General features: G+C 42.2%; 41 protein-coding genes and 1 other RNA gene (1 of these 42 running past the window's edge). 11 read left to right on the top strand and 31 right to left on the bottom strand.

Features of this window, described 5'->3' with window-relative positions:
- On the bottom strand, positions 1 to 965 hold a 965-nt coding region (locus DWW85_RS11755), incomplete at its 3' end, for a leucine-rich repeat domain-containing protein (protein ID WP_147340909.1).
- Between the two features lie 349 nt (positions 966 to 1,314).
- Here DWW85_RS11755 and DWW85_RS11760 point away from each other — a divergent pair.
- The gene (locus DWW85_RS11760) at positions 1,315 to 2,367 is read left to right on the top strand and encodes a PD-(D/E)XK nuclease family transposase (protein ID WP_117808745.1); all 1,053 of its coding nucleotides are present in this window, start codon (positions 1,315 to 1,317) and stop codon (positions 2,365 to 2,367) included.
- A 12-nt stretch (positions 2,368 to 2,379) separates the two neighbouring features.
- On the opposite strand, the gene DWW85_RS11765 is transcribed toward DWW85_RS11760, so the two are convergent.
- The 6 genes from DWW85_RS11765 to DWW85_RS11790 all read right to left on the bottom strand — a co-directional run bounded on the left by DWW85_RS11765 (position 2,380) and on the right by DWW85_RS11790 (position 9,847).
- Entirely contained in the window at positions 2,380 to 2,709 is a 330-nt protein-coding gene (locus DWW85_RS11765) for a hypothetical protein (protein ID WP_117808746.1), read from the bottom strand.
- Positions 2,710 to 2,829: 120 nt separating this feature from the next.
- Positions 2,830 to 5,259: a phenylalanine--tRNA ligase subunit beta gene (pheT, locus tag DWW85_RS11770; protein ID WP_117808747.1), complete on the bottom strand. Its 2,430-nt coding sequence runs from the start codon at positions 5,257 to 5,259 to the stop codon at positions 2,830 to 2,832.
- Between the two features lie 24 nt (positions 5,260 to 5,283).
- A complete protein-coding gene (gene pheS / locus DWW85_RS11775; RefSeq protein WP_117808748.1) occupies positions 5,284 to 6,303 on the bottom strand; it encodes a phenylalanine--tRNA ligase subunit alpha in 1,020 nt (339 codons plus the stop codon).
- A 430-nt stretch (positions 6,304 to 6,733) separates the two neighbouring features.
- The gene (locus DWW85_RS13015) at positions 6,734 to 7,285 is read right to left on the bottom strand and encodes a type II secretion system protein (protein WP_242996199.1); all 552 of its coding nucleotides are present in this window, start codon (positions 7,283 to 7,285) and stop codon (positions 6,734 to 6,736) included.
- Between the two features lie 98 nt (positions 7,286 to 7,383).
- Positions 7,384 to 8,301 (bottom strand): YihY/virulence factor BrkB family protein, encoded by a 918-nt coding sequence (locus tag DWW85_RS11785; RefSeq protein WP_117808749.1) that lies wholly within the window; start codon positions 8,299 to 8,301, stop codon positions 7,384 to 7,386.
- Positions 8,291 to 9,847, bottom strand: coding sequence for a SpoIID/LytB domain-containing protein (locus DWW85_RS11790; RefSeq protein ID WP_117808750.1), 1,557 nt, complete (start codon positions 9,845 to 9,847; stop codon positions 8,291 to 8,293). Before DWW85_RS11790 ends, DWW85_RS11785 begins: the two co-directional genes overlap by 11 nt.
- Before the next feature lie 460 nt (positions 9,848 to 10,307).
- Here DWW85_RS11790 and DWW85_RS11795 point away from each other — a divergent pair, with 460 nt between their 5' ends.
- Genes DWW85_RS11795 through DWW85_RS11805 form a run of 3 tightly spaced genes read left to right on the top strand, consistent with a single transcriptional unit; the run spans position 10,308 to position 13,182 of the window.
- Positions 10,308 to 10,913: a hypothetical protein gene (locus DWW85_RS11795; protein ID WP_021944722.1), complete on the top strand. Its 606-nt coding sequence runs from the start codon at positions 10,308 to 10,310 to the stop codon at positions 10,911 to 10,913.
- A 39-nt stretch (positions 10,914 to 10,952) separates the two neighbouring features.
- Positions 10,953 to 11,900, top strand: coding sequence for a phosphatidylglycerol lysyltransferase domain-containing protein (locus tag DWW85_RS11800; RefSeq protein ID WP_117808751.1), 948 nt, complete (start codon positions 10,953 to 10,955; stop codon positions 11,898 to 11,900).
- Positions 11,901 to 11,946: 46 nt separating this feature from the next.
- Entirely contained in the window at positions 11,947 to 13,182 is a 1,236-nt protein-coding gene (locus DWW85_RS11805) for a 6-phosphofructokinase (RefSeq protein WP_021944724.1), read from the top strand.
- A gap of 486 nt (positions 13,183 to 13,668) precedes the next feature.
- Here the strand turns inward: DWW85_RS11805 and DWW85_RS11810 are convergent, their stop codons facing one another.
- From DWW85_RS11810 to DWW85_RS11830, 5 genes are all read right to left on the bottom strand, one after another.
- Positions 13,669 to 17,871, bottom strand: a complete 4,203-nt coding sequence (locus DWW85_RS11810; protein WP_117808752.1) for an Ig-like domain-containing protein — start codon at positions 17,869 to 17,871, stop codon at positions 13,669 to 13,671.
- 230 nt (positions 17,872 to 18,101) lie between these two features.
- Positions 18,102 to 19,670: a glutamate synthase subunit beta gene (locus tag DWW85_RS11815; protein ID WP_021944726.1), complete on the bottom strand. Its 1,569-nt coding sequence runs from the start codon at positions 19,668 to 19,670 to the stop codon at positions 18,102 to 18,104.
- A gap of 2 nt (positions 19,671 to 19,672) precedes the next feature.
- Complete coding sequence (gltB, locus tag DWW85_RS11820) at positions 19,673 to 24,220, bottom strand: glutamate synthase large subunit (protein WP_117785160.1); 4,548 nt, start codon at positions 24,218 to 24,220, stop codon at positions 19,673 to 19,675.
- Between the two features lie 323 nt (positions 24,221 to 24,543).
- Positions 24,544 to 25,839 (bottom strand): glycoside hydrolase family 3 protein, encoded by a 1,296-nt coding sequence (locus DWW85_RS11825; protein ID WP_181986565.1) that lies wholly within the window; start codon positions 25,837 to 25,839, stop codon positions 24,544 to 24,546.
- A 107-nt stretch (positions 25,840 to 25,946) separates the two neighbouring features.
- Positions 25,947 to 27,773, bottom strand: coding sequence for an LCP family protein (locus DWW85_RS11830; protein ID WP_117808754.1), 1,827 nt, complete (start codon positions 27,771 to 27,773; stop codon positions 25,947 to 25,949).
- Between the two features lie 201 nt (positions 27,774 to 27,974).
- Here DWW85_RS11830 and DWW85_RS11835 point away from each other — a divergent pair, with 201 nt between their 5' ends.
- Positions 27,975 to 29,201, top strand: coding sequence for an argininosuccinate synthase (locus DWW85_RS11835; RefSeq protein WP_021944730.1), 1,227 nt, complete (start codon positions 27,975 to 27,977; stop codon positions 29,199 to 29,201).
- A gap of 276 nt (positions 29,202 to 29,477) precedes the next feature.
- Here the strand turns inward: DWW85_RS11835 and DWW85_RS11840 are convergent, their stop codons facing one another.
- The 4 genes from DWW85_RS11840 to DWW85_RS13075 all read right to left on the bottom strand — a co-directional run bounded on the left by DWW85_RS11840 (position 29,478) and on the right by DWW85_RS13075 (position 33,188).
- Positions 29,478 to 30,632 carry an ABC transporter permease gene (locus DWW85_RS11840; RefSeq protein WP_117808755.1) on the bottom strand — a complete coding sequence of 385 codons (1,155 nt, stop codon included), beginning with the start codon at positions 30,630 to 30,632 and terminating at the stop codon, positions 29,478 to 29,480.
- Complete coding sequence (locus DWW85_RS11845; protein ID WP_117808756.1) at positions 30,619 to 31,752, bottom strand: ABC transporter permease; 1,134 nt, start codon at positions 31,750 to 31,752, stop codon at positions 30,619 to 30,621. Before DWW85_RS11845 ends, DWW85_RS11840 begins: the two co-directional genes overlap by 14 nt.
- Positions 31,753 to 31,763: 11 nt before the next feature.
- Entirely contained in the window at positions 31,764 to 32,720 is a 957-nt protein-coding gene (locus tag DWW85_RS11850) for an ABC transporter ATP-binding protein (RefSeq protein WP_117808757.1), read from the bottom strand.
- Between the two features lie 342 nt (positions 32,721 to 33,062).
- Positions 33,063 to 33,188, bottom strand: coding sequence for a hypothetical protein (locus tag DWW85_RS13075; RefSeq protein WP_278286981.1), 126 nt, complete (start codon positions 33,186 to 33,188; stop codon positions 33,063 to 33,065).
- A 16-nt stretch (positions 33,189 to 33,204) separates the two neighbouring features.
- Between DWW85_RS13075 and DWW85_RS11855 the strand changes: the two genes are divergently transcribed.
- Entirely contained in the window at positions 33,205 to 34,095 is an 891-nt protein-coding gene (locus DWW85_RS11855) for a histidine kinase (protein WP_181986566.1), read from the top strand.
- Between the two features lie 5 nt (positions 34,096 to 34,100).
- The gene (locus DWW85_RS11860) at positions 34,101 to 34,724 is read left to right on the top strand and encodes a response regulator transcription factor (RefSeq protein ID WP_117808759.1); all 624 of its coding nucleotides are present in this window, start codon (positions 34,101 to 34,103) and stop codon (positions 34,722 to 34,724) included.
- A gap of 45 nt (positions 34,725 to 34,769) precedes the next feature.
- Here DWW85_RS11860 and DWW85_RS11865 read toward each other — a convergent pair whose 3' ends face one another.
- A complete protein-coding gene (locus tag DWW85_RS11865; RefSeq protein ID WP_181986567.1) occupies positions 34,770 to 37,409 on the bottom strand; it encodes a YfhO family protein in 2,640 nt (879 codons plus the stop codon).
- Between the two features lie 22 nt (positions 37,410 to 37,431).
- Complete coding sequence (locus DWW85_RS11870) at positions 37,432 to 38,730, bottom strand: cell wall hydrolase (RefSeq protein ID WP_181986568.1); 1,299 nt, start codon at positions 38,728 to 38,730, stop codon at positions 37,432 to 37,434.
- Positions 38,731 to 39,155: 425 nt separating this feature from the next.
- Here DWW85_RS11870 and DWW85_RS11875 point away from each other — a divergent pair, with 425 nt between their 5' ends.
- Entirely contained in the window at positions 39,156 to 39,905 is a 750-nt protein-coding gene (locus DWW85_RS11875; protein ID WP_330599199.1) for a pseudouridine synthase, read from the top strand.
- Positions 39,906 to 40,214: 309 nt separating this feature from the next.
- On the opposite strand, the gene DWW85_RS11880 is transcribed toward DWW85_RS11875, so the two are convergent.
- Positions 40,215 to 40,928 (bottom strand): hypothetical protein, encoded by a 714-nt coding sequence (locus DWW85_RS11880; protein ID WP_021943496.1) that lies wholly within the window; start codon positions 40,926 to 40,928, stop codon positions 40,215 to 40,217.
- A 184-nt stretch (positions 40,929 to 41,112) separates the two neighbouring features.
- On the opposite strand from DWW85_RS11880, the gene rnpB reads away from it, so the two are divergent.
- Positions 41,113 to 41,463: RNase P RNA component class A (rnpB, locus tag DWW85_RS11885), an RNA gene on the top strand.
- Between the two features lie 191 nt (positions 41,464 to 41,654).
- Here rnpB and DWW85_RS11890 read toward each other — a convergent pair.
- From DWW85_RS11890 to DWW85_RS11930, 9 genes are all read right to left on the bottom strand, one after another.
- Entirely contained in the window at positions 41,655 to 42,656 is a 1,002-nt protein-coding gene (locus DWW85_RS11890) for a nucleoside kinase (RefSeq protein ID WP_117808763.1), read from the bottom strand.
- A gap of 70 nt (positions 42,657 to 42,726) precedes the next feature.
- Positions 42,727 to 43,461, bottom strand: coding sequence for a class I SAM-dependent methyltransferase (locus DWW85_RS11895; RefSeq protein WP_117808764.1), 735 nt, complete (start codon positions 43,459 to 43,461; stop codon positions 42,727 to 42,729).
- A gap of 18 nt (positions 43,462 to 43,479) precedes the next feature.
- Complete coding sequence (rpoD, locus tag DWW85_RS11900; RefSeq protein ID WP_021943499.1) at positions 43,480 to 44,613, bottom strand: RNA polymerase sigma factor RpoD; 1,134 nt, start codon at positions 44,611 to 44,613, stop codon at positions 43,480 to 43,482.
- Between the two features lie 40 nt (positions 44,614 to 44,653).
- On the bottom strand, positions 44,654 to 46,423 hold the full coding sequence (gene dnaG / locus DWW85_RS11905; RefSeq protein WP_117808765.1) for a DNA primase: 1,770 nt from the start codon (positions 46,421 to 46,423) through the stop codon (positions 44,654 to 44,656).
- A gap of 93 nt (positions 46,424 to 46,516) precedes the next feature.
- Positions 46,517 to 47,524, bottom strand: coding sequence for a deoxyguanosinetriphosphate triphosphohydrolase (locus DWW85_RS11910; RefSeq protein ID WP_117808766.1), 1,008 nt, complete (start codon positions 47,522 to 47,524; stop codon positions 46,517 to 46,519).
- 122 nt (positions 47,525 to 47,646) lie between these two features.
- Positions 47,647 to 48,390 carry a YesL family protein gene (locus tag DWW85_RS11915; RefSeq protein WP_242996201.1) on the bottom strand — a complete coding sequence of 248 codons (744 nt, stop codon included), beginning with the start codon at positions 48,388 to 48,390 and terminating at the stop codon, positions 47,647 to 47,649.
- Between the two features lie 141 nt (positions 48,391 to 48,531).
- Positions 48,532 to 49,401, bottom strand: a complete 870-nt coding sequence (locus DWW85_RS11920; protein WP_117808768.1) for a carbohydrate ABC transporter permease — start codon at positions 49,399 to 49,401, stop codon at positions 48,532 to 48,534.
- Positions 49,402 to 50,346, bottom strand: coding sequence for a sugar ABC transporter permease (locus tag DWW85_RS11925; RefSeq protein WP_117808769.1), 945 nt, complete (start codon positions 50,344 to 50,346; stop codon positions 49,402 to 49,404).
- A gap of 104 nt (positions 50,347 to 50,450) precedes the next feature.
- Positions 50,451 to 51,887: an ABC transporter substrate-binding protein gene (locus DWW85_RS11930; RefSeq protein WP_117808770.1), complete on the bottom strand. Its 1,437-nt coding sequence runs from the start codon at positions 51,885 to 51,887 to the stop codon at positions 50,451 to 50,453.
- 662 nt (positions 51,888 to 52,549) lie between these two features.
- Here DWW85_RS11930 and DWW85_RS11935 point away from each other — a divergent pair.
- Positions 52,550 to 53,557 carry a hypothetical protein gene (locus DWW85_RS11935; RefSeq protein WP_117808771.1) on the top strand — a complete coding sequence of 336 codons (1,008 nt, stop codon included), beginning with the start codon at positions 52,550 to 52,552 and terminating at the stop codon, positions 53,555 to 53,557.
- Positions 53,558 to 53,826: 269 nt separating this feature from the next.
- On the opposite strand, the gene DWW85_RS11945 is transcribed toward DWW85_RS11935, so the two are convergent.
- The 3 genes from DWW85_RS11945 to DWW85_RS11955 form a co-directional block, all read right to left on the bottom strand.
- Positions 53,827 to 54,810: a CPBP family intramembrane glutamic endopeptidase gene (locus tag DWW85_RS11945; protein WP_181986569.1), complete on the bottom strand. Its 984-nt coding sequence runs from the start codon at positions 54,808 to 54,810 to the stop codon at positions 53,827 to 53,829.
- Positions 54,811 to 54,846: 36 nt separating this feature from the next.
- Positions 54,847 to 56,478, bottom strand: coding sequence for an ATP-binding cassette domain-containing protein (locus tag DWW85_RS11950; protein ID WP_008401240.1), 1,632 nt, complete (start codon positions 56,476 to 56,478; stop codon positions 54,847 to 54,849).
- A 166-nt stretch (positions 56,479 to 56,644) separates the two neighbouring features.
- Positions 56,645 to 56,833: a hypothetical protein gene (locus tag DWW85_RS11955; protein WP_021943509.1), complete on the bottom strand. Its 189-nt coding sequence runs from the start codon at positions 56,831 to 56,833 to the stop codon at positions 56,645 to 56,647.
- 269 nt (positions 56,834 to 57,102) lie between these two features.
- Here DWW85_RS11955 and DWW85_RS11960 point away from each other — a divergent pair, with 269 nt between their 5' ends.
- Positions 57,103 to 57,671: the 5' portion of a hemolysin family protein gene (locus tag DWW85_RS11960; protein ID WP_117808774.1), read on the top strand. It continues 724 nt past the right edge of the window; 569 of the gene's 1,293 nt are visible here — the first part of the coding sequence; it begins with the start codon at positions 57,103 to 57,105; its stop codon lies beyond the right edge, outside the window.

The raw sequence follows: 57,671 nt of genomic DNA on the forward strand, positions 1-57,671 counted from the left end.
TTCTTTAAAGCTGTCTTTGCTTTCTTTGTGCCTTTCACAGTAATGGTTGCTTTCTTATTAATGCCCTTGAACGCATTCTTACTGATGGTCTTAAGCTTTCCTGCTGTAACTGTGATCTTCTTCAGATTCTTACAACCGGAGAATGCTTCTTTACCGATCTTCGTTACATTACTTCCGATCGTGACCGTTGTCAGCTTCTTGTTACCCTTGAATGCTTTATCGGAAACCGCAGTTACTTTATAAGTAACACCTTTCACTTTTACCGTTGCAGGAATGGTCAGCTTCTTGGCTTTCTTATCAGTAAACTTCGTAATTGTAACAGTCGGATTCTTCTTCGAAGATGAAGTTACCTTTACCTGGAGCTTCTTAGATGAAATGGTAAGAGTTGTGCCTTTCTTCGCCGGAGTTCCAGACGCGGGTGTTGCGTTTTTTCCAATTAATTTGACTGGTATATTATTCTCTATGGCATATTTATGCACTGCGGAATTCTTATAACAGGAGATCGCAAGACTATCGCAGCCACGAAACACATCATAGTCTATGCTTGTTACACTTTTTGGAATCGTTATACTCTTTAAACCGCTACAGTCCCCAAATGCACCCAATCCTATACTGGTCACACTGTCTGGGATTGTTATACTTGTTAAACCACTACAACCCATAAATGCATACGCCTCTATACTGGTCACACCTTCCGGTAGCGTTATACTTTTTAAGCCTCTACAACCTGAAAATGCATTCCATCCTATACTTGTTACCTTCTTGCCTCCAATCTTTCCCGGAATCACAAGCTTTGTCTTATTCCCTGTATACCTGGTAATAGTAATTCCACTTTCATTTTCTTCATATGTTAGATTGCCATATGATTCTGCTTGCGATGTCATACCGATTCCTCCACACAGCAATACACACAGAACCAGTCCCAAGCCTGCATAGATCAGGCTTTTTATCTTCTTTTGTATCATTTTTCTTTCATCCTCCTTGCTCATTCCTTGCAAATTTCTACAGTATCTTTACTTATTATCGGTCGACCCGTCCTTTTACCTCTCACCTCTCATTGCGCTTCATATTTATTCATCAATATCCCTGCTCTATTTTTTCTAACCGGTACAGGCTGAAAAAACGGCATAAATATTATAAAAAAAAAAAAGAGTCGTCAATATGCCAGGGGAAATTAATAAAAATATTCTGCAAATATGCAAGTTATTACATCCAGACATGCTGTTTGTTACATCAACCGTTTTTTCATTCCTTTTTCTGGTATGGTTATGTTGTCGACAAAACAGGCGCCGGATATTACGAGGAATTAAATTTATGTACAATGAAAATGAAAAAAGAAACGTTACTGTCTCACAGAAAGGTAACGCTATACAGTCTGCCGCATTAAACATCCATCAGCTTTTCCCATCCCGGACCAAAGATGAATGTCTATTAGAATTAAAGAAGAATCCATCCGTTTACCGGACATATCTGAACTGGCCTGACAAATGGAAAAACCGTTTTCTGGAATTCATGGAAGGCAAGAAAAGTCTGCCATTGACCTATGATCCATTTTTCAAGAAACTGTTCAACCCGGATGTATACCCGGAACGGTTATCACAACTGATCAGCAGTATCATCGGCACAAAAGTAACCGTAAAATGTATCCTGTCAAATGAGGACAGCATGCTGCCATCAACCTCTCTCCTGCTTCTGGATATCATTGTTCAGTTAGAAGATGGTTCGATCGCAAATGTGGAGATCCAGAAGATCCCATACACCTTTCCGGGTGAGCGGATGTCCTGCTACTCTGCTGATCTTCTACTTCGCCAGTACACCAGAGTAAAAGGGGAAAGAGGAAGTATATTCACCTATCAGGATCTGAAAACCGTTTATACGATCGTGATGTTTGAAAACAGTCCAAAAGAATGTAAAGATCCCGAATTATCCGATATCTATCTGCATCATGGAAAGGCTGCATTTGATACCGGGATCAACTTCCATCTTCTGCAGGAATACTATATCGTTGCCCTTGACGTCTTCCAAAAAAGTAAGTATTCTAAAGATATCAACGAACTTAACGCATGGTTATCCCTGTTAACGGCAACTACTCTGGATGACCTTGCAACACTGATATCCGACTATCCGTGGATGGAAGCCATCTGCATGGATATGTCAGAATATCTGTATCACCCGGAGGAGGTTGTTACCATGTTTTCTGAAGCATTACGAAAATTGGATGAGAATACCGTCAATTACATGATCGATGAATTGAAAAAAGAACGGGATGAAGCGATTACTGCTTTATCTGAGAAAGATGCAGCTCTGTCTGAAAAGGATGCAGAGATTGCGGCGTTAAAGACTCAGCTGGCATCGTTAAATAAATAGCAGCTCTTACTCTCATAGAATATAACAAAAACCCCTGTCCATTTCCGAATCTATGATGGAATAGATTTGGAAATGGACAGGGGTTTTCCCTTTGCATGCTCTTCCATCCAGTAATACATGATTCACGATTACCAGCTTGTCTGAACGCTCCGTCTGCTTTACCACCATCCATAATGTATAACAGCCATCTGCTGTTATATATTCCTGCTCCGTTGTATCTTCCGTCTCTGCACAGACCTTCGTCACAGATCCCATACCACTGACAAAGCCTGCTCCGAACTGCCCTGCTGCCACGACCAAAGCCATAGCTACCGCCATCATTCGTAACCTTCTTTTTCCCATCTTCTCTCCTTCTTCTCCCTGTAACAAAAAACATCTAACTGTCTGATATAACAAACCGGAGAATACTTGTATAACAAATATTCTCCGATTCATAATACCAGAATTATTCCAACCTGTAAATTAGGCTCTGAGTTCGATGCCCAGCTTTCCTAATTCTTTTACAAGCTTCTCAATGATCTTATCGACTTCACCAGCCTCTAAGGTTCTGTCTTTTGCACGGAATGTCATCGTGTAAGCAACAGACTTCTTACCGGCTGCGATCTGCTCGCCTTCATATACATCAAAGAGCTTATAGCTTTCAAGCAGCTTGCCGCCGCATTTCTTTATCAGTTCTTCTACCTGTCCAACAAAGATTCCCTTGTCCATAACCATACTTAAGTCTCTGGTACTTCCAGGGAACTTTGCGATACCTTCATACTTGATATCGAAGGATGACAGTGCTACGACATTTGGCATATCGAGAACTGCTACATATACCTCACCCTTCAGGTTATAATTGTCACAGGTCTCCGGATGAAGCTGACCGAGATAACCAACAACGGTATCGTCCTTTACGATATTTGCCTGACGACCCGGATGCAAGAACGGATGCTCTGTTGTAGGAACATAGGTACAGATATTCTTCATACCAAGGTTATCGAATAACTCCTCGATCACACCCTTTAAGTTGAAGAAATCACCCTCGCCGTACATACCGATCGTGAGCTTCATACGTTCTTCCGGAAGCTCTGTCAGTGGAAGCTGCTTTGGAAGATATACATTTCCGAACTCGTACAGACGTGCAACCTTATTCTTACGATTGAAGTTCGTTGCAAGAGAAGTCAGCATACCATTTAAGGATACCGTTCTCATGATACTGAAATCCTCACCCAGCGGATTTGCGATCATGATCGCCTTTCTATAGACAGAATCAGCAGGAAGCAGTAATTTGTCAAATACCTTCGGGCTTTCAAATGAATAGCACATACCACCGGAGAATCCGTTTCCTTCCAAAATGTTTCTTGCAATGTCATAGATTCTATGGCTGTATGGCTTCTTACCTACGGTAGCTTCACCCTTTGGAAGTGACATCGGAATCTTATCATATCCATAGAAACGGGCAACTTCTTCTGCCAGATCTGCCATGCAGTTTAAATCCTGACGGAAGGTTGGAACAGTAAGTGTCTTTGCTGCTTCATCATATGTTAATTCCAGCTTACCGAATATATCAAGCATGATCTTTTCATCAATATCGGTACCAAGAAGCTTGTTGATCTTTTCAGGCTCAAACGGAAGCACCTTAGGCTGTACAGGATCCGGATATACATCAACCATACCGCCAACAACTTCACCTGCACCCATTTCTTCGATCAGCTGGCATGCACGGTTGATTGCTTCTTCTGCAAGATTTGGATCAAGTCCCTTTGTAAACTTGAATGCAGCATCTGTTGCAAGCCCGAGTCTTCTGGATGACAGACGGATATTGGTTCCATCGAAACAGGCTGCTTCAAATAATAAGGTCCGGATATCATCCGTTACCATGGAGTTCTCACCACCCATGATACCTGCGACACCAACTTCTTTTTCTCCGTCACAGATCATCAGAACATCCTTATCCAGCTTTCTTTCCTGACCATCAAGCGTCACAAATGTATCGCCATCCTTTGCGCGTCTGACAACGATCTTATTTCCTGCAATTGTGGACAGATCATACGCATGCATTGGTTGTCCATATTCTTCCATTACATAGTTTGTGATATCAACCAGATTGTTGATCGAACGGATTCCCTGTGAAGCAAGTCTCTCTCTCATCCATTTTGGTGATGGGCCGATCTTTAAGTTCTTTACAACTCTTGCGCAGTAACGCTTACACAGATCTGTGTCCTGAACTTCTACAGATACATAGTTATTTACATCTTCATCATTTCCTGTTTTCTTGATCACCGGTGGGTAGAATGGCTTGTCAAATGTAACAGCAGCCTCTCTTGCCATACCGATCATGGAAAAGCAGTCTACACGGTTTGATGTAATCTCATATTCTACAACAACATCATCCAGTCCCAGTGCCTTTACCGCATCATCACCCGGCTTTACATCTGCTTCCGCAGGGAATACATAGACACCGTTTTCCGGTGCTTCCGGATACAGTTCTCTGGATGATCCAAGCTCCTCAATCGCACACATCATACCATAAGATGGCACGCCACGAAGTTTTCCCTTCTTGATCTTGATTCCATCAGCAGGAAGCTCTCCGCCATCGTGTCCGCCTGCTACTTTACCGCCGTCAAGTACGGTAGGAACCAGATCTCCTTCTTTTACATTTGGTGCTCCGGTTACGATCTGAAGCAGCTCATCTGCTCCGATATCGACCTGACATACAACCAGTTTGTCAGCATCCGGGTGCTTTTCTATCTTAACGATCTTACCAACTACGATCTTTTCAAGATTCTTGTCTTTCTTCTCAAAACCTTCTACATGTGAACCGGAAAGTGTCATTGCATCGACAAATTCCTGTGCCTCTACGTCAAGATCAGGCACATATACTTTTATCCATGAAAGTGGTGTATTCATTTTTCTATCTCCTTTTCCTGTTTTTTAGAACTGCTGTAAGAAACGTACATCGTTTTCGTAAAGAAGACGCATATCGTCGATTTCGTATTTTAACAGTGCTACACGCTCCAGACCGATACCAAATGCAAATCCTGAATATTCCTCCGGATCAATGCCACAGTCATGAAGTACCTTCGGATGAACCATACCACAGCCAAGAATCTCGATCCAGCCACTGCCCTTACATACACGACAGCCCTTGCCGCCACATTTGAAACAGGTTACATCCATCTCTGCTGATGGCTCTGTGAATGGAAAATGATGTGGACGGAACTTAACCTTTGTGTTCTCACCAAAGAATTCCTTTGCCCACTGCTGTAAAGTTCCCTTTAAGTCAGCCATCGTAATGTTCTTATCAATAACCAGACCTTCTACCTGATGGAAGGATGGTGAATGTGTTGCATCTACTTCATCAGCTCTAAATACTCGTCCCGGTGAAAGAATACGGATCGGAAGGTTGCCCTTCTCCATGATTCTTGCCTGTACCGGAGATGTCTGTGTACGGAGCAGGATATCCTTTGTAATATAGAAGGTATCCTGTTCATCCTTTGCAGGATGATTTGCAGGGATATTTAATAATTCGAAATTATATTTATCATATTCAACTTCAGGGCCTTCTACGATCTCGTAGCCCATACCGATGAAGACACGTTCCAGATCTTCAAGAGCGATCTGATTCGGATGTCTGTGTCCATCGATTTTCTTGATTCCCGGAAGGGTAACGTCGATCGTTTCGCGCTTCATCTTCTCTGCACGAAGTGACTGATTGATCTTCTTTGACTTTTCCTCTAAGGCTGTCTCAATTGCCTGTCGTGCCTCATTTACCATCTGTCCAACCTTTGGTCGGTCTTCAGGTGCTACATCTTTCATACCCTTTAATACCTGGGTCAGTTCACCTTTTTTTCCGAGTACAGATACCTTTACATCATTTAAGGATGTCAGCACATCTGCTTCATTGATCTTGGCAAGTGCTGCTGCTTTGATTGCCTCTAATCTGTCTTTCATCTTTCATTCTCCTTATTTATATTTTCTCAATATTTGTGAATAAACATGCGGAATACTCCTACTTGGGATACACCCTCCTGCCTCCCGGCTCGATGATGTACACAAAAAAAGCCCCAGTCCACAAAGGGACGGAGCAACCGCGATACCACCCTGATTCTGACATCCGGTCTTCCCGGCGCTGTCAGCACTCATTCTATGTTATAACGGTCATAACCCGTTATCTCCTACTCTTCCGTTTAAAGAATTCTCAGAGATAAAACTCGGATGTGAAATTAAATGAAATATGGTGCTCAATCAGGCTTCCAGCCGATGACCCGATCTCTCTGTCAGACATATCCCATCTTTTGCATCTTCAACGTCTTCTCTTCCATCCACATCATAGGCAGGATGGTTAAAACTATATTTAAATATAGCACATTTTTAATATGTGTCAATAACTTTCTGCGATCACCCATTCAGATTTTTCTGTTGAATAGACAAGTTTTGCCTTCAGATTCCCATGCCGGTCAGATAACAGGATCTCAGAACTCACACCTGTTGCCGGATCTGAGGCAACGACTTTTCCATTTTCTGACAATGCAATCTGAAGCGGAATTCCACCATTCATATACAGGGTAATACTGCCCATTCCCATTGCTTGAAACATTTCAGAAAAATACTTTGATTTATCTGAAGAATTCGCCATGTCTGCGTAACCGGAAGCAGTTGCACAAATCAACTTTCCTGATCCTGAACCACCATCCGTTGAACCTTTATAAGTCACTGCACGGATCGCATAGCCATCTTCTTCCGCATCCACAACCATATTTACAACGGATTTCTCAATCTCTGATGCCGTATCAAGATATACCTGCAGTCTGGATTTTTTTACATATTTGATAAGTGCCGGTGCGAGTGCACCTGCAAGAATTGCCATGATCGCGATCACAATGATCAGCTCTACAAGTGAAAAACCTGAATTCTTCCATGTTCTTCTTTTCATATTAAACTTTCCTCCATTTATTGAACGATTTCCCCTCGTCTCATATACGCTTAGTATATTTCTCTCCTGTCGTTTTTTCAACTATTTTTTATAAAACTTTAATCTTTTTTAGTTCTTTTTTTATGAAGGTCTGTGTGGATTTTCCGGAATACAGACCGGATCTCATCACGGAAGAACAGATTCAGCTCTGCTCCCAAAAGCAGGATATACATACAGATATACAGCCAAAGCATTGCGATGACCATGCCTCCAAGATTGCCGTACATATAAGTATTGATTCCAAAATAAGTAAGATAGGATGAAAATGCCGCTGATAACAATACCCAGCAGACAGTTGTGAATACCGCCCCCGGTATTGCTGTCTTCAAACGCAGATGATTATCCGGCAGACGACAATAGATTAGTAAAATAACTGCAAATACCAGTACCGGCGCAGTTAACAGTCTGGAATAAAAGAAAATCTTCTCGGAATAATCCACCCAGTTTGTCTTTGCAAGAATATCTTCCATGATTGTATTGCCAAGAACGTATACACCGACCAGTGCGATCAGCATCACGCAGAATATCAGCGTATATAATGCATTTGTCAGTCTTCGTAATATATAATTCTTGGTATCCTTCGTCCGATCCATAAAATTGAGTCCTCGTTCGATCGCCATCGTTCCTTTTGCCGCCGACCAGACTGCTACGACTGCTGACACGATCATCGTCGTTCCAACCTGCGTACTGTAGATTTCATCGACCATAAAGCTGAGTGTCTCTGCCATCTTTCCCGGTATCATCTCCGCTACCAGCTCTATAAACTCCGCCTGTGTTACCGGAAGAAAACGAATACCGATCAGGAGCATCATTGCAAATGGAAAAAAAGAAAGCAGCAGAAAGAAAGCCGCCTGTGCCGCAAACGCAGACAACTGATTATCCTTGTTGATCCTCATTGCTCCCTGAACCATCCGTACAACTGTAAGATTCTGGATCCATTCGATTTTCTCTTTCACCCGGTTTACTTTATTCTTCATTTGTTTTATTTCCCGTTTCTCTCAATTTCTCAAGTTCTGTTCCATTATAATAATGAGACAGGATCTCCTCATATCCATATCCTGCTTCTGCCAGATCATTTGCCCCATTCTGGCTCATGCCGACTCCGTGACCAAAGCCGCCACCATGCAATTGATAATTTCCCTCTTTATCCTGCGTAATATAAAAATACGCGCTTGGCAGCAGATCAAAACCTGATGTTTCACTTCCATCCTGTTTCCGGATCACAACATCCGGCGAACAGAGAAGTTCACGTATCTCCATCTGTCCTTCAATCGTAACAGAACTCTGTTTCCCGTATAATACCATATTCCGGGCAATTCCGCTATTTCCTCTTTTCGTGACCCGGACTTTCTCAATCTCTCCGGTCTGATCTGTGATATCTGCACCCGCAAGTGTCTGTATCTGATCTGCCGTCAGCGTAACCTGCCAGCGGTAAAATGGTTCTTCTTTCTCAATACTGTTCACATAGACCGTCTGATCGATAAATGCACGGAATACCTCTTCCGTTGACAATCTGCCATCCCCTATCTGAAAATATCCATGATCGAGCATAACAGTTGCATCTCCTAACCGTTTCCGATCCGCCTCTGTATAAATCTCCAACTGATCATTCAGATAATCTAACTTCTCTCCACCCCAGACGTCATCATTCCGGCATGTCGTTCCACAGGAGGTTGAAAAGAAATATGCATTTACCACATCCCCGTCATTGGTCAGGATCTGTCCCTCGGTTTCCTGTACTGCATGAATCGTTTCCTCTGTTTCAAATACATTGTTATATACCTGACTGGCAGTTGTGTCATCCAGATCCGCCCCATATTCTTCAAATGCACCATCCTGGATCCTTCTAACTGCATAGCTTCTTGCACATACCGCCTGTGCCTTCAGCGCCTCTTTCTCATATGAGGAAGGCATCTCACTGGAAACAACCGCATACAGGTATTCCTCAAACGCCAGTTCGTTTACAATACAGTATTTATTTTCCTGTTTTTTTATCTGCAGCTTTCCCCGATAGGACGGTGCTCCTTCTGATTTATGAAGACTCTCTACTGTCAGTTTTCCCTGTTTTTCCGGAATGATCGTTAAGGAAACCGGATCTGCGTCCCCGGTAAGCTCTGCCAGATCAATCTCCGTTCCTTTCTTATAGCTTGTTTCTGTTTGCCCGCAGATAACACGAAGGTCCGAATCACTGCTCACCCGGACTTCTGACTGCCAGTAGCTTCCGTCATCGGACAACAGAACGCGAATCGTATCTGGCATGTTCTGCTCCGACAAAACAGGAAGCTCCGCTGTATGATCGGTCTGCATGGCTTCCCGTGCCTGTTTATCTGCCTGACTGTCCGACTCTTTTACAACACCGGCACCTGCTGAATCCCGAAGATTTGATAATATGGAAATATCGGTCTGCTTATATTCATCCGGTATTTCTTCTTTTTCTTTTATAGCATATTTTCCTGCATAAATGATCAAAACGACCAACAGGATCATCACACAAAAGGTTAAAAATTTTAAAAAATTTTTCATAAAATTCCAGTTCCTGTGACATAATTTATTTATACATGTGCTCTGCTGCACATATATATCGAAAGAAAAAGCAGCATCATAGATGCTGCTCTCTTTATCATTTGTTGAAAACTGAAATGCGTTCCTGCATTTTGAGTCCTAGCCAATGCTAGGTGGGCAACCGCAACTGAATCTCTGCCTTCCACGTTTGAAGAGGCCTGACATCGCAAACAGCAATATAGGAATCCCTTTTATTCAAATGTAGGTTCAAAATCGCAAGAAGCTTAGTACATCTCAGCTTTAACGTAATTATACTATAGGCATACTACTCATGCAAGCCCTAAAATTTGGTTATTGCCTTCATTTTTTCAAATAGAAGAATTGAAAAGGAATGGCACTCTGTAGTATAATATGTTGTAGGTATGATTTTTTTTATTGCATTTTATGCAGATCCAATCAATAATATGGCAGGTAATGAACTATGATCAAATCGATTCTGACAGTTGTTTTTGGCATATTACTTCTTCTTGCATTTATCGCTCTGATCGTCTGGTCTGTCCAGGTATCAAAGGAAAAAATGGCAAACAAACGAAGCCGCCGGACAACTGCTGTGAAAAAGAAATATGAAGAGGCACTGGAAGGTGACACAGAGGCCGATATGGGTTACTGGTATAACAAAGAGGATATGGAAGATGGCGATGCGATCACCCGTCTCCGCTGCGAACATCATTTCAACAAACTGGAAGAATGTATCAATGATCTGGTTGTGGAAATGTATGACTGCGGTCTGGTGCGAACCGAAGAGCTCTATATGATCGCATACGGAATTGAAGCCCTGACACCGGACTCTCCTGTATTCCATATAACAGGCGTATCCTCGGATGATGACGATGCTCCAGTCACCTCGCTTCCTCCGGTATCGACAGATGCACAGCGCAAGATCTATGAACGCTGGACCAGCTATGTAAATGCATTGCTGCAGCTTGTTGAGATCAGGACTTCAGAGGACAATAAAAAAGCGATCATTGACGGCCTTATGACCTACGGTCGTAAGAATCTGTTAACCCTGCTCTATAGTCCTGAATAAAAATATAGTAGAAGAATTAAGAATTAGAAAGACATATACATGGAACTTATAAAACCAACTTTATCGCAACTTGACATTTTAACTCCGTATCTGAGAGGTACCAGTATCAGAGACTGTGGTTTCTGTCCTGGAAATGCCATCTTATGGGCAGAGGAATACCATGTATCCTATACAATCCTCTCTGGTATGCTTGTATTTATATCAGAAGAAGGCGGAAAACCTTCTTCTTTTACGTTTCCGCTCGGCAAAGGCAAAGATTTTGTGAAAGATCTTCAGGATCCTGTCTATCTTCAGAATGCAAAAGCCGTATTTGAAGAAATCTGTGCCTGGTTTCAGTCAAAGGGTGTAACCCCCAGTGTCCACTGTGCGACACTGGAAATGTATGAAATCATCTCCGGCTGGTACGGCAAAAACTTCTCTTATACTCTGGATCCAGGTGATTTTGACTATATCTACACAGTAGAAAAGCTGACCGGTCTGCATGGAAAGAAGCTGCATGGCAAACGGAATCATATCAACAGCTTTCTGCGTAATTACCCGGATTATGAATACTATACAATCACAGATGAGCACATCGATGCCTGTCTTGCAGTCGCCAGATACTGGGTGGAAAAACACGATGTCCTGCAGCCGGATCTTGCAGAAGAACATGCTTATGAATATAATATCATCCGGAAAGCTCTTGCAAACAGGAAAAAACTTCAGATGACCGGAGGAATCATCTACGTCAATCACATCCCGTCTGCATTTACCTTAGGGGAACCGCTGACCGCAGATACCTTTGACGTACATTTTGAGAAAGCAGATGACAGTATTGACGGCATCTATCCTATGATCAATCAGTCATTTGTCACGCATGAGCTTCAGGCTTATACCTATGTAAACCGCGAAGAGGATCTCGGACTTCCCGGACTTCGTAAGTCTAAGATGTCCTACGTTCCGGATATCCTCTATAAAAAAGGAATCATTCAGTTAGCTGAAATCTGACAGCACTACTGAGTAATTGATAGAACAAAAGAATGGAGAGACAAAAATGAAAAAAGAAAATTGTATCGTAGCTCAATCCGGCGGTCCTACCGCTGCAATCAACGCTTCTTTAGCCGGTGTGATCGATGGAGTTCGAAAATCCGGTAGTTTTACAAGAATCTATGGTTCTTTGCATGGTATTACCGGTGTTCTGGAAAATAATATGATGGATATGTCACTGATGGCACTCTCCCATTTTCCTATGTTGAATACACTGGAGCTTACACCAGCCATGTATCTTGGCTCCTGTCGTTACAAGCTCCCGGATTATACCGAGGATCCCGCTCCATATAAGCAGATATTTGAACGTTTTGAAGAATATGGAATCAGTGCATTCTTCTATATCGGTGGAAATGACTCCATGGATACAGTTTTAAAGCTCAGCAACTATGCCAAATCCATCCAGTCAGATGTTAAGATCATCGGAGTACCAAAGACGATCGACAACGATCTGTTTGCAACCGACCATACACCGGGCTTTGGCTCTGCTGCCAAATATGTGGCTTCCACCGTATTAGAGATTGCACATGATGCTTATATCTATAAGATTCCGGCAGTTATCATCATCGAAATTATGGGTCGGGATGCCGGCTGGCTGACTGCATCTTCCGCTCTGGCCAGAACAACCTACAGTCAGGCTCCGGATCTGATCTATCTTCCGGAGGTTGCATTTTCAAAAGAACAGTTCTTAGCCGATGTTAAAGATAAACTTACAAAACAGAAAACGGTTATTGTTGCTGTTTCGGAGGGTATTCACGATGCTGACGGCAACTACATCAGCTCAGATTCTGCTGTTGCAGACAAATTCGGTCATGCACAGTTAAGCGGTGCCGGCAAGGCTCTGGAATATCTGGTTCGTGATGAAATCGGTGTTAAAGTACGTTCCATCGAGCTGAATGTATTACAGCGTTGTGCCGGTCATATTGCATCCAGAACCGATATTACAGAATCTTTTTCTCTTGGCCAGGCAGCAGTCAAATATGCTGCTGAAGGCAAGACCGGTATCATGGCTGCGATCGAACGAATCTCAAACGATCCGTATCAGTGGGTGATCAAATCCGCCGATGTTGCTGATATTGCAAACGAAGCAAAATCCGTTCCGGTTGAATGGATCAATGAAGCAGGAAATGATGTCACAGACGAAATGATCGACTATCTTCGTCCTCTGATCATCGGTGAGGTTTCATTACAGTATAAAGATGGACTTCCTGTATATCTTCCGGTCGATCACTTATTACATTAATTGCCTGTACATCAAAAAATACAATCAAAAATCCATGCGTCCGGTGAATTCATCAAGATAAACAATGCGCATGGATTTTTTTGTATAAAACGCACAACGTATGAAAATATGTCAAAAAAAACTTACTTTTAATTTGCAAATCGTTGTTTTTATGGTCATAATTTGTTCATAATTTATCGTTATTATATAGACAGTTCTTAATTCATAATTTTTTTCTTTGTTGTTGAAGATATTAGATAAGCCCTTTTCTTTTGAGAAGGGCTTATTTAATTTATACGGACTGCGCATATTTTCTATAGCTCTGTCCTTTCTTTCACGAATATTTATTTCGCCTCAAGGATCTCATGCACAATATGCCCAATAGATTCAAAAGCCTAAGATAACAAAAGCAGGATATCCTCACTCCTTATCGGAGGTATTGGATATCCTGCTTTTTACTGTTCCCATGCTCCGGAAATACCGGTCATGTTCACCAAATCCTTATATTTATTTTACTGTTACAATACATTTTGCAGTTTTCTTGCTGCCATCCTTTGCCTTCACAGTAATTGTTACTTTGCCCTTCTTCTTAGCTGTTACAAGACCGGATGCAGATACAGTTGCAACCTTCTTATTTGAAGATGTCCACTTTACTGTCTTATTACCTGCTGACTTTGGTCCTACAGTAGCTTTTAACAAATATGTTCCCTTCTTCTTGATCGTAACCTTTTTCTTATTCAGTTTGATCGTCTTAACCGGATTTGCAACGGTTACAGAACAGGTTGCGTAAACATTGCTTCCATCCTTCGCAGTACATGTAATCGTTACACGACCTGCTTTCTTAGCAGTTACAACACCCTTTGAGCTTACTGTTGCAATCTTTTTGTCTGAAGACTTCCAGGTTACAGCCTTGCTGGTTGCATTCTTTGGTCCAACCTTTGCTTTTAAGGTATATTTCTTACCCTTTAAGATTGTTCTCTGTGTCTGATTCAGTTTGATGGTCTGTACCGGATTTACAACCGTAACACTACAGGTTGCGAATACGCCGCTTCCATCCTTTGCTTTACATGTAATAACTGCCTTTCCTGCTGCCATTGCAGTAACCTGACCATAAGATGTTACCTGTGCAACCTTTGCATTTGAGGAGCTCCACTCTACAGTAGCCATATTCGCATTTTCCGGTAATACCGTCTGTGTTAAGGACTGTTTATTGCCCACAAATAATTTCATTGTCGTTGCATCTAACTTGATTGATGTAACTCTCTGCTTAACCGTTACACGGCAGGTTGTCTTAGCACCCATTCCGTCTGCAGCACTACATGTGATTACGGCTGTACCTCTTCCAACCGCTGTGATCATACCCTTCTGATCTACTTTTGCGATCTTCTCATCGGACGATGACCATACAACCTTCTTATTACCTGCATTTGCCGGTAATACAGATGCTGCGATCGAAGCTTTTTCGCCTGCATTGATCTCAACTGCTGTCTTATCCAGTGTGATATTTGTGATCTGCTGTACAACTGTGACTTTAATTTCTTTTTCAATATTACTTCCATCCTGTGTTGTACATCTTATCGTTGTTGTTCCCGGTGCAACACCACGGATTCTTCCGATCGTATATGAGATTCCATCTACTGTCATTGTTCCACCCGAAACGGTTGCAATGGATGTATCATCCGATGACCAGGACAGTGTCTTTTTGGTTGCTGTATCCGGTGTTACCTTTGCTTTTACAACCGTATCTTTATCAATATATGCGACTACATTTGTCTGATCAACGGTAATATCTTTTGCAAGTTCATTAATTGTAAGATTAAACTGTGACTGTTTACCGCTTCCATCAAGAGCCTTGCAGTAAATGATTACTTTACCCTGCTTTAATGCGGTGATCGTTCCATCAGCAGCAATTGCTGCAATGTTCTCATCCGAAGATGACCACTCTACATCCGGATTACTTGCATCTGCAGGCATAACATTTGCTGTTACTTTCATCTTCTCTCCGGAATTCATAACAGTTCCTTCTCTTACAATCTGGATTCCGGTTACTCTCTGTATAACTGTGATCTTGCACTCGGTTGATATACCATCTGCAATCGTACAGGTAATAATGGCTTCTCCCGGTGCTACTGCACTTACAATACCCGTGGTTGTTCCTACGGTTGCTATCTCCGGATTACTGCTGCTGTATTTCGGTTTAAATAAAGATGTATCTTCTGCCTGGATCTTTGCAACAAGTGTTACTCTTCTTTCCTCTGCAGTTGCTCCCTTGATCAGGGTATATTCTGTGTGATTTAAGGTTACACCATTTGCACTTGTATATACTGTGATCTCTGCTCTTGCATATATTCCCTGATTTGCCTTCAGCTTACAGAATATAGTAGCAGTTCCTTCAGAAATTGCTGTTACCTTACCATTCTGGTCAACCTGCGCTACGGTTTCATCACTGGATGACCATACAAGTTCTTTGTTTGTTGCGGCATCCGGTGTTACTGTTGCTGTGAATGTCTTAGATACACCTGTGAACATCGTTGTCTTCTGTTCTGACAGTGTTACACCTTCGCCCATCTGGGAAACATTTACCTTTAACACTGTATCTACACCTGAATCCTTTGAAATACAATGTAAGTATACTGTACCTGCCCCCTTTGCTGTCAACACGCCTGCATTGGTACAGGTTGCAACTTTATAATTTGATGCGCTGTCTTTATCTGCTGTTGTTGTAACCTTATAAGTAACGCCTGAATACTCTTTGTCTGCTACGCCTTCATCTGTATAGCAGGTTGCTGTAAGTGTTTTTGTTTTCAGGTCATCGCCAACCCAGCTTCCTGCTACCAGGTTGATCGTATCACCATCATTATATTCAACATTCTGTTTGTCTTTTAATACAACCTTTGTTACCGGCTTATGACAGCTGATCGTCATATAAGCTCTTGCTTTGTTATTGATATTTACATAAAGGGTTGCTGTTCCTGCGCCAACACAGGTAAGCGTGCCATCATTATCTACCTTGAATACCTTTGGATCACTGGAGCTCCAGGAAATGATATCCTTGGAATATTCGTTCTCCTTCTTATCCTTTGCAACTAATGTTGTGGTATCACCGACACGAAGGCTTAACTCTGCATTTCCGCTATTCACAATGCTGCCATTTGAGGTATACCATACAATTAAGGATAATGGATTATCCACAATTAATTTAAACTTTGCTGTCTGTTTTCCAAGTCCGATATAGTAGCTGTATTCAACATTCTGTGTCTTTTCATTGGTAACGTCTGTATATAAGGTGTATCCCTGAAGTGTTGCATTCTTGATCAGATTATTACCATTCTGATCCGTCGTACGGATACATGCATATCCGATCGTATCATCCTTACGGTCTACACCGGAATACTCTGACTGATATCCATCGGCTACCAAATCCGCCATATTAAAGATGTAGTTTGGCTCTGAAAGAGAAATATGTCTGCTGTTATTTGTACAGGAGAACTCACCCTCCAACAGTCCAGGACAGGAAGATACATCGATTGCAACCAAAGCATTATTATCCAGCTTCAATGTAGTTAAACCTGTATTATTCTTAACGTCAATTCTCTGTAACCGGTTATTCGAAAGATCCAGCTCTGTCAGTGCTGTGTTTTTGCTCACATTGATCTCCATGAGCTGGTTGGAATTCAGATCCAGCTTCTCCAGTAACGGATTCTTTGTAACATCGATCGTGCTTAACTGCATAGCTCCAAGATTCAGATATTTCAGGACCGCATTCTTGCTGACATCCACTGACTGGATACTGTTATTGGACAGGTTCAATGTTTCCAGACTGGATTCTTTGGACACATCGATCGACTTGATCTTATTTCCTGCTACACTCAGTGTCAGTAGTGACGTTGCTCCATCCATATTTAATACATCTATGGAGTTATCATCTGCGATCAGTGTCTTAAGGCCGGTATCACCTGTAACATCCAGTTCTTTGATCGCACCCTGACCACCCGACAACATATGGGAACAATCAACATAGGCTAATTTTGTATGATCCGCACTGTTGCTTGATATATCTAACGTCTGCAGCTTTGTCATGCTCTGACAGTGCAGGAATTCCAGATTCGTGTTCTTGCTCAGATCCAGTACCGACAAAGCGTTGTAACCAACATTCAACCGCACAAGTGCCGGCAGCTTTGACAGATCGATTGAAGTCAACTGGTTTCCATATACATTTAATTCTTTCAGAGCTGCATAAGTCGTCTGGAATGTGATATCTGTGATCTGATTATAGGAAAGATTAACAGAAGCAAGCTGTTCTGCTTTCTTTGGTAATGTAAATGTCGTCAACTGGTCGCTCGATGCATTAATAGATTTCAGATTCTCCAGATCCGCTACATCCAGACTTCCAATTGCCTGACCGGAACAGTCCAGATATTCCAGTGACGTAAATACATCCACGCCTGCAAGACTTGATATCTTCTTTGAATATGTACTGATACTTACATTCAGTGATGTTACCGCATCAATTTCTTTTTCTGACAACGTGCCATCTTTATTTGTATCAAAATTCGATGATACATATGACCGAAAGTTCGCGTCGGTAAATGTCGAATTGATATCTACATCTCCCGTTGCAGCGACAGCTACCGGACCAATTCCGGCAAACGACTGGAATACCAGTGCAAACCCTAGTGCCGCTGAGATAAATTTCTTACCTTTTCTCATAGTTTACTCTCCTTCTTTTTACTCATCTGCCTGATTTTGTTCTGTTAAAACATCGTTCCGGGCAGAATTCACCTAGATAACATCTATTTTAAACGTCCCCGGTTTTTCTGTCAATAAGTATAAAAGAAAACCCAAAAAATTAGAAAATTTGCACATATTTAACAGAAAAAACTGCCATGCAGACATCCTTACTCCGGACATCTGCATAACAGTTTCTTCTATAAATATATTTAGCTGTTCAGGTTTGTATATCCAACCAACATCGAATCTACTGCAACAGCAGCTTCTCTACCTTCATGGATCGCCCATACGACCAGCGACTGGCCTCTGTGCATATCACCTGCAACAAATACCTTTGGCACATTTGTTGCATAGGACTTCGGACATGCAGTCTTCACATTCGTACGTTCATTTAATTCTACGCCAAAGCTGTCTGCTACATACTTCTGGCTGCCAAGAAATCCGGCTGCGATCAGAACAACTTCACAGTCGATCACATACTCACTGTCCGGTACCTCTGTCATATTCATACGGCCGGTCTTTGGATCCTTCTGCCAGTCAAGTTTTACGCACTTGGCCCCCTTCACATTACCATCCTTATCCTTTAAGAACTCCTTAACGGTCGTCTCATAGATACGAGGATCGTGTCCGTATACTGCAATTGCTTCCTGCTGACCATAATCGGTCTTGCAGACTCTCGGCCACTCCGGCCATGGGTTATTCTCTGCTCTCTGATCCGGAAGCTTCGGCATCATCTCAAGCTGGGTAACACTCTTTGCTCCTTCTCTGACGGCAGTTCCCACACAGTCATTACCGGTATCACCGCCGCCGATAACCAGAACATTTTTACCCTTGCAGTTCACGAACTGCTTATCTGCAAACTTTGAATTTACAAGACTCTTTGTCGTTGTCTTTAAGAAATCAACCGCAAAATAGATTCCCTTCGCATCTCTGCCTGCTGCCTTGATATCTCTTGGATTGGATGCGCCGCAGGCAAGTACAACTGCATCATATTCCTTTAACAGATCTTCTGCCTTTACATACTTCTGATTTGGATTCTTCAGATATCCTGTGATCTGGTCATCCTTTGGATACGGTGACTTTGCTGTGGACTTTCCGGTTGCCACTTCTGTATTTAATATAAAACGGATGCCTCGCTTTTCCATATATGCGATCTTACGGTCGATGACTTCTTTTTCCAGTTTCATATTTGGAATACCATACATCAGAAGTCCGCCCGGTCTGTCACTTCTCTCATATACAGTGACGTCATGTCCACGGCTGTTTAACATATCCGCTACAGCAAGTCCAGATGGACCGGAACCAATCACGGCAACTTTTTTGTCAGTTTTTCCTTTTGGAGGCTGATCATTTACCAGACCATTTGCATAGGCATATTCAATGATCGCACGTTCATTTTCTCTTACGGATACCGGATCACCGTTAATATTACAGGTACACGCCTTCTCACAGAGAGCCGGACATACACGGCTGGTAAATTCAGGAAAATTATTGGTCTTGCTCAGTCTGGCATAAGCATGTTCCCAGTTGTCATTATAGATCATATCGTTCCATTCAGGGATCAGATTATTTAACGGACAACCGGATGCCATACCGCCGATCATCATACCTGCCTGACAGAATGGAACACCACAGTCCATACATCTGGCAGCCTGGATCTTCTGTTCTTCAAGACTTAATGGTATATGGAATTCATTGAAATTCTTAATTCTTTCTTCCGGAGCGATCTCTATACTGGTTTCTCTTTCATATTCTAAAAATCCCGTTGGCTTTCCCATATCTATTTACCTCCATTTTTAATCTTGTAGAATGCTTCGATCGTTGCCTGTTCACTGGTCAAACCCTTTTCTTCCATCGCAACAATGGTGTTCATCATCTTCTCATAATCCTTTGGAATGATCTTCTTGAATTTTGGAAGATACTCATTAAACTTATCCAGGATTCGTTTTCCAATCTCTGAATTTGTATAATTTACATGATCCATGATCATCTGCTTCAGTTCACCGATCTCATATTTGTCGGATACTGCTTCCACATGGATCATTTCCTTATTCAGACGCTTATACAGGTCATTCTCCATATCAAGAACATATGCGATACCACCACTCATGCCGGCTGCAAAGTTCTTTCCGGTGCGTCCAAGGACTACCACCTTACCACCTGTCATATATTCACAACCATGATCGCCGACACCTTCAACAACTGCGGTTGCTCCGGAGTTACGAACTGCAAATCGCTCACCGGCAACGCCGTTGATATATGCCTTGCCACTGGTTGCTCCGTAAAGTGCTACATTACCGATAATAATATTGTCTTCATGGACAAATTTTGCGGAACGTGGCGGATATACGATCAGCTTACCACCGGAAAGTCCTTTTCCGAAGTAGTCATTGCTGTCTCCGACAAGCTCTAAGGTAAGTCCCTTTGGTACAAATGCACCAAAGCTCTGTCCACCTGCACCATTACATTTTACAAGGTAAGAATCATCCTCCAAGGTATCTCCATAGCGCTTTGTGATCTCTGATCCGAAGATCGTACCAACGGAACGATCGGTATTCACAACATCGATCTCGATACTCTTCTTCTGTCCCTTTTCAAGAGCAGGTCCAAGTTTCTTTAACAGAACACGCATATCGATCGTCTTTTCAAGCTGGAAGTCATATGGATGCTTCTCGTTATATTTGATCTTATTCTGAGGTGCGTCAATATATGGATTATTGATGATCAGTGACAGATCAACATTTCTGTCCTCTGCTCCCTTTCCTGCATATAACAAATCGGAACGTCCTACCAGTTCATCCACCGTTCTGACACCAAGCTTCGACATATATTCACGAAGCTCCTCTGCAATAAATTTCATAAAGTTGATGACATATTCCGGTTTGCCTTTGAATCTCTTACGAAGCTCCGGATTCTGTGTAGCGATACCAACCGGACAGGTATCCAGATTACATACCCGCATCATTACACAGCCCATGGTTACCAGCGGAGCTGTTGCAAATCCGAATTCCTCTGCACCAAGCATGGCTGCGATTGCAACATCACGTCCGGTCATCAGCTTACCATCGGTTTCAAGGATAACCTTGTTACGAAGATCATTCTTGATCAATGTCTGGTGTGTCTCTGCCAGACCAAGCTCCCAAGGAAGTCCTGCATAATGAATGGAGTTATTTGGTGCTGCACCGGTACCACCATCGTAACCGGAGATGAGGATAACCTGTGCTCCTGCCTTTGCAACACCGGCTGCAACTGTACCAACACCGGCTTCTGATACCAGTTTTACAGAGATTCTTGCATCACGGTTTGCATTCTTGCAATCGTAGATCAACTGTGCCAGATCCTCGATCGAATAAATATCATGATGTGGTGGTGGTGAGATCAGGCTGACACCCGGAGTAGATAACCGAGTCTTTGCGATCCATGGATATACCTTTCCACCAGGAAGATGTCCACCTTCACCCGGCTTTGCGCCCTGTGCCATCTTGATCTGGATCTCTTTTGCGCTGACCAGATATCTGGATGTAACACCGAATCGTCCAGATGCTACCTGCTTGATCGCGGAGCAACGGTTCTTACCGTCTTTTCCTATTGTTAATCGGTCGATCGACTCTCCACCTTCACCGGAATTGGATTTACCACCGATCGTATTCATTGCGATCGCCATACATTCATGTGCTTCCTGTGAAATGGAACCATAACTCATTGCTCCGGTCTTGAAACGTTTTACAATGGATTCTACCGGTTCTACCTCTTCCAGCGGAATTGGATTCTCAGCATATTTGAATTCCATCAGTCCTCTCAAATGGAATGGTTTTGTCTCATCTTCCAGACATGCGGTATATTGCTTGAACAGGCTGTAATCTCCTCTTCTGGTCGCCTGCTGCAGCAGGTAGATCGTCTGTGGATTATACAGATGCTCTTCCTTACCGCTTCTGAACTTATGTGCACCGATGCTTGTCAGTGCAAGATTAGTATCCAGGCCAAGCGGATCAAATGCAGATGAATGAAGGGCATCCACTGTCTTCTCGATCTCCTTGATACCGGAACCGCCTACGCAGCTTACTGTATTTGTGAAATATTTATCAACGACCTCTTTGGAAAGTCCGATACATTCAAAGATCTGGGATCCCATGTAAGACTGGATCGTTGATACGCCCATCTTGGATGCGATCTTTACGATGCCATGCATGATCGCTGCATTGTAATCATCAACAGCCGCATTGAAATCCTTATTTAACAGATGACTGTCTACCATCTGTTTGATCGTCTCAATTGCCAGATATGGGTTGACAGCACAGGCACCGTAACCAAGCAGGGTTGCAAAATGATGCACATTTCTAGGATCGGCACTCTCCAGAATGATTGCAACCGAAGTTCTCTTCTTGGTCCTTACCAGATGCTTCTGCATAGCCGAAACTGCTAATAAGGAAGGAATCGCAACATGTGTTTCATCGACACCACGGTCTGACAGGATCAGGATATTTACACCATCACGGTACAGCTTGTCTGCTTCTACGAACAACCGGTCTAACGCTTTTTCCAGTGATGTATTCTTATAGTAAAGGATTGGAAGAACGCCGACCTTCAATCCTTCTACCTTCATGTTCTTGATCTTTAAAATATCAGTATTTGTAAGGATTGGATTATGGATCTTTAATACATGACAGTTTTCCGGCTTCTCTTCCAGAATGTTGCCATCCTTTCCAAGATATACGGAAGTTGATGTAACGATCTCCTCACGGATCGCATCAATCGGAGGATTCGTTACCTGAGCAAATAACTGTTTGAAATAGTTAAACAATGGCTTGTCACTGTTTGAAAGTACAGCAAGCGGAGTATCCGTTCCCATTGCGCTGATCGCTTCTGCACCTTTTTCAGCCATTGGATAGATCGTATTCTTAAAGTCCTCAAATGTATAACCAAATGCTTTCTGAAGCTTTGCCCGTTCTTCATCGGTATATTCCTCTACACGGATGTTCGGGATCTTCAGGTCATTTAACTTGACCAGATTACTGTCGAGCCATTCACCATATGGTTTTGCTTTTGCATATTTTTCTTTGATCTCATCATCAGAGATCAGACGGCCGTTTACCGTATCAACTAAAAGCATACGTCCCGGTCTTAAACGATCCTTCTTTACGATCTTTGACGGATCGACCTCTAATACACCAACCTCTGAGGAAAGGATCAGGTAATCATCATCTGTTATATAATATCTGGAAGGTCTGAGTCCGTTACGGTCGAGCACTGCACCCATGATATCTCCGTCTGTGAACAGGATCGATGCAGGTCCGTCCCAAGGTTCCATCATAGTTGCATAATACTGATAGAAGTCCTTTTTCTCCTGACTCATAAATCGGTCATTCTCCCAAGGCTCTGGAATCGTGATCATAACGGCAAGTGGAAGCGGAATGCCATTTAATACCAGGAACTCCAGACAGTTATCCAGTCTGGCAGAATCGGAACCATTTGGATCAAGTACAGGCATAACCTTGTACATCTCATCCTGCATGATCGTGGATTCCATTGTCTCTTCTCTGGCGATCATCTTATCTTCATTTCCACGGATCGTATTGATCTCACCATTGTGACAAAGATAACGGTATGGATGTGCACGAAGCCAGCTAGGCGTTGTATTCGTTGAGAATCTTGAATGTACAAGTCCGATTGCTGATTCATAATCCGGATCCTGAAGGTCGTTATAGAACTTACGAAGCTCTCCAACTAAGAACATACCTTTATATACGATCGTCTTGCTGGAAAGTGATGGCACATAGGTATCATCGTTACTTTCTTCAAATATTCTTCTGACAAAATACAGCTTCCGGTCAAAATCAAGTCCTGCTTTTACGGTTGCCGGTCTCTTGATAAACGCCTGCATGATACATGGCATAACATCAATAGCTTTCTTACCGAGGATACCCGGAGTCGTCGGAACCATTCTCCAGCATAAGAACTCCAGTCCTTCTTTCTCGACAATAACCTCAAACATCTTCATTGCCTGTTTTCTTGACAGTTCATCCTGTGGAAAGAAAAACATACCAACACCATAATCCCGTTCCTTACCCAGATCATATCCAAGTTCTGCAACGGTTTTTCTGAAAAATTTGTGTGAGATCTGAAGAAGGATACCTACACCGTCACCGGTTTTTCCTTCTGCATCTTTTCCTGCTCTGTGTTCCAGATTTTCAACAATCTTTAACGCATTATTTACGGTCTCATGTGTCTTAATGCCCTTGATATTCACAACGGCACCGATACCACAGTTATCATGTTCATATTCTTCACGGTATAACCCTGGATTTGCTACGTTTCTGTTATCTTCCATGCTCGTTTTCCTTTCCAACTTATTGTCAGTGCCTGTTGAGATCCTACTGCCCGATCATCTGATAGTATTTCTCAAATACAGCTCTGTGCTTTTTATGATTTGTAATCATACTATCTTTTTTTCCATTTGTAAACAACTTTTTTCGTCAAATTGTCAGATAGTTTGCAAACTTAATTTTATAAAGTATTTTGTATTTGCAATTTATTATATTTGTATATTTAAAAATGCAATTCATGTGGTTTTATTCCCATGAATTGCATTTTTACTCATAATTTTCTTTTTGATGTTTTCATCGTTTTCTATCATATTTTTGAATTGTGTTACTATTGTTTCTCAATTTTATGATCCATCTGGATTCCATTTACCTGTTTTGCCATCAGTATCCGTTCCACGCTTTCATCGATCCGCTTCTCAGTCAGTTCTCCCTTGTCTGATGCAGTCAGAATCCCTTCAACCGTTTCCCCAAGGTCTTCCGGTTCAAGGATCAGATCCACACCTGCCTGGATTGCCCGCACCGCAGCTTCTCCCGGTTCATAATGATCCGTGATCGCTTCCATCTGAAAGGAGTCTGTGATGATCAATCCATGAAAGGCCAGCTCGTTTCGCAGACAGTCTGTAACCAGTGTTTCCGAAAGATCCGCCGGCTGATCTGATATGTCAGGTACTACCAGATGCCCGATCATAACACAATCGGCCCCTGCCTGGATTCCTGCCCGAAACGGAACAAACTCCTGCGTTTCCAGTTCTTTCAGCGTTGCCCTTACATACGCCGTTCCATAATGGGAATCCTCAACGGTATCCCCGTGTCCCGGAAAATGCTTCAGGGTACACATCACGCCACCGGCATGAAAGCCCTCCACTGCATACGGAATCAGCTCCGCCGCCTGTTCATAATCATCACTGTATGCCCGTTTTCCGATCACGGTATTCTTAGGATTCGACCACACATCAGCCACCGGTGCGAAATCCAGATTAAACCCATAATATGCCAGATTGCTCCCAAGCTCCCTCGCATTTTCAAATGCCGTATCCGTACCATCATCCTTATATTCATACATCGGATCGAGCGTCCCGCCTTCCCGGTTTCCGAGGTTCGACAGTACCCGGCTGACATTTCCACCTTCTTCATCTACCGCAAGGAATAATGCGATTTCCGATTGCTTCTGCAAATTTTTAATCAACTTCTTTAATTGCTTTTTGCTTTCGATATTTCTGGACTTCAGCATAATCCCGCCTACCGGATAGTCTGCAAGTGCCTGTTTCATTTCCACATCCACTTTTGTGACATCATGTGTTGTGACCAGATTCTCCGGATCGGCAATGATCATCTGGCACACCTTCTCCCGCAGTGTCATCGTAGATATGTACTGTTTTACCATAGCTGCCTGTTCCAGCTTACCTTCTGTTTCCAGCTCCCACTCTGACAGGATATAGCTTTCTCTTCCACGAAACGGAACGATCTCTGTTTCTTCATCCGGAAGCTCTGCCGCACATACATGGGTGATTGCATCCTGCTCTACCCTATTCAGTTGTTGATTACCATTTCCGGCATTCCCGGCTCCAAATCCTGCTGTCAGAACAACGGTCAGGATACCGGATATCCACCATCGTTTTCTCATATGCATGACACCTGCCTTTCTTTGTGCTTGTGAAAAAGAACCTGAAAACCGCATCGGATACAGTTCTCAGGTTCTCTGTCTGAATCTATTTACCCGGCATCTGCCGACTATTCATTTTCTATCATACCCTCCGGAGGTGTTGTGATCGTCTTCACATCCGATGAATCATCTTCTTCTGTACCGTTTCCAGCTTCTGAAGCAGACTCCGTCGACTCAGTCGTAACTTCACTGACCGCCTGCTCGATATCAATGCTGCCTGCTGATGCCACACCGGTTTCATCAGCAATCGTTTTACTGATCGCAGCCGCCGTTGTCGATACCGAATATCCGCTGTCTCCATACAGCCATGCATGAAGTGCTGTTACATTTGCCGCCATATCTGCAGGCACGATCACACTGCCCTTATCCTCAAGGGATGCGAAGCTGTAGGCAAATGGAAAGCCCGTATTGCCTGTGATCTTGTAAGAAGCAACATTCTTCGCAAGCTCCTCCGCCTCTGTCTTTGTAAGACTGGTAGAGATACAGCTAAAGGATACATCCAGCAGATTGCGGATCGTATCGGTTCCTGCATTTCCCAGCTTGCTGATCAGACCTAACAGAACGATTCTCTGTCGTTCGGTTCTGGTAATATCACCCTTTGCATTGCTCCGGATCCTGGTATAGGCTACTGCCTGCTGACCATTCAGGAGCTGTTTCCCCGCAGAATGAACACCATTGGAGTATTCTCCTGATATTGCGATCTGTTCTGCCAGATTCTTATTCAGGCTGTTGACTTCTTCCTCTTCGATCGTTATCTCCACACCACCAAGTGCATTGATGATGCTTGACATCGCATTAAAATCTACCGTTATATAATCTGTGATCTTCAGATCCAGATTCGTGTTCAGTGTGTTAATTGACATTAATGCTCCGCCCAACTGATATGCGTAATTTACCTTCTGTGTAACCGGTGTCTCACCCTGGATCTCAAACAATGTATCTCTGTACACGGATACCAACTTTACTTCCTTTGTGTCATTATTGATACTGACAAGAAGGATCGTATCACTGTTGGTTCCTGTATTCAGATTGGCGTCTCTGGAATCCACACCATACAATGCGATCGTTGTATATCCTTTCGTCGCATCTTCCACGCCATCATTCACTGTCAGGTCTGATTCCGCAATCGGACGGATATCCATCTGGTTATATTTGTATGATTTGTTTGCTCCAATATAACTTATCGTCAGCACGATAAAGACAATCAAAAGGACAATTCCGACGATCAGCCAACGATTAACAACAGATACAGTTCCAGATTGTTTCCGTTCCCTGTCCTTATCCTCTTTCTCTTCCTGTTCCTTTTTCAGATTCTGAAATGCCCGGCCGGCGCCAAACAATATATTCTGAAGATTCTCCTTGGCTGCCGATGTGCGTCCGCCATCTTCTTCCATAAAATCATCCGAAGAGTCATCATCATAATCAGGTTCTTCCGGTTCCGGCTCTTCTGTCAGTTCCAAAGTCTCTTCTTGGTCAAGCCCTGCATTCTTTCTTGCCAGCCGTTTCCGTTCCCGTTCTGCCGCAGCTTCAATATCATTTTTCTTTTCAGCTTTCTTTTCGATTTTCTTCTCTTCTTTTTTATTTTCTTCCTTTTTCTCCGGTTTCTTTGATACGCCGACTTCCTGTAATACAGATTCCAGCTTGTCCGCATACTCTTTATACGATTCCGACACCGGTTCCGGCGCTCTCTGTGTATCTTCCTTCTCCGATGCCTCCGACTGCTCCTGTATCTCATTCATGCCCGCAGGAGCCTCCATTTCCTCTGTATCTGCACTTCCATTGATGATCGCATCGATCCGGTCATCATCGTCAGTCGTCATTTCCTTATTCCGTTGTAACAGTCTGTCCCGATATTCGGATAGACGTTGATCGAATTGTGTAGTCTTCTTATCCATATAAATAAAGACATCCTCTCTGCAACTTATTTTACGACATTATTATTTACATGATACAATAAAAAAGTGTAATTTACAACCAATATTCCTTTCAAAGTCCGATTTTCAGACCAGCATTTTCCAAAAATACTTGCATAATATTCATTACCGTTATATATTTATTTGCAGGTAAAACTTTATGAATTTAAGGAGGATTTAGAAATGGCAAAAGACAAAGTTGTTCTTGCATACTCAGGTGGTCTTGATACAACAGCTATCATCCCTTGGTTAAAAGAAACTTATGATTACGATGTTATCTGCGCCTGCATCGATGTAGGACAGGAAAGTGAACTGGAAGGGCTGGACGAAAGAGCAAAATATTCAGGAGCTTCCAAGTTATACATTCTGGATGTTGTTGATGAATTGTGTGATGAATACATCATGCCAACCGTTCAGGCAGATGCTGTATATGAGAATAAATATTTACTTGGTACTTCTTTTGCAAGACCTCTGATCGCTAAGAAATTAGTTGAGGTTGCACGTAAGGAAGGTGCTGTTGCGATCTGTCATGGTGCAACAGGAAAAGGAAATGATCAGTTAAGATTTGAGCTTTCAATTAAGGCTCTTGCTCCTGACATCAAGGTTATCGCTGTATGGAGACAGCCGGAATGGAAGCTGGATTCCCGGGATGCGGAGATCGCATACTGTCAGGCACATGGTATTAATCTTCCATTTGATGCTGCTCATTCTTACAGCCGTGACCGTAATATCTGGCACATCAGCCATGAAGGTCTGGAACTGGAGAATCCTGCAAACGAACCAAACTACGATGATCTTCTGGTTCTCGGTGTTACCCCTGAAAAGGCACCGGATGAGGATGAATATCTGACACTTGATTTTGAAAAGGGTATCCCAACTGCTATTAACGGTACAAAGATGAAAGTTTCTGATATCATTCGTGAATTAAATCGTTTAGGCGGAAAGCATGGTATCGGTATTATCGATATCGTTGAGAACCGTGTTGTTGGTATGAAATCCCGTGGCGTCTATGAGACTCCCGGCGGAACAATTCTGATGGAAGCTCACAAACAGTTAGAGGAGCTGACTCTGGATCGTGAAACACTTGCATACAAGAAGCTCGTAGCAACCAAGTTTGCCGATCTTGTATACGAAGGAAAGTGGTTCTGCCCTCTTCGTGAATCGCTTCAGGCATTTGTTGAAAAGACACAGGAGACCGTTACCGGTCAGGTTAAGATGAGACTGTACAAGGGAAATATCATCAAAGCCGGAACCACCTCTCCATATTCTCTGTATTCTGAGAGTCTTGCAAGCTTCACTACCGGTGAGCTGTATGACCATAAGGATGCAACCGGATTCATCAACCTGTTCGGCCTGTCCATGAAAGTCCGCGCAATGATGAACGAGAAGAACAAGAACAACGACAAATAATAGTTGAAATGGAAGCGGCATTCCTGTTATAAAGGAAATTTCTTCCGTAAATCTTTGAAATAAAATGGGAAATACATTACATATTATTCCGCAAGTCGTTCGCACTCTATTTTAACGCAACGGTACTAAGCTCCTCGCCCATGGCGACTCGCTAAGAACCGGCGTTAAAAAGGCTTGCTTCATAATAGTAATGCTATTTCCCATTTTGTTTTATATATCGATTTCCAGATATGTTTCCTTCACAACAGGAATACCGCTTCTATTTTTTAGATATTTTCACGCTACCAGGCGGTGGTTTCTGGCACGGTCGATCACGATTGCGATTGTGATGATGGCGGCTGCAAAGAGCACCTCGATCCCCATATATACGAATGCTTCCGATGGTATCTTTGCCTCATAGTCCAGAAGATCAACGACTTTGACATACCAGTAAGCCGGAAGAAAATGTGCCAGCTTAATGACCCCTGCTCCAAGGAATTCCACCGGAACAAAGATGCCGGACAGGAACGCCATACCAAGGGACACTATATTGCCGATCATACTGAAACCTTCCTCGTTTCGGGCAATCTTACTTGCAAGAAAGGCAAGCGCCATGGCTACAAACATGTAGCAGACCATATTGAGCAGATTCCCAAGTCCTGCTGCCGTAAACATTTCTTTTCTGAATACAAAGCATCCTCCAACCGCAAATACAGCACATCCAAGAAATCCTGTTACAATCGTACCGAGAAGGATTTCTTTTGTCATATTGGAATATTTATATGCCGAGCTTGCGATCCGTTCTCTTAATTCTTTTTTGTCATATACGATCAATACCGGACTTACACCTTCGATCATCATGACCACAAATATCCAGCCCAGATAACTGAAAAATGTATATCTCGTACTATGTTTTCCACCATGGTCTTCGGTTGTCATTGTTACATTCGTTCTGATCTGAAACAGTTCATTTACCTGAGCTGCTGCCTCCGCCCGGTCATATCCGGCTGCAAAATATGCATTCAGATAAGAGATGTATTTATTCACGTCCGATTCAAACAGTTCCACCTTGCTCCGGTTCGGAATTGCAACGATCTCGATATAATCGGACAGATCTTCCTTATCCAGATGATCCGCATAACCCTTTTTAATGCGGACGATACAGTCTGTATTCCGGTTAAACAGACTGTCCTGCATCGCTTCCGTTGTATCTGTTTTTAATTCAGCATGTTTATGTGCATGATCCAGATACGAAAACAGTTCTTCACTTTCTGCCGTCTGGTCATAATCAAACCAGGCGAATTTACACTTCATGCTTTTATATTCATCTTCTGTTTTACCGGAATTTGGCAATATAAATCCAAATATAATGCCTGCAAAGATCCCAATATACATCAGCATTGAGCCTTTTTTCTTATTTAAGATTTTAAAATAGGATTTAAACACTTGCATATTTGTTCCTCCTTAAGACCAAAATACTCGCTCCAAGCAGACAGACAGCCATACCGGTTAAGATCAGGATATTTCTGAAATAACGATCGTAATTATCGTATACATTGAGTGCATAAAGGCAGTCCGTTACCAACACTGCCGGATTGATCCGGTTCAGAATCGGAAGTTTATCTTCAATACTGTTTTTAATTCCATGAACCATCAGATCCGCCATAAAAGAGAACGTCAGGCTGGCCGCTACCGCAATTCCAATCTTTCCTCCATATGAGCATTTTGACCAGGAACCAAGCAGCATTCCCCCGGCAATACCGATATTACATGCAATAAAAAGCACCAGTAAAATAGCCGGATATTTCGTACCAAACTGTACACCGAACAGCCGCATATAGATCACAGTAATAACCTCTGCGGTAAACTGAACCAGCAGTAATGCCAGATACTCCGCCAGGACGGTCACAAGTTTAGGATTTGGCGACAGACAACGACGCATTCCAAGCGCACTTTCATTTGCCTGCAGCTTGTGCATTCTTGTGATTCCGGCAAAAGAAGAAAACAGACAGCTCATAGCAAGCACTGCATAGAAATAATTATAATACTCATTCTGGCATCCGTCCGATGTAGAAATCTCTTCATAATATACCGCATCACTCTGCACTGCCTTCTGAATGATCTCCGGTGCAGCCTCCGGATTCTTCTGTATCAGATTCAGATACATCTGTTCCATCTGCTTATACTGATTCAGAATGGATTCCAGAATCGACTCCTTGGTGTCACTCTGTCTCACAGTCAGGTTCGCATCCGATGTATAGATCACACCGGTCACTTCTTCATCCTTTAACTTCTGAAGCGCTTCTTTCTCGCTAAGCACCTCCATGTCGATCCGTTTATTTTCGCCGTCCATAGAGAGCGTAGACAGTACCATCATAAGCGCTGTATCGTTCTCGCCATCCCTCACAACCGCAACCGGGATATCTTTAAACATTTCATCCTTTTCCATGATATTTCCAAATGCCATGTACATGAATGTGAATAATGCGATCGGGAACAGTATCGTCCAGAACAGCGTATCTTTTCCTTTTATCAGCATTTTACCTGCATATTTAAAATTATGCCAAAACATATCCACCCCTCCTAATCCCGAAGCGTCTTTCCGGTGATCTCAAGGAACACATCGTTCAGACTCGGAAGCTCAGTATATACTTTTCCAAATAATACCGCATGCTCCTTCATATATTCCATAACCCGGATCAGATTGTGATTTCCACCGGAGTAGATCAGTTTCAACATTCCATCCTGGTATGAACTGTCATACACATGCGGAAGCTGTCTCAGCTCCAGCAGTTGTTCATCTGTCAGTGCCGGAGCTTCTATGAAGATACTCTCCGTCTTCTTTATCATTTTTTTCAGTTCTTCCTTCGTACCAAGGGCGACCTTTTGTCCTTTATCCATGATCAATATCCGGCTGCAGATCTGTTCTACCTCTTCCATATAATGAGAAGTGTAGATGATCGTTGCACCCTTCTTATTAAGCTCCACAATTCCCTCTAAGATCTTGTTCCGACTCTGTGGGTCTACCGCCACCGTCGGTTCATCAAAAAAGATCAGCTTCGGTTTGTGCGCGATTCCACACGCAATATTTAATCGTCTGAGAAGTCCTCCTGACAGCTTTTTCGGCAGGAACTTCTTATAGTCCTGAAGCTCGACAAATGCGATCGCATCCTCTACATACTGTTTTCTCATCTTTTTATCCCTGATATACAGTCCACAGAAATAATCAATATTCTCATATACCGTCATTTCGTCAAATACAGCCACATTCTGCATTACAACACCAATCTCCCGTTTCAGATCGTAGCTCGTCGATGTCATCTTCTTACCAAATACCCGGACATCGCCCTGATCATATGTAAGCAGCGACAAGATACAATTGATCGTCGTCGTCTTGCCCGATCCATTCGGTCCAAGCAGACCGAAGATCTCGCCCTCTTTTACCTCCAGATCAAAGTGTGATAATGCCACAAAATCTTTATATCGTTTCACCAGATCTTTTACTTCAATCGCATATTCCATAACTGTCTCCTCATTCATTTTCTATTCGGATGCTATTGTTTCTTCCGGCATCGCACCTGAAACCCATCGCATGTTTTCTATGTTATGCTGTCATTCTACCATACCAGGACAATTCTGTTCAGTGCCAATCTTCACATCCATAATATGACATTTGTCACATTCTTTTAAAATCCGGAGTTTTTCAACTGTAGTCAATTGACGCTGTATTTTTCAACAGGTATACTAATATCGTCACTTATGAATCCGATCCGGTTCACGCAATTACCTGACCCTCGCGTGACCGGTCCATATACAAGGGGAAGTTATGAAGCAAATTCTGACACGACTGCTTATATTTGCAATATGCTGTATTATGTGTATTCACACTTTTTCGATATCCACACACAGCGTAATATATATCCTGCTTACGATCATTCTAGCCTTTGGCACGATGCTGATTGCTGACAGACTCCCACCTGCATCTCTGACTCTGATCCATGCAGGCATATTTATTCTGTGCTGTATGATTCCTGAACTTGTTGTATTTCTTCCGCTTTTCTGCTTCTATCTGAGCAGACGGCCGGTCTGTTATACTGCTCCCATCGGGATCCTTGCTATCATTCTGGCTACAACAAAATTTTCTGTAGAAACACTTCTTTTAATATGTGTTCTCTGTCTGTGCAGCATGTTATACGGATATCTGACCACAGAGCTTGCCACCCTTCATCAACAAATGAAACACCTTACGGATACATCGGAGACAAACGAGCTTCTGGCAAGGGAACGGATTCACATGATCCAGAAGGAACAGGATAACAGGATCTATACCGCAACCCTAAAAGAGCGAAACCGTATCGCCAGAGAGATCCATGATAATGTCGGTCACATGCTCACAAGATCCATTCTTCAGGTAGGTGCGATCCAGACGATCAACAAAGAACCGGTTCTTACCAATCCACTTTCCGATCTCCGTGCAACGCTGGATACTGCCATGAACAACATACGGTCAAGTGTCCACGACCTCCACGATGAATCTATCGATACAAAAGGTGCCATTCAGGATATGTTGAATGATATAACAGGCTTTCATACTTCATTTGAATATGATATGAGCAACATTGTTCCAAAGGATATCAAATACTGCCTTATCAGCATTGCCAAAGAAGCGATCACTAATGCCGTAAAGCACAGCAACGGCGATCAGCTCTCGATTCTGATCCGGGAACATCCGGGTCTCTATCAGTTGATGATCCATGATAACGGAACAGACATTCACCATACAGACTCCTCAGGCATCGGACTTACTAACATCCGGGAGCGAGTCCAAGCCTTATCCGGTACTTTACAGATCACAACCGATTCCGGCTTCCGCCTGTTTGTCAGTATTCCAAAACGCACACGAAAAGGAGATTGAACTGCATGAATATTATAATTGTTGATGATGATGCATTTGTCAGTGCATCTTTAAAGATCATATTAGAATCTTACTCAGATATTACCGTACTTGCGACCGGCGCAAATGGTCACGACGCCATCTCCCTGTACGATACATACATTCCCGATGTTCTGTTAATGGATATCCGTATGGAGGGCATGGATGGTCTGACCGCATCGAAAGAGATCATCACCGGACACCCTGACGCAAAGATTCTGTTACTTACTACCTTCGCCGATGATGACTATATCATCAAAGCCATCCGGACCGGCGCAAAGGGTTACATCTTAAAACAGGATTTTGAGACCGTTGCATCTGCGATCACCGCCGTACACAACGGACAAACTGTTTTTGGAAATGAGATCATGAACAAGATCCCTACCCTGTTACAGGCTGAAGATCGTTTTGATTATCCGTCCTACAATCTGACAGAAAAAGAATTTGAACTGATCCGGCTGATTGCCGATGGTCTGAATAACAAAGAAATTGCAGAGCAGCTCTTCCTCTCGGAAGGAACCGTCCGCAATTATCTCAGTAATATCCTTATGAAGCTTGACCTGCGCGACCGCACTCAGGTTGCCTGTTTTTATTATAAGAATTTATTATGATCTGTTTTCAAAATCTGCATTTTATAAACAAATAATTTATGTCCATTATTTATCGGATGATTTTTTTCGACGGATAATCAAATATCCTGCCAATATTAATATTCCAATCACAGACAGGCATACACCCACCATCAGATAAGGTGTATGGTAAGTCAGCATAATTACATGGTCACCTGCTTCAACCGGAACGCCCATCAGGCCGGTTCCAATCTTTACAGGAGCCAACTTTTTCCCATCTACAGTAGCCGTAAAGCCTTCATTGTACGGAACCGCCAAATACAGGATTCCAGCCTTGTCCGCTGTTATATGTCCATTTAAGCAATTGCCGTCATACCCATCAAATTCCATTGTATTCTTTAACACATACTCTTTAAATGCCTGAACCGTTTCCTCGTTTATCGCATACAAGGCAACTGTCTTTATGCCCGATTCATTCATAGCTGCTCCTGTAGCAAATCGCAGCTTAACCTCATCTCCTGCATTTACATTTCCAATATGTATCATGCCTGCTGATTCCGGATAGACCGAGCCAACAACCTGCTGACCATTCACATAAACATCAACGCCTTGCAATCTGGTATCCGAACACTCTACATACAGATCCTCTGCCTGTTCTGCTTTATAGGAAACGATCATGGAGGTTGCAATATCCGCCTGAGCTGTATATGCATAGACACCCTCCCCCTGCTTTGTTGCATCCAGACCGGTAAATGAGATCATATCATCTGTAACCGTTTTCTTCTCAAACAGATCTGAAAACTCCGGTTGCCCCATTCCAAGCATCACCAGATCATTCTGATTTTCGGCTGCACTCTTCTCTCCACTCCAGTTCAGAATGTCCTCATCCAGAAGGAAGCCCATCCCTGCAAGAGCATCCGCCTCATACAGATATCCATATGTTCCATCCGGTGCTGCCACCATATGATATCCACCTGCTGCTCCTAATTCATTTGTCATAATATACCGGACATTATACATCAGTGCTGTAACCGGAGTCGTTCTTCTGTAGGTATACTCTATATTCTGATAATGTGATAATCCAAGACTAGCAAAGGAATCAATGGCAGAACCATTTGCCATGGAGGAATAGCAGTTTGTATTTGATAACTGCAGATAATCATAGGAATACAATGCCGTCTTACGTTCTCCGGCTTCCAGATCACATTCTGCATATGCCGTTTCCCTGGATGTCTGTTTTATATCATCTGTAAGACTTCTGTTATTTCCCTTTGCACTCAGTACATAGCTGCCATTTAACACCAGCTCTATGATCCAAAGGCTGACCACCCATATATAAAAGGTCTTCCATTTGATGCTTTTCCGGAGTACAAAGACAAACAAACCAAAATAAGCAACGATAAATATGAGTACCGCTACATAGGAATTTGGATTTGTTTCATCGCGATTGAAGAACAGCTCCAGCAGAAACAATACAAGGCAGCTTCCAAATGCTGCTCCTGCCTGCCACATCCGGATCTTCTTTATATTCAACAGACATACATAGGCTGCCCCAAGCAGCAAAAATGTCCAGATAAATGCAAAACGATTTCCCATACCGTGTGTGACTGCGAATCCATGAAGCACATAATTCAGTCCTGCCTGATTCATTGCAAATGCAAGAAATAACAGAACTGTCAGATACCGGAGCTTCCAGGTCCATTCTATCTTCTTCATAAAGAACAACAGGATCACAAGCAATACAATCAGTGTGCCACAATAATTATTATGATTAAACAGATTGCCTGTCGTCACCTTATTCAACGGGTAAAATGAATTGATAAAATTACCGATATTACCAAGCTGATACCACGGCAGCTTATCATCCATACTTCCTGCCCCGGACAAATGCAACACTGCATAAAAAGCAGGAACCAGTACCACACCTGCGATCATCCCTGCGATAACGGACCAGATCAGAAACCGGAGAATCCCCCTGCCAAATTCACGAAGAGTTTTCCAGTCCTGTAACAGGAAATACAGCACGATAAACAGGCACAGATAAAAGGCAAAATAAAAATTCACGATAAATCCAACCGCAAGCAGCACTGTATAAGCAATCTTTCCCTTACCGGCAGCCATCCGTTCTACTGCGATCGCAAGAAACGGTACAAGGATCAGACCATCCAGCCAGATTACATTGTGCTCATATACCAGCACAAATCCGCACAGTGCATACGACAGAGACAAAACAATTTCAACTGCTGTCTGCCAGCCACGACCAGTTTCTTCATCTGCATACCGTTTCAACTCTGTACGTCTGAAAAAATACAGTCCCGAAGGAGCAAGCAGAGAAGCTTTGACAACGATCATAATAACCATTGCCAGCTCCACATGTCCGGATCCGCATATTACTGCTATGATATTAAACGGGCTCATACAGTAATAAAACATATTTAAAAGCATGTCCATTCCCAGACCATGATCCCACAAAAAGGTACTTTTATCTCCGGAATGCAGCCATTCCAGAAAGGTCTGCAGCATTCCTGTATACTGATCATATGCATCCTGATACAGAAAGCTGTGGCTTCCAAATGGATACTGTCCGTTTATTATCATATTTACAATATAAAAGCCCAGACAAAACAGAAACAACAGAAGGTACATCATACCATGCATGTACCTTCTGTTCTTCTGAGTTGTCTGAGCATCGTTATAATTATCTTTTACATTCATCTGCCTCAACATATCTCTTACATCCATTCACTTATTAATAAAAACAATGATTTCCAATAACCGTATAATCGGATAAGGAATCCGTATCAATATAATTCACATTCAAGAAACTCATAAAAGATCCAATATTATTATTTCCTGCTAATGCATCATCTGCAGCCTGCTGTGCAGTAGACAGCGGTCCGTTCTGCAGATATCCCTGCATCACACTTCCGGTTGCCATCGGAAACTGATTTGGTGCATAAATTACAGATGAGATTGAATTGCCCCAGCTACCACTCTTTACACGATTCAGAACCACATTTGCAACTGCAAGCTGACCTTCGTATGGCTCATATCCAGCTTCCATGCTGACCAGACAGGCAAGCAGATAAGCATCATCATACTGAGATGGATCTACAGAAGATGCTTCTGTCGTCGCTTCCTCTGTTGTTGGTGCTTCTGTAACAGGTTCTTCCGTTGTCGGAGCCTCTGTGGTCACCTCTTCTGTCGTCGGTGTTTCTGTCGTATCGTCCGTTGTCGGCTCATCTACTGACATAACCTCAGGTTCTGATGCTTCTTCAGATGCAACCTCTTCTTCTGCAGATGCAACTTCTATTGTTTTCTGTGTCTCTGCATCAACCATTGCTGTATAATCATCGATTGTCATTGCGTACTCATAAGACTCTGCAACTGTGATATAATCTGCTGCTATGTACCCGGTAACATCATTTGCCAGTGTTACCTGAACCCAGTTCTTATCCTGTTCCTCTACAGGAAGAACCGTATCCTTTGCTACCAGCTCAAGAATATCAGAATCTGTTGACTTCTCTGCACGTACACGGACGGTATCATCCGTTACTGTTCCAAGCACTTTCTTATAATCTGCCGCATATGTCTCTGCATCCTTACCGGTCAGAATATAATCCCTGTTTACATATCCCGTTACATCACCGGAGGAAATTTTCACCCAGTCACCATCTGTTTCCAGAACATCACCTACATTACCATCAAACAGCTTTCCAACAATATCAGAATCCGTCGATGCTTCCTTACGGATATTTAATGTATCGTCAATCTTGGCGATAAATTTACCATCAAATTCGGACTTCTCTTCTGCTTTTGCTACTACTGTCTTCTTCTGTGCTGCCTTCTTGGTTGTACTATTGTTCTGATGTGCAGTCGTATCGACAGAAGCAGTCTCTTCACTGGTTGTCTCCACTTCAACAGTCTGAATGGTCTGACTGTTCAGGTAAGCAGGGTTGTGATCCAACGCCTCCCCATACTTAACAACAAGTCCGATTCCTGCTACCGTAACGACCGTAGTTGCTGCTACAAGCAGATTACGTTTCATATATCTATAACTGAATAAACCTCTCCTCATATGGGAAAAACGATTATTTTTTTTGTTAATTCTCATCTTTTCGTACCTATTTATTAAAAACCATGACAAAATGTTACATTTCTGTTAAAAATAATACTCTAATTTTGATTTCATGTCAATACGCATATGTCCCCCGCATCAACTTTTTATAGTAAAATGTATTAATTTTTTGTGAATAAACAAAGGATTTTTTTGTTTATTTTATATAATCTGCTGTAATATTGCTTTGTAATCACACACTTAACATTTCCGTCATAATTACAGATTTATTATAACATTTTCGCACAATACCTGCCATATTCTGAAATTTACTGAATTTATTCCACAGCAACGAAAAATCCATGCTATAATGGTGAAAAATCGTCAGCCAGCAGGCATGGTTTTAGACTCAACAAATGAACAAAAGGCAGGTAACAGCTATGCGAATTGATAAATTTTTGGCAAATCAGGACATCGGCTCCAGATCCCAGGTAAAACAATATATTAAAAAGGGAATGATATCAATAAATGGAACGGTCTGCAAATCTCCTGAACAGAAGATTGATGAAAATACAGACCAGATTTCTTACAACGGAACGGTTATTGGCTATCAAAAGCACCACTATTACATGCTGAACAAACCGGCAGGCTGTGTCAGCGCAACCAATGACAATCTGCACACAACCATTCTGGATCTGTTAAAAGGTTCTGTTTCTGTAAAAAATCTGTTTCCTGTCGGCAGACTGGATATTGATACAGAAGGGCTGCTGCTCATCACAGATGATGGAGAACTGTCCCACAATCTCTTATCCCCATCCAAGCATGTAGCAAAAACATATTTTGCCCGTATCGACGGGCTGGTAACAGAAGAACATATCAAAGCATTCAAGGCAGGTCTGGATATCGGAGATGATAAGCCAACCAAGCCGGGCACTCTGGTCATAAAAAGCACCAATCCTGATACCAGCACCTCTGAAATTCTTCTGACGATCACCGAAGGACGTTACCATCAGGTCAAACGCTCCTTTGAAGCCCTCGGCATGAAAGTCACCTACTTAAAACGCCTGTCCATGGGTAGTCTGGCATTGGACGAAGCCCTCGCTCCCGGCGAATTCCGCGAACTGACAGAAACCGAGTTACAGGCATTAATACAGAAAATTTTTTAATTTAACTTTGCGCTGATATTGTTATTCCTTATAAACATACAGAAGGGGTTCTGCCCCGGATACAGACAACCACTATAATATGACATAAGCGAGGATTTCGAAATAAGATGCACATTGCCAGTAAATGCGAGCGCTTGTTCGAGCCAAAGGCGAGTTAGCGCAGAAGCATTTACGAATCAGGCATGTGCAGCGAATCGAAACCGCAGCGAGTCATATTATAGTGGTTGTCTGTATCCGGGGCAGAACCCCTTGTATATGTTTTGTAATAAATAACAATATCCGCACAAACTACAGAAGGACATTTCCGTATTAGATCATTCCTTTGATGTACAGGATGCTGCTTGTAATTCTTCCGCCGGAATGTTTTACATAATCACGGTACTCTTCGTAGCTGATGTAGTATTTCTTACCCCATGAAGAAACGATCAGGTATTCATGACCTGCTATTTCCTCTACTCCTGTCACAACAACAAAATGGCTGTGAACATTTTTCTTCATGGACGCAAGCATCCGCCCATCCTTTTCCACATACATATGGATTCCTTTATTTCCAAATACATTTGGTATATTCGGACCAATTGATAATACAACCGGCTTATTTTTACGGATCAAATGCCTGATCTGTTTCATCATTTCCTCGTCAGATAAAAACAGTCTCCATCTGGCACGAAGTCCAATATCATTCAGCATAAAATAACGGTTCAATGTATTCATTATCGTCACGCCTGTCATTCCTTTATACCACAGGAAAAATACATAATGCTTATAGAACCATTTCACATATTCAAGGTAATCATTTTTGTTATAAAGTCCCTTCGGCTTGTTGATCTTGCGGATTGCATCTGTCATAAGTCCGGGATTCTGTTCTGCAAGATAGATGGATATATCCGCCAGTGCGATCACTCCGCAGCCTACCTTCTGCATCTTCTTACTCTTGCACCATGACTGATTACCACCATAGCTGATCGTATTCATGTTTTTTATTCTGATATAATCTTTATTTAACAGATAATTATTCTCCATATTATTCACCCTCTTATATCAAATCTTTGATAATACTTATTATCAGGCTTCTATAGAGAGATTATAACACCCATCTCCATTCACTTCAACCATTTTTTATACCATGAGAAGTAGTTTTGAAAACCATGTTTCTGTTTCTATATTTTCCCCTTTACTTTTCGTCCCTATTCTGCTATAAAAGTAATGAGCTGGACAAGTGATCGCGGCTGTCATATGACAGGTGAGGAAAGTCCGGGCTTCACAGGGCAGGGTGCCGGATAACGTCCGGTGGAGGAAACTCCCAGGCTAGTGCAACAGAAATAAACCGCCATGTATATGGTAAGGGTGGAAAGGCGAGGTAAGAGCTCACCGCTGCTTCTGGTAACAGAACAGGCTCTGTAAACCCCACTCGAAGCAAGACCAAAAAAGCAGCTTCGGCTGTGAGACGAATGGCTGCCCGTCAAGTCTCAGGTAGGTCGCTTGAGCTTTATGGCAACATAAAGCCTAGATAGATGATCACTCTCGACATAACCCGGCTTATCGTCCAGCTTTTATCATACTGACGATAAATGGGCTGGCTATATATGTATTTCACAGAACACTCGCGTTCTATTTTCTACGTAGCGGTTCTAAACTCTCCGCTTTTCAAGCGGCTCGTTAAGCACCGACGTAGAAAAAGGTCTGTTTCATACATATATAGCCAGCCCATTTATCTGTTCATTGACTTATACAAAGTGAGAATCATCCTCAGACTTTAAAACAGCCTCCACCGATAAACTCGCGTAAGATGGAGTTTAATGGTACGACGGTTTCTTCCAATGGAAGAAACCGATCAGTCAGCTCTTTTAATCGAAGGACGTCTGAATAATATGGAGACGTTTCTTCTACTGCCATCAATAGTGGTTCAATATGTTTTTTCAGCACAGAATATTCATACAACAATCCGGAATTAAACATCACATCCGCATTGTCTTCATATGGGAATATATACCGTTCCTCTCCCTGTCTGACGGATTGCCACATCGAAAGAGTTCGTTCTATGTCATGGCCACGGGTTCGGTTATCCCGGACGATCCGGCGGATCAGCCGGCTGTCCAGTGTAGAAATCTTATCCTCTGATCCAATCATAAGCTGATTCAATGGACTGATATAGATTTTATATTTATCCTCATCTGAAAGTGCATATGACATTTTGGGATTCAGTGAATGGATTCCCTCCAGAATCAAAACATCCTGAGTCCCTATACGCAAATTATCCCCTTTGTACAGTCTTCTGCCATTCATAAAATCAAATTCCGGCAGTTCAACTGTCTGTCCGCTTAACAACTGATTCATATCATGATTCAGTAATTCTACATCCAAAGCTTCCAGACATTCAAAATTATAATTTCCATTTTCATCCTTTGGATTATCTTCCCGATTGATAAAATAATTATCAACTGCAATCGGATGCGGATGCAGTCCAAGTGCACAAAGCTGTATACTAAGCCGGTGTGAAAATGTCGTCTTTCCGGCAGAGCTTGGTCCTGCGATCATCACAATCCTTTTTTTCTCTCTGCGGATACTTCTGGCTATATCATAGATCGCATTCTGCTGCATGGCTTCACATACAAGGATCAATTCCGTGCCTTTCCCTGCTTCTACGATCTCATTGATCTTTTCAACCGAATCAGCCCCTACACGGACTGCCCATTTCTTTGCAAGCTCTTTTAAAGTCAGCACGCTGTTATGTACCGCTTTTTCGCTCATATTTCTAATAAACCTCCAAAACCCTTCTGTCAACAAAGGCCACTGATGATCATATCATCCACGATCTCTGTCATCCATCTATGCCATATACCTGCTTCAAAACTGCACAAATGGTCTTTTGTTCTGCTTTTACTGTCTTCAGCCGTTTTGCCGCATTCTCCGTATTCTTACCACTTAGGCTGTTGATCAGCCCGGCCGTTGTATCCCGCCGTTTTACCAGCCACGACCGTAAAACCGGATCTTTCTTTCGTAACAGGCTTCCACCATACATATAGCACCAGTCATCAGCAAGCTTTGAACAATCATATTCATCCTTCTGCACCATCTCATGAACCCTTACATCCAACAGGTTATAATATTTTCCGGCGTCGATCAGCATCTGTTCATCTGCAAGATGATATCCTTTTTCTGCCAGATATCGTCTGACCTTTTCAATATCCGACTGTGGTTGAAGCACAAGCTGATCACAACGTGTAACCACCTCTTCGCCGCGTTCCAGAATGTCAATCATCAACATACCGCCCATTCCAGCCAGAACAACAGCGTTTACCTCGCCCGGCACAATTGTATCAAGCCCGTCACCCATACGAATCTCAATCTGATCCGACAGGTTCATTGCTTCAATATTCCGTTTTGCTATCGCAATCGGTCCCCGTCTGACATCGGATGCGATCACCCGTTTTGCTCTGCGCTGTTCTACCAGATATATCGATACAAATGCATGATCGCAGCCGATGTCTCCGACTGCATCACACGGCTGTATCATATCTGCAACCGACTGCATCCGTTTCGACAGTTCTATCATATGCTCTCCATCCCTATTTTAGTATATATAATCTCTCAGTTTTCTGCTTCTGCTTGGATGTCTGAGCTTCCGAAGAGCCTTTGCCTCGATCTGACGGATACGCTCTCTGGTTACATTAAATTCCTTACCAACCTCTTCCAGTGTTCTTGCTCTTCCATCTTCCAGACCAAAACGAAGGGTAAGTACCTTCTTTTCACGTTCGGTCAGCGTATCAAGTACCTCAACCAACTGTTCCTTCAATAAAGTAAATGCAGCAGCATCTGCCGGAACCGGCATATTATCATCCGGAATAAAATCACCCAGATGGCTGTCTTCCTCCTCACCGATAGGTGTCTCCAAGGATACCGGTTCCTGCGAAATCTTCAAAATCTCACGCACACGTTCAACCGGAATATCCATAACCTCTGCAATCTCCTCCGGCTGTGGCTCCCTGCCAAGTTCCTGTAATAACTGTCTGGATACACGGATCAGCTTGTTGATCGTTTCTACCATATGAACCGGAATACGGATTGTTCTTGCCTGATCTGCGATTGCTCTTGTAATTGCCTGACGGATCCACCATGTTGCATATGTGGAGAATTTATAACCTTTTCTGTAGTCAAATTTTTCTACTGCTTTGATCAGACCAAGATTTCCTTCCTGAATCAGATCAAGGAACAGCATACCACGTCCAACATAACGCTTTGCAATGCTGACAACCAGACGAAGGTTCGCCTCTGCAAGCTTCTGTTTTGCCTGCTCATCGCCTTCTTCCATACGTTTTGCCAGTTCAATTTCTTCCTCTGCACTCAGAAGAGGCACTTTACCAATTTCCTTCAAGTACATTCTGACAGGATCCTCGATGCTGACACCGTCCGGTACAGAAATGTCGATCTTATCTACATCCACATCCTCTTCCAGATCCTCTAACAAAAGCTCCTCATCGTCATCCTCTTCTGTGATTGTCAGAATATCTACATTGTGGCTCTCTAAAAATGAAAAGATCTGCTCCATCCGTTCCAGATTCAGCTCAATTTCTTTTGCATCATTAAAGTAACGTATGATCTCTGTATCTTCAATTACCATCTTTTTCTTTTTTGCCATCTCAAGCAGGCCCTGAAGCTTCGCCTGAAATTTCTCTTCAATCTGCTCTTTATTCTCTTTTGATTCCATAAATCATGATCCTCCATAAATATATAATAGTTTATCCATTCTATAAGGAAATATGCAGCTTTGTAAGATTCGCTTTGGCATGTATGAGGCTCTGCATCTCGCTTATATCATTTGTCTTTGCCAGCTTATCTTCTATACTGCTTAAACTTATCTTTTTTACAACATCGGTCACTGCATTATTAATTTCTTCCTGCGTCATATCAATTCCGATGTTCGTCTGAAGCATCTCTGCCACCAGCCGCTGTTCCTCCAACGACTCAAATGTCGTCACGATGCTCGCAGGCTCTACCCTGCCATTCTCCCGATACTGGGAATACAGCTTATCAGCCACTACCCGGTAAACACCATCTTCAAAACAGGTTTCATCAATGATTCCATCCAGTTTCTGAAATAATCCCGGTTCGTTGACCATCCATGTCAGAAGCAGCTTCATTGGTTTATTCTTTGCCGGATCGGCAGCTCTGCTTTCATGCTCTGCCCGCCGTTCTTCCCGTTCTACAATCTCTGACCGCGGAACACCTGCAATTCCGTATTTGTGTACCAGATCTGTAAGACCTGACTTGTCAATATGGTATAGGTTCGATACCGCTTCTATATAATTATTACGCTCCAGCACTTCTTCTATCTGTGCCAGTCGTTTTGCTGTCTCATTGTGGAAGGAGGTTCGCTCCTCCGGATCGTTCAGATTGTATTGTTCCGACAACATACGAACCTCAAACATGATCGCGCTTTCTGCATTCTTGATTCGCTCCTCAAAGGCTTCACTGCCAAGTGTCTGAATAAATTCATCCGGATCCTTATACGGCCGCATATTAATGACTCTCGCCGAGATACCTACTTCACGCATGATCGATATAACCTTCAGCGTAGCCGCAACACCTGCACCATCGCTGTCATATGCCAAATATACTTCCTTTGTATATCGCTTCAATATATTGGCATGTCCAAAGGTAAATGCAGTTCCAAGTGATGCTACCGCATTATCAAAGCCCGCCTGATGCATGGATATGACATCCATATAACCCTCGCAGCAGATAAACCCTTTTCGCCGGCTTCTCCTGGCAATATTCATTGCAAACAGATTCCGGCTCTTATCAAATACAACTGTATCACTGGTGTTGATATACTTTGGTTTTCCATCACCCATGACTCGTCCGCCAAATCCGATCACCTTGCCATTGATATCCAGAATCGGAATCATCGCACGATTCCAGAACTTGTCCGATCCGCCATTTTTCTCATCGATCAAAACCAGACCGGAGTCCTTTAACTCTGCATCTGTATATCCTTTTCCTTTCAGGTAACGATACAGATCATCCCGGTAAATGTCTGCATATCCCAGACCGAACTGATTGATTGTTTCATCCGAAAGGCCTCTGCCCTTAAAATACTCATAGGCTTTCTTTCCATGCTCTGTATGTCGCATGATATAATGAAAATATGCTGCTGCGGTCTTATTCATATCCCGAAGCAATATTTTATATTTCTCTCTTGATGCATCCTGTCCGGACTGATTACTCTCCGGCAGCGTCATGCCTGCCTTATCCGCCAGATACTGTACGGCTTCCGGGAATGACATATTCTCATATTCCATGATAAATGTAAATACATTTCCTCCAGCTCCGCATCCGAAACAATGATACAACTGCTTGTCCCGGTCCACCTTAAAAGACGGTGTCTTTTCATGATGGAATGGACAACAGGCTTCAAACGTCCTTCCTTTTTTCCTGAGACTGACATACCCCGATATCACATTCACAATATCATTTCTGGATATCACCTCATCTATCACTTCATCTGAATAGTACAACGACTACCCTTCCTTTCCAATTCAACTACTTTCTATCTATACGCCCATAAGCTTCTGTCCAAACACATCTTTCTTACGGATTGCAGTCTCATCTCAGACACCCTTCCATGCACCTGGAACATAGATCTCCTTAAATGTCTCGATCGCATAGTTGTCTGTCATTCCCGCTATATAATCACAAATCACCGTCGTAAGATCTTCACCCATATAGAGCATCTCTATACTTTCATTGTTCAACCTCGACTGATCTTCCATGTAATAATCATATAATATCTCTAATAACTTTTCTGCTTTTACTTCCTCGCTCTTTGCCACCGGATTCGTATACAGATATTCAAACATATATCTGCGGAGAGCTGATAATGCATCTCCGATCTCCTCTGACATTTCAACTGTATCAGTACCATAGCTGGTATCAATCACGTCATGGATCAGACAATCCAGCCGATCCCTTGTATTGCTTCCAAGAGCCTTTACAATACTGATCGGAAGATCCGATTCTTTCATAATACCGCCGCGGATGGCATCATCCATATCATGGTTTACATATGCAATCTTATCCGCCAGCCTGACAATCTTTCCTTCCAATGTTGCCGGTGTACAGGAGGTCTTATGATTCAGCATACCATTCCGGACTTCCCAGGTCAGATTCAGTCCTGCTCCTTTTTTCTCCAGTTTTTCCACCACACGCACACTCTGTTCATTATGCTGGAATGACCTGCCGGAGCATCTGGACAATGCCCGTTCTCCTGCATGACCAAATGGCGTATGCCCCAGATCATGACCAAGTGCGATTGCCTCTGTCAGATCCTCATTCAGTCGAAGTGCTCTTGCGATCGTTCTTGCAATCTGCGCCACCTCAAGGGTATGCGTCAGTCTGGTTCTGTAATGGTCATCTCCCGGTGATAGAAATACCTGCGTCTTATGCTTCAGACGACGAAACGCCTTACAGTGAATGATCCGATCCCTGTCCCGCTGATAGACCGTCCGAAGATCGCACTGTTCTTCTTCCCGATCCCTGCCTCTGCTCTGATCACTGAATGATGCATAAGGACTCAGGATCTCATGTTCCTGTTGCTCCTGTTTTTCACGAATCAGCATATTTCACCATCCTCCATGGTCAACATAACGAATATAACAAAAAAGTCCGTACAATTTTATTATTCTACAGACTTTTTCATTTTCCTTTATTTTATTATTAAAGAAACTATTTTGTTTTTCTTTTATTTTCCCTCTTCATCCACTGATTCCGATTCATCCGATTCAGCTTCCTTCGCTGCTTCTTCCGCAGCTTTTCTCTCCTTCTCTGCAGTATCAATGATCCTTTGTTCATTCAACCGGAATATCTTTCGTATCGTATGCGTTGTTCCCCACGCAATTGCCCCAAACAAAAGCAACAGCCACATATACCAGATACTCACAAACACAACCGGATATTTCACACAGATAAATATCGGAACAAACCATGCGATAACGACCTTTACCCATGACCACAGATAAGTGATTGAAAGTACCATTGCATTTCTTACCGTGATACTCAACGCATTATTATACCTTGCAATTAACGGAAATAAAAACGGTACAACAAGTGCAACTAATACTGCCTCAATTATAAGCACAAATGTATAAAATGTTGAAATAAACCCTGTCACCCGCTTGATCATAATATATTCAGCCAACATTACAGCAACTGCAACGAGCAACAGTAAAAACGCAATCGTAGATTGTTTGAAACTACGCTTAAACTCATGAATGAAACCAGAAACAACAGTTTCCTCTTCATCTTCCTGAAGTCGGATGCACATTGCATACAATGCAGTAAATGATGCACCAATCGTAAAAATCGGAATACATCCTATTACAAAACAGATATTCAGTGCAAACATTGTTCCAAATGCATCCATTGCGCGTCTCAGAAACGGTTCTTTATCCCTTCCGCTATTCTTGTTGTCTTGATTGTTTGTCATTTCATTCATCAAATTTTCCTCATAAACAAAAATATAGAGAACCTGCTACAGCAGCTTCTCCTCACTTATTCAGTATATATAATGTGGGTATCGATCGCCTATGGCTTCCGATACCTACATTATATTTTATAAAAGACCTATTTACTCCTTTACACCACCAAGTGCTACACCTGCGATAATGTACTTAGAAAGGAAGAAGTACATAACCAGAATTGGAAGTACTGTAGTGAAAAGTCCACAGTAAATCTGACCCCAGTCTCTTGACTTATCATTTGCCTTTAACGCTGAAACGTACATAGGCATTGTCTGCTTCTGTCTCTCTGTTGCAAGAATAATTGAAGGTGTATACAGGTTATTCCATGATGCAACGAATCCGAAGATCGCCTGTGTTGCCATAGCCGGTTTCAACAGCGGAAGTACAATCGTATTGAATGTATGAATTTCTCCCGATCCATCGATTCTGGCTGCTTCAACGATCTCAACTGAAAGACCTGTTTCCATGTACTGCTTCATGAAATAAACAGTAGTAGGAGCAGCGATTGCCGGAATAATCAGTGCTAAGAATGATCCGTATAAGTGTGTTAAGTTACAAATCTTAATGAAACCAACGATTGATACCTGCTGAGGAATCATCATGATCGCATAAATAAAGCCCCATGCAAACTTCTTTAACTTGAAGTTATATACTGTAACTGCATAAGCTGTTAATGATCCGAAATAGATCTGTAATGCTGTAGCCGGAACAGTAACCAATAAAGAGTTTAACATAGCCTGAAGTACGTTAACACCACTTGTTTTTTCACTACCTGCTAACAAACCTTTGAAGTTTGTAATAAATTCTCCACCCGGTATCAATTTAATACCTGTAACAATTTCTGTTGACTTTAAAGTAGAGTTAATGATCAAAATATAAAATGGCAATATCGACAGGAAACAAAGCAAGATACAAACGACGTATCTGACAATCTTGCCTCCTGATACTTTTGATTCTGTCTGATCCACTTTGTTCACCTACCTTCCATCCTTTGATGATTTTTCTGCTGTTAATCTGTAGAACAGTAAGCTGATAATCAGTGTGAATGCGAAAAGCATAACTGAATATGCAGCGGCTTTACCAAAATCCTGTGTACCTCCGGCACTTACATACTTCTTAATCAGCATTACGACTGTTGTTGTTGAATTAACGGATGATCCACTGCCTGTTACAACTACAGGACCGCCCTCATTGAACAACTGAGGAATATCGTACATCTGTAAACCACCGATAGCTGATGTTACAAGTGTATACTGTAAGATCGGCTTTAACAATGGAAGTGTAATCTTGAAGAACTGCTGTTTAGATGAAGCACCATCTACGCTTGCAGCCTCATACAGGGATGGGTTAATACCTAAGATACCTGCACAAAGAACGATCATTGTATTACCATACCACATCCAGAACTGAATGAAAGCAATGATGATCAATGATGCCCAGCCATGATTTAAGATACCACCCTTATCACACCAGCCAAGGTCTTTGAAAATAGTCGTGATAGGACCATTAACCTCGAACAGACCGTAGAACAATACGGCGATTGTAGCTGCTGTAATAATGTTAGGCATATACATGATAACCTTGTAAATACCGCTTCCCTTTAACTTGATCTTGATGTCTGTAAACCATGCAGCAAGAAGTAAAGCTAATAAAATCTGTGGAATGAAATTTAAGATCCACAGAACAACTGTTACCATTAATGACTGCCAGAACTCGCTACCAGTCTTTGCAAATACATAGTTTGTAAAGTTTCCAAGACCAACCGTCTCGGTTACATATCTACCATTTTTCGCGGAATAGATTAATGAATTATAAAAAGTATAAAGAAGAGGATACAGCTGAAAAACTAAGAATACAAGAAAGAATGGAATGAGAAACAGTAATCCATATTTTCCATATTCAACTGTCTTATTCTTTTTCATTGTGTAAGAGCACCCCCTAAAAATTAATCGTTTATAGTACACACGCACCAGCAACTTTCATTACTGATGCGTGCAAATTGTGTTACTTAATCAGTTTTTAGGGATTATTCAGCTGAAATACCTAATTCTGATGCACACTTATCCTGGATATACTTAATAGCTTCATCAACTGATTTGTATGTTCCTGAATTGTATGCTGTAGAAGCTTCATCAATAAATGCCTTGATTGAAGCATCCTGGTATGTTAAGTTGCTGAGGTTAATACCTTCTGCTGCTGCTGCCCAAACTTCGATAGGGTTCTGACCACCAAGGAATTTAGCTGCTGCATTGTCAGCACTAAGTTCGCCAGCGATAAGTCTAGCATTAGCTTCTTTGTTATTTACACAGTCACCTGTCTGGTTTGTGATTTCAACACCTACGTCTGGATCACATGTTAATTCGTAAAGAAGGAATGCAGCTAACTCAGGGTTATTTGTATTCTTACCTACACATACATATGTACCACCCCAGTGATAAGATGTAGGACCTGTAACAGCTCCCCAGTTACCATCTGTAGCACCATTACCCTGCATTGAACCAATGAACCAAGGGCATCCGAAGTAGCAGAATACCTTAGAATCATCCTTCATATCTGCTGCCCATGAGTTATCCCACATAGATGTGTTGTTTGAATATTCACCATCGTAAATCTTCTTAGCTGTCTCAAGATACTCTGTAACTGACTTGTCAAGTGTAAGAGTTTCCTTTGAACCGTCATCTGTTACCCAAGGCTGTGACTGAGTATCCCAGATAGCGTACTTAACATCAGGAGCACCAGATACGATCTTGTATCCAGCAGCCTTTAATGTATCAGCTGTCTCGAAGAACTTATCCCATGAAGCAAGTGCTTCCTGAACCTTTGCAGGATCATCTGTTCCAAGAACCTTCTTAGCGATGTCTCTTCTGTAGTATACAGAACCTGCTGTTGCCTGCCATGTTACGCACTTAAGCTCGCCGTCTGTTGTACCATACTGCTTAGCGAAGTCGTATGAGTTAGCAAGCATCTCATCTGTGAAACCTAAGTCATACAGATTAGCTGTCTTTGTGTCATCCTCTGACCAGTACTTAGCTACATCATTATCTGCTGGGATAAGTGTAGGATACTTCTCTCCGTTTTCAAGAGCTGTATCAATACCTGTCTTGTAGTCATCTGATGTTCCACCAACACCAAGTGTTACGAACTCAACGTAATCCTTGTACTCTGGGAACTTGTCAAGAACAACTTTCAGCTTCTTTGAGAAATCTTCATCCCATGAATAAGCGTAGATCTTCTTGCTATCATCCCATCCATCTGTGCTAGGAGCTTCAATCTTAGCTGCTCCTGAAGCGTCCTCTGATGATGCTTCTTCTGATGATGCATCCTCTGATGATGCTGTCTCTGATGTTGCTTCTGATGATTTTGACTCTGTTGTTGAGTTATCTGTCTTGTCACCACAAGCAACAAGTGATAATCCCATAGCAAGTGCTAATGAAAGAGCCAATGCTTTTTTGATTTTTCTCACAAAAAAACCCTCCTTTTAAAATATGTGTGCTATTCCTTTCATTCATACTTCTGCGGATTGACATCTGCATCTGTATTATTTACTGGAATGCCTGCCACCTTTATACATGATCTGATTAACTTATCATTTACACAATATGTCAAACATGATTATGTATGTGGCTTTCTTAAGATATTATTGACAAATTTCCTTGTCAACATAGGCTTATTATAGGACATATTATCTAATTTGGCAAGCCCTTTTTTATTCTTTTTTATCTTTTTTGTACATTTTTAAATTTTCGTTTAAAAAAATTTACCAATTTGCGACACAGCTTATTTATACTATTTCCACAATTTTAGCTCAATTGACATACAATTTAAATCTTTATCTTTCCGTTGTCTCATTTTTCGCGTAGTTGCAGTTCTCTTTCTGTATAACTTCATCTATATATGATGTACATTGCGTATTCGTTAAAATGTATACGTTTTTACCACAACGCATATCGCCAATTCTGTTTTTTACAAGGTACACGTCTTTATGATCTGCTAAATACATATTCTTTATATTGCATTTCTTATATTTTCATTCTTTTTTCATACTCTTTACCACGCCTGCTTCTTTTTATCCATTTCCATCTGTGTTATACTTATCATTATTATATAAGTAGAAAAGGAAACACTATGAGCAACAACAAAAAGAAAAAGAAGAAAAACAACCATACCTCCGCAACTTCCAATGTACAGGCAAAAAAGCAGACTGCTGTGCAAACAGCAAAACCGGCTAAGGCACAAAATATCGAAACGAAACAGGAAACTGTCAATACTCAGGCTACCGTCGAAAAGAAGGAACCGGTAAAGGTACAGACTATCGAAAACAAACAGGAGCCACCGCACGAGTTCAAAGATCCACGCAAGGTTCCACCAAAGGAAGATCTTAAGATTGAGGACAAACTGGAATTTGCAACCATGTCCCGTAAGGAGCGTCGGGCAGCAAAAAGAAAACGATTAAAGGAAACGACCGAAGGAATGACCTTGGTGCAAAAGTTACAATACTTTTTATATGCGTATAAGATGGAGATCCTGCTACCGCTGATCGTGATCATCGCAATCAGCCTGATCGTAGTTGCATTCTTCCGCGGCAACAAACCGATCGCACTCTCCTACGCAGTTGTAAACTGTGAAGATCTGGAAGCACTTGACACCTCTGTCATAGAAGCTGATTATTGGAACTACTATGGTTTTGATGACAATTATCAGTTTCAGAAAGTTCTGGATCTGAAGTATGATCCAAGCATTAGCACCAACGAAGCATCTAAAGATGCCGAAAGCGGAAACTACATTGCATTTCCTACTCTATGTGATGAAAACTACTACGATATTATCATCACAAATAAACGGGGACTGGAATACTTAAGTGAAAGTTCGATCATTCATACACTGGGTGAAGCATTGCCTTCCGATCTGTATGATATTTTCACCGCTGATTATAATGATCAGATCACAACTTCTCCTGCTTACACAGGAAAGAGTGCTCCATACGCGATCAACATCAGTGATACCGACTTCGCAAAGAAACTGAATCCGGGATACAACGATGTCTACATCTGTTTTCCCGGCGTATCCGAGGACAACCAGAAGCGTGTCAAGCAGATCTGTAACTTCATCTTCGATCTCGGATTGGAGCTATAAATAATACCTATATAGAAGAAGATCACACAGGACTGTCTCTGAAGTGATCCAAATATAAATATACCCACTATAAATGACTTGCTGCGGTTTCTGCTCGCAACACATGCCTGATTCGTAAATACTTCTGTGCTAACTCGCCTTCGGCTCAGACAAGCACCCGTATTTACTGGCAATGTGTTGCTTGCGACGAAATCCTCGCAAACGTCATGTTATAGTGGGTATATTCATATAACGGATTCACTCCGAAGACAACCCTGTGTGATCTTCTTCTATCCAGCTATATTCTGTTTTGTTTCTTTTCTATTATAGTAAAGCATTCCGAGGACTAAGACTGCTGCCATCACGACAGTTGCCACGATGCTGCCCTCCATGCCGAATTTACCGCCCGTCAGGAATATATTTCCCGGTTTGATTTCAGAGGAAAGAACAGCACTTCCTACGTTGGTTCCGCTGACAGAGATTCCATAGAAGGTTCCCTGCACGAAATTCCACATGCTGTGGTAGCCTGCCGCACCCCAGATGTCATTTGTTTTTATCACATAGAGTGACAAGAATATTCCAATCAACAGCAAGTTCAGGAACGCCAGAATCGTAAGTCCCGGATTCAACATATGGCAGAATGCAAATGCCAGTGAATTTACAAGAACAGCTTTTACTGCCGAGCTTCGTTTCATCAGGCTTATCATAAAATATCCTCGGAATGTGATCTCCTCACTGAAGCCCTGTACCAGAAATCCGATAAAATACAAAAGCACGATCAGCAGATTGCAGTTCTGGTTCCATCCCTTAATATCTACAAATCCAAGAGCAGCACCTACAAGTACGCAAAGAGAAAAGGATACCGCGCCAATAAGCAAGCCCTGTACATAATGCTTTGCTCCATCTTTTTTAACGATTCCCATAGAATAATAGGAACGTTTTTCTATCTTATTACAATAGATCAGAACAGAAATGATCAGGATCAGTGTACAGAATAATGTAAGTATATACATTCCGTCTGTCATATTGGTTGCCAGTTCCATCATATCCGAAAAAGATGAATCTCCGTTTAAGAACAGTCGCTGCAGTTGGTCAAACATTTCCATATCTGACAGGAACAGGTACATTTCATATATTGCAGGAATCAAACCTGCAATAAAGCTTCCGACCAGGAATACCAGGATAAACCGCCATATTTCCTTGCCAAACGAATAAATCTTTCCTTCTTCGCCTGCCCGCTTTGCAATCTCAGGCTTTTCTAATCTCATCTTCATATGAAACATCCCCTGTCTGCCATCTTAATCTCTGTCTTAATCTTCTCCATCAACATCCATGTTCATGATCTGACGTTTTCTTGCAAGCTCATCATTTGCCAGATATTCATCATATGTTGTCTGCTTATCGATCAGACCTGTATTGGTAAGTTCGATAATACGGTTTGCTGTTGTCTGTACGAACTGATGATCCTGTGACGAGAACAAAATAACACCAGGAAACTTGATCAGTCCATTATTCAACGCTGTAATAGATTCCATATCCAGATGGTTTGTAGGCTCATCTAAGATCAGACAGTTTGGAGCCATGATCATTAGCTTGGATAACATACAGCGGACCTTTTCTCCACCAGACAGAACCTTTACTTTCTTAACACCATCGTCGCCGGCAAACAACATTCTTCCAAGGAAGCCTCGTACATAAGTTGCATCCTTTTCTTCCGAATACTGTGTCAGCCAATCTACTATGATCAGGTCATTATCGAATTCCTTTGTGTTATCCTTTGGGAAATAACCCTGTGAAGTTGTAACACCCCATTTGAAGCTTCCTTCATCCGGCTTTTCTTCTCCTGCAAGAATCTTGAACAGCATTGTCGTTGCCTTTGTATTTGGTCCGACAAATGCAATCTTATCATCATGTCCTACTGTGAATGATACATCATCTAACAGCTTCTCGCCCTCTACTGTCTTTGAGATATGAGATACGGTCAATACTTCATTTCCGATCTCTCTCTTTGGACGAAAATCAATATATGGGTATTTACGGCTGGATGGCTTGATATCATCTAGTTCGATCTTTTCCAGTGCTCTCTTTCTGGAAGTTGCCTGCTTGGACTTGGAAGCATTTGCCGAGAATCTCTGAATGAATTCCTGTAATTCCTTGATCTTCTCTTCCTTCTTCTTATTCGCTTCTTTCATCTGCTTGATCATCAACTGACTGGACTCATACCAGAAATCATAGTTACCGGCATATAACTGAATCTTTGCATAATCGATATCGGCGATCTGAGTACATACCTTATTCAAGAAATAACGGTCATGGGATACCACGATAACGGTATTCTCAAAGTTGATCAGGAATTCCTCCAACCATGCAATCGCATCCATATCCAGGTGGTTCGTAGGCTCATCGAGAAGGAGAACGTCGGGATTGCCAAATAACGCCTGTGCAAGCAGTGCCTTAACCTTCAGTCCACCATCCAGATCTTTCATCATCATATAATGATATTCTGTGTCTACACCCAGACCATTTAACAAGGTCTCCGCATCGGATTCTGCTTCCCATCCGTTCATATCCGCGAATTCACCCTCAAGTTCAGAAGCACGGATACCATCTTCATCTGTAAAATCTTCTTTTGCATAGATCGCATCTTTTTCTTTCATAATCTCATACAGACGCTTGTTTCCCATGATAACAGTATCGAGTACTGTGTATTCATCGAACTTGTAATGATCCTGCTGTAATACAGACAGACGCTCACCCTCATCCATTGTGACATCGCCCTTTGATGGTTCGATCTCTCCTGAAAGGATCTTCAAAAAGGTTGATTTACCGGCTCCGTTTGCTCCGATCAGTCCGTAGCAGTTACCCGGTACAAATTTAATATTTACATCTTCAAATAAAGCTTTCTTTCCAAATCTTAATGTTACGTTATTTGCACTTATCATCGATACACATACCTTTCCATTTTTCTAATCTAAAAGTATATCAATTAGTTGAATATGTGTCAATTATGAAAAGAACGTATGTGCCTGAAAAAGCCGGAAAAGGCTCATTTTCTAAGTCTTTTCCGGCTGACCGGTCAGGGGTGAACCCTTCAGTTCTGTTTTCCTGTTATTTCAGATTCTTTACAATCGGATCATAAAGATCTAATTTACAATGTTCGTCCTTGCTGAAATGGGAACAGTTTAAGCAACTCTTTTCACCATCCGCTTTGTTGGTCATGCTGTTGCAATGGCATGTCTTTTCATAAGCACTACAACGTTCTGCTACCTCATGATAGGTTTCTGTTGAACTTCTCATCGTTCTTACCTCCTTGACATTTGTCAGTCTTTCTCGCAGATTTCATAGATCCGGTCATGCACCAACAACATCAGGCAATGATATCTGCATAACTGTCTATTATCATCTACATGCATTAGTATCTGCATCTTATCTGTCATTTATTCCGAACATTACCGGATAGTGTAATGTTTATGTAAAACCATCATTTCTTAGCCGTTCTGTTCTTGACAAGATTTCCTCTATTCTGTACAATCAAAAGCAAAAATATTTTTAGGAGATGATCTTTTTTGCACCCCAGTACAATTATCCAGTTATTTACAATTATTCTATTGATCCTGTTGTCGGCATTCTTTTCTTCTGCCGAAACAGCTCTTACGACCGTCAATAAATTCACCCTGCGCTCAATGGCTGACAATGGGAACAAACGTGCTGCCAGAGTTCTTAAGCTGATCTCTAACAGTGACAAACTGATCAGCACAATATTAATAGGTAATAACATCGTGAATATTTCAGCTTCCGCTCTTGCAACAACACTTACCACTAATTTATTTGGAAGCAAGGCAGTCGGAATCGCAACCGGAATTCTCACCATCTTGATCCTGTTATTTGGTGAAATCACACCAAAAACGCTTGCCCAAAATAACAGTGTTAAAATGTCAATACTTTATGTGGACGTCGTACGGTTTCTGGTATATATCTTTACCCCATTTGTGTTCATCATAAACAAGATCTCTCATGTTATTTTCTGGATCTTACGAATGGATACAAACGGAAGCGCCAAATCCATCACCGAAGACGAGCTGATCACTATGGTAAATGTCAGCGAGGAAGAAGGTGTTATTGAGAACAAAGAAAA

It is taken from the genome of Clostridium sp. AF17-21AC, assembly GCF_003461365.1.
GTDB lineage: Bacteria > Bacillota > Clostridia > Lachnospirales > Lachnospiraceae > Coprococcus > Coprococcus ammoniilyticus.

Excerpts from the sequence above, each read along its gene's own strand:
- DWW85_RS11810 (WP_117808752.1), bottom strand. The coding sequence starts at position 17,871 with ATGAGAAAAGGTAAGAAATTTATCTCAGCGGCACTAGGGTTTGCACTG.
- DWW85_RS11875 (WP_330599199.1), top strand. The coding sequence starts at position 39,156 with ATGAACAAAAGGCAGGTAACAGCTATGCGAATTGATAAATTTTTGGCA.
- DWW85_RS11845 (WP_117808756.1), bottom strand. The coding sequence starts at position 31,752 with ATGTTTTGGCATAATTTTAAATATGCAGGTAAAATGCTGATAAAAGGA.
- DWW85_RS11860 (WP_117808759.1), top strand. The coding sequence starts at position 34,101 with ATGAATATTATAATTGTTGATGATGATGCATTTGTCAGTGCATCTTTA.
- DWW85_RS11815 (WP_021944726.1), bottom strand. The coding sequence starts at position 19,670 with ATGGGAAAGCCAACGGGATTTTTAGAATATGAAAGAGAAACCAGTATA.
- DWW85_RS11890 (WP_117808763.1), bottom strand. The coding sequence starts at position 42,656 with ATGAGCGAAAAAGCGGTACATAACAGCGTGCTGACTTTAAAAGAGCTT.
- DWW85_RS11945 (WP_181986569.1), bottom strand. The coding sequence starts at position 54,810 with ATGAAGATGAGATTAGAAAAGCCTGAGATTGCAAAGCGGGCAGGCGAA.
- DWW85_RS11880 (WP_021943496.1), bottom strand. The coding sequence starts at position 40,928 with ATGGAGAATAATTATCTGTTAAATAAAGATTATATCAGAATAAAAAAC.
- DWW85_RS11785 (WP_117808749.1), bottom strand. The coding sequence starts at position 8,301 with ATGAAGAATAAAGTAAACCGGGTGAAAGAGAAAATCGAATGGATCCAG.
- DWW85_RS13075 (WP_278286981.1), bottom strand. The coding sequence starts at position 33,188 with ATGCCTGCATGGATCAGAGTCAGAGATGCAGGTGGGAGTCTGTCAGCA.
- DWW85_RS11800 (WP_117808751.1), top strand. The coding sequence starts at position 10,953 with ATGGAACTTATAAAACCAACTTTATCGCAACTTGACATTTTAACTCCG.
- DWW85_RS11840 (WP_117808755.1), bottom strand. The coding sequence starts at position 30,632 with ATGCAAGTGTTTAAATCCTATTTTAAAATCTTAAATAAGAAAAAAGGC.
- pheS (WP_117808748.1), bottom strand. The coding sequence starts at position 6,303 with ATGAAAGACAGATTAGAGGCAATCAAAGCAGCAGCACTTGCCAAGATC.
- rpoD (WP_021943499.1), bottom strand. The coding sequence starts at position 44,613 with ATGGAATCAAAAGAGAATAAAGAGCAGATTGAAGAGAAATTTCAGGCG.
- DWW85_RS11925 (WP_117808769.1), bottom strand. The coding sequence starts at position 50,346 with ATGAAAAAGAATAAGACAGTTGAATATGGAAAATATGGATTACTGTTT.
- DWW85_RS11830 (WP_117808754.1), bottom strand. The coding sequence starts at position 27,773 with ATGGATAAGAAGACTACACAATTCGATCAACGTCTATCCGAATATCGG.
- DWW85_RS11915 (WP_242996201.1), bottom strand. The coding sequence starts at position 48,390 with ATGACAAACAATCAAGACAACAAGAATAGCGGAAGGGATAAAGAACCG.
- DWW85_RS11795 (WP_021944722.1), top strand. The coding sequence starts at position 10,308 with ATGATCAAATCGATTCTGACAGTTGTTTTTGGCATATTACTTCTTCTT.
- DWW85_RS11765 (WP_117808746.1), bottom strand. The coding sequence starts at position 2,709 with ATGGGAAAAAGAAGGTTACGAATGATGGCGGTAGCTATGGCTTTGGTC.
- DWW85_RS11955 (WP_021943509.1), bottom strand. The coding sequence starts at position 56,833 with ATGAGAAGTTCAACAGAAACCTATCATGAGGTAGCAGAACGTTGTAGT.
- DWW85_RS11950 (WP_008401240.1), bottom strand. The coding sequence starts at position 56,478 with ATGATAAGTGCAAATAACGTAACATTAAGATTTGGAAAGAAAGCTTTA.
- DWW85_RS11760 (WP_117808745.1), top strand. The coding sequence starts at position 1,315 with ATGTACAATGAAAATGAAAAAAGAAACGTTACTGTCTCACAGAAAGGT.
- DWW85_RS11850 (WP_117808757.1), bottom strand. The coding sequence starts at position 32,720 with ATGAATGAGGAGACAGTTATGGAATATGCGATTGAAGTAAAAGATCTG.
- DWW85_RS11835 (WP_021944730.1), top strand. The coding sequence starts at position 27,975 with ATGGCAAAAGACAAAGTTGTTCTTGCATACTCAGGTGGTCTTGATACA.
- DWW85_RS11805 (WP_021944724.1), top strand. The coding sequence starts at position 11,947 with ATGAAAAAAGAAAATTGTATCGTAGCTCAATCCGGCGGTCCTACCGCT.
- gltB (WP_117785160.1), bottom strand. The coding sequence starts at position 24,220 with ATGGAAGATAACAGAAACGTAGCAAATCCAGGGTTATACCGTGAAGAA.
- DWW85_RS11855 (WP_181986566.1), top strand. The coding sequence starts at position 33,205 with ATGATTCCTGAACTTGTTGTATTTCTTCCGCTTTTCTGCTTCTATCTG.
- DWW85_RS11870 (WP_181986568.1), bottom strand. The coding sequence starts at position 38,730 with ATGAAACGTAATCTGCTTGTAGCAGCAACTACGGTCGTTACGGTAGCA.
- pheT (WP_117808747.1), bottom strand. The coding sequence starts at position 5,259 with ATGAATACACCACTTTCATGGATAAAAGTATATGTGCCTGATCTTGAC.
- DWW85_RS11790 (WP_117808750.1), bottom strand. The coding sequence starts at position 9,847 with ATGAAAAATTTTTTAAAATTTTTAACCTTTTGTGTGATGATCCTGTTG.
- DWW85_RS11825 (WP_181986565.1), bottom strand. The coding sequence starts at position 25,839 with ATGAGAAAACGATGGTGGATATCCGGTATCCTGACCGTTGTTCTGACA.
- DWW85_RS11910 (WP_117808766.1), bottom strand. The coding sequence starts at position 47,524 with ATGCTGATTCGTGAAAAACAGGAGCAACAGGAACATGAGATCCTGAGT.
- DWW85_RS11935 (WP_117808771.1), top strand. The coding sequence starts at position 52,550 with ATGAGCAACAACAAAAAGAAAAAGAAGAAAAACAACCATACCTCCGCA.
- DWW85_RS13015 (WP_242996199.1), bottom strand. The coding sequence starts at position 7,285 with ATGAAAAGAAGAACATGGAAGAATTCAGGTTTTTCACTTGTAGAGCTG.
- DWW85_RS11865 (WP_181986567.1), bottom strand. The coding sequence starts at position 37,409 with ATGTTGAGGCAGATGAATGTAAAAGATAATTATAACGATGCTCAGACA.
- DWW85_RS11895 (WP_117808764.1), bottom strand. The coding sequence starts at position 43,461 with ATGATAGAACTGTCGAAACGGATGCAGTCGGTTGCAGATATGATACAG.